Below are 56937 nucleotides of genomic sequence, written 5' to 3' on the forward strand. Positions count from 1 at the left end.
GCCGTGCAGGCCTGGCTGGGTGACGACGCCAACGGCACGCTGCTGGGCGAAGGCCGGTTGACCCTGATCGACAATCAGGTATCGCCGACCACCGGCACCATTCGCGCCAAAGCCGCTTTCGACAACCCCGCACATACCTTGTGGCCGGGCCAGCTGGTGACCGTGAAGATTCAGACCGGCATCGAGCGCGACGCACTGAAAGTCCCGCCGCAGGTCGTTCAGCGCGGCATGGACCATCACTTTGTCTATCGGGTCCGCGATGACAAGGCCGAAGTCGTGCCGGTCAAGGTGCTGTATCAGGACAGCGACATGACCCTGATCAGCGGGCCCGCACCGGGTGATGTGCTGGTGCAGGATGGCCAGTCGCGACTCAAGGCCGGCAGCCGGGTCGAGATCGCCGGCACGCCCGCACAGACCGCAGGCACCGTGCAGGCGGCGGTGCAACCATGAGCAGTGCAAACACCCACACTCCGCCACACAAGGGCAAAGGCTCGGTGTCGGCCTGGTGCATCGATCACCCGGTCGCCACCCTGCTGCTGACTTTCGCCCTGGTGTTGCTGGGGGTCATCGCTTTTCCGCGCCTGCCGGTGGCACCGCTGCCAGAGGCCGAATTCCCCACCATCCAGGTCAGCGCCCAGTTGCCCGGTGCCAGCCCCAAGACCATGGCCTCCTCGGTGGCCACCCCGCTTGAGGTGCAATTCAGCGCCATCCCCGGCATGACCCAGATGACCTCCAGCAGCGCACTGGGCTCGACCAACCTGACCCTGCAGTTCGCCCTGACCAAGAGCATCGACACCGCAGCCCAGGAAGTACAGGCGGCGATCAACACCGCCGCCGGCCGTTTGCCGGCCGACATGCCTAACCTGCCGACCTGGCGCAAGGTCAACCCGGCCGACAGCCCGGTGCTGATCCTCAGCGTCAGCTCGACACTGATGCCCGGCACCGAACTGAGCGACCTGACCGAAACACTGCTGGCGCGCCAGCTCAGCCAGATCGAAGGGGTTGGCCAGGTGTCGCTGAGCGGCCAGCAACGCCCGGCCATTCGTGTTCAGGCAGCCCCGGAAAAACTCGCCGCCTTAGGCCTGACCCTGTCTGACATTCGTCAGGCAGTGCAACAGACCAGCCTCAACCTGGCCAAGGGCGCGTTGTACGGCAAGGATAGCGTCTCGACCCTGTCGGCCAACGACCAGCTCTTCAACCCGCAGGACTACGCGCAACTGATCGTCAGCTATAAAGACGGCGCACCGGTGCACCTCAAGGATGTGGCCAAGGTTATCAATGGCGCAGAAAACGCCTATGTGCAAGCCTGGTCGGGCCAGCAGCAAGGCCTGAGCCTGGTGGTGTTCCGCCAGCCGGGAGCCAATATCGTCGAAACCGTCGACCGGGTATTGAACCAGTTGCCACGCCTGACCTCGATGCTGCCGGCATCGGTGGAAGTCTCGGTGCTCAACGACCGCACGCGGACCATTCGCGCCTCGTTGCATGAAGTGGAGCTGACCCTGGGCATTGCCGTATTGCTGGTGGTCGCGGTGATGGCGCTGTTCCTGCGCCAGTGGTCGGCGACCCTGATCGTCACCAGTGTGCTGGGTGTGTCGCTGGTGGCGACCTTTGCGGTGATGTACCTGTTTGGCTTCAGCCTGAATAACCTGACGCTGGTGGCGATTGTGGTCGCGGTGGGCTTTGTGGTCGACGATGCCATCGTGGTGGTCGAGAACATCCATCGCCATCTTGAAGCCGGGCAAGGCATGCGCGAGGCGGCGATCAAGGGCGCCTCGGAAATCGGCTTTACCGTGGTCTCGATCAGCTTCTCGCTGGTGGCGGCCTTCATTCCGCTGCTGTTCATGGGCGGCGTGGTCGGTCGCTTGTTCAAGGAGTTTGCCCTGACCGCCACGGCGACCATCCTTATTTCGGTGATCGTATCGCTGACCCTGGCGCCGACCCTGGCCGCCCTGTTCATGCGCGCCCCGACCCACGGCAGCCACAGCAAACCCGGCTTTGGCGACCGTCTGCTGAATGTCTATGAACGCGGCCTGCGCAAGGCCCTGGCACACCAGCGCCTGACCCTGGGCGTGTTTGGCCTGACCCTGGCCATGGCGGTGGCCGGCTATGTGCTGATTCCCAAGGGCTTCTTTCCGGTGCAAGACACCGGCATGGTGCTGGGCACCAGCGATGCGGCCGGCGATATCTCCTACCCGGACATGGTCGAGAAGCACAAGGCGCTGGCGAAAATCATCAATGCCGACCCGGCCGTGCAAGCGTTCTCGCACTCGGTGGGCGCCTCGGGCAATAACCAGACCCTGGCCAGCGGGCGCTTCTGGATCTCACTCAAGCCACGCGGCGAGCGTGATGTGTCGGCCAGCCAGTTCATCGACCGTATCCGTCCGCAACTGACCACTATTCCTGGCATCGTCCTGTACCTGCGCGCCGGGCAAGACATCAACCTCAGTCCGGGGCCCAGCCGCAGCCAGTACCAGTACGTGCTCAAGAGCAACGATGGCGACCTGCTCAACACCTGGACCCAGCGCCTGACCGACAAGCTGCGCAGCAATCCGGCGTTCCGCGACCTGTCCAACGACCTGCAACTGGGCGGCAGCGTCACCCACATCGACATCGACCGCCGCGCGGCCTCGCGTTTCGGCCTGACCACCGCCGATGTCGACCAGGCGCTGTATGACGCCTTCGGCCAGCGGCAGATCAGCGAGTACCAGACCGAAACCAACCAGTACAAGGTGATTCTGGAACTCGACGCCCGCCAGCGTGGCCGCGCCGAAAGCCTGGCGTACTTCTACCTGCGCTCGCCGCTGACCAACGAAATGGTACCGCTGTCGGCGCTGGCCAAGGTCAGCGCGCCGACCATGGGCCCGCTGTCGATCAGTCATGACGGCATGTTCCCGGCCGCCAACCTGTCGTTCAACCTGGCCTCCGGCGTGGCGCTGGGTGACGCGGTGCGCATGCTCGATCAGGCCAAGGAAGAGATCGAAATGCCGACCGCGATCATCGGCAGCTTCCAGGGCGCGGCACAGGCGTTCCAGAGTTCGCTGGCCAACCAGCCCTGGCTGATCCTCGCAGCCCTGGTGGCGGTGTACATCATCCTCGGCGTGCTTTACGAGAGTTTCGTGCATCCGCTGACCATTATTTCGACCCTGCCCTCGGCGGGTATCGGCGCGCTGTTATTGCTGTGGCTGATGGGTCAGGATTTCTCGATCATGGCGCTGATCGGCGTGGTATTGCTGATCGGCATCGTCAAGAAAAACGGTATCCTGCTGGTCGACTTTGCCCTGGAAGCCCAGCGCAGCCAGGGAATGAGCCCCAATGAAGCGATTTATGAGGCGTGCCTGACGCGTTTTCGGCCGATCATGATGACCACCCTGGCGGCGCTGTTCGGCGCCCTGCCGCTGATGCTCGGCTACGGCGTCGGCGCCGAACTGCGCCAGCCCTTGGGCATCGCGGTGGTGGGCGGGCTGCTGGTCAGCCAGGTGCTGACCCTGTTCACCACGCCGGTGATCTACCTGCAACTCGAACATCTGTTTCACCGCCGCCAGAATGCACCGACCGCTCGCCAGGCGATTGCCACATGAAAGCCCAGATGAGAGCCCCGACATGAGAGCCACCGCATGCGCGTGCTGATTATCGAAGACGAGCAGAAAACCGCCGACTACCTTCATCGCGGCCTGAGCGAGCAGGGTTACACCGTCGACGTGGCCGCCGATGGCATCGAAGGCCTGCACCTGGGGCTGGAAAACGACTACGCAGTGATCATTCTCGATGTGATGCTGCCGGGTCTGGACGGCTTCGGCGTCTTGCGCGCCCTGCGTGCGCGTAAACAGACGCCGGTGATCATGCTGACCGCCCGCGAGCAGGTCGACGACCGCATTCGCGGTCTGCGCGAAGGTGCCGACGATTATCTCGGCAAGCCCTTCTCGTTTCTCGAACTGGTCGCGCGCCTGCAAGCCCTTACCCGGCGCAGCGGCGTGCACGAGCCGGTACAGATCACGATTGCCGACCTGTGGATCGACCTGATCAGCCGCAAGGCCAGCCGCGCCGGGGCGCGTCTGGAACTGACCGCCAAAGAATTTTCGCTGCTCAGCGTACTGGCTCGCCACCAAGGCGAGATCCTGTCCAAGACCTCGATTGCCGAACGGGTCTGGGACATCAATTTCGACAGCGACACCAATGTCGTCGAGGTTGCGATCAAGCGCCTGCGCGCCAAACTCGACGGCCCGCACGAGCACAAGCTGCTGCACACCATTCGCGGCATGGGCTATGTACTGGAAGACCGCCGTGCGGATTGATTCGATCGCCCTGCGCCTGGCCAGCCTGTTCGCGCTGGTGGCATTCGGGGTATTCCTGCTGATCGGCTGGGCGCTGTATCTGCAGGTCGACAAGCATCTGGACCTGCTGCCGGAGGCCGAAGTCGATGCGCGCTACAGCGTGCTGGAGTCGACCATCAACCGCTTCGGCAACCCGGAACACTGGGGCAAGATCAAGAGCAAGCTGCACCTGCTCAGTGAAGAAGACAAACGCATCCGCTTCTGGGTAGTCAGCGACGACGCTACCTATGAATATGGCAATCCGGGCCCCGAGGTGCGGCGCTTCGCCCACGGGCCGCCAGGCATGCATGACCTGCTGCTGCCCGGCGAGCGGTTCCCGTACAAGGTGCTGGTCAGTGAATTCGCCGCCCGCGACCAGCGCCCGGCACTGCGCTTTCTGACCGGTATCGACACCCAGACCTTCTGGCAGACCCAACACGCCTTGCTGGTCGCGCTGATCGCGCTGGCAGTGATCGGCATTGTGCTGGCGTCCTTGCTCGGTTATTGGGTGGCACGCATCGGCCTGCGCCCGCTGAGCCACTTGTCGCTGGAGGCGCATAAACTGTCGCCGCCGCACCTGTCCGGGCGCTTGCAGCTTTCGCCATTGCCGCCGGAACTGGCGCAGTTCGTCACCGCGTTCAATTCGACCCTGGCGCGGGTCGAACAGGCCTATTCGCGGCTGGAGTCGTTCAATGCCGATGTGGCCCACGAATTGCGCTCGCCACTGACCAATATGATCGGCCAGACCCAGGTGGCGCTGACCCGTGGCCGTTCGGCCGAGCATTACTTCGAGGTGCTGCAATCGAACCTCGAAGAACTGGAGCGCCTGCGTTCGATCATCAATGACATGCTGTTTCTGGCCAGCGCCGATCAGGGCAGCAAGGCCAAGGAACTGACCCGCGCCTCCCTGGCCGAAGAAGTCGCTACCACCCTGGATTACCTCGACTTCATCCTTGAAGATGCACAGGTCAGCGTACAGGTGCACGGCGACGCCAGCGTGCCCATCGAAAAGGCCCAGTTGCGCCGCGCGCTGATCAACCTGCTGCACAACGCGGTGCAACACACCGACCCCGGCCAAACCATCCGGGTCACCATCCACAGCCTGGAGCACCAGGTGCGCATCGGCGTCAGCAACCCCGGAACGCCCATCAGCGAAGAGCACCTGCCGATGCTGTTCGAGCGCTTTTACCGGGTCGATGCCTCACGCAGCAACAGCGGCGCCAACCACGGCCTGGGTCTGGCCATCGTCAAAGCCATCGCCCTGATGCATGGCGGCACGGTGTTCGTCGACAGCCAGGGCGGCCTCAATACCTTCGGGATCAGCTTGCCGGTCTGAAAACCTGTTATACGTTCGGGACAAATACAAACGCCGCAGGTCACAGGATCGTCGCCACGTATTCGGCTGCCACCCATTTCCCAGAGCGCCGGCCATGAATGCTCACCTGACCCAGTCTTCAGCCTCACCCGTATGGTTGCGCTCCGAGCGCCTGCTGATCGCTGGCAGCCTCTTGTCGATGCTGGCGATTCTGGGCATCGTCGCCTCTTTGCTGGCCCGCGAGCGCCAGGATGCCCTGCTCAGCGCATCACGGGCAGCGACCAATACCATCAAGCTGATCGAAGCCGATATACAGCGTAATGTCGAGCTGTACGACGCGTCGCTGACCGGCATGATCAGTGCCTGGAAAAGTGCCGATCTGCCACAACTGTCGCTCGGGCTGCGCCAACGCCTGCTGTTCGACCGCGCCACGGCCGCGCCTTACAAAGGGGATGTGGCCTTGCTCGATGAGCAGGGCAATGTGCTTGCCGATCCACTGCCCGGCCCCAGCCGCCAGGATAATTTTGCCGACCGCAGCTTTTTCATGCACCACCGCAACAGCCCCATGACCGGTTTGTACATCAGCGAGCCGTTCAAGGCACGCTGGGGCTTCAACGACTGGAACCTGGGCTTCAGCCGCCGCCTGTCGGGACGTAACGGCGAGTTTCGTGGCGTGGCCATTGCCGCCATGCGCCTGGCGTATTTCAGGCCCCTGTTCAGAAGCCAGTCGCTGGATCAGGACAGCAGCATCAGCCTGATCAACGCCAGCGGCATTCTGCTGGTACGTGAGCCGGAACTGAGCGCGCTTGACCAGACCGGCACCGACCTGAGCCAACTGGCCAATTTCCAGCACATTCTCGAATTGCCCGAGGGCAGTTTTGTCGGCCTCTCGAGCAAATACCAGGGACCACGGCTGTACACCTTTTCACGCGTGCACGGCTTGCCGTTGATTGTGGTCATTGCCCAGCCGGAATCGGAGGTTTATGCCACCTGGCGGCGCAACGCCCTGTTGGTCGGCAGCGCGACCGGGGCGCTGTGCCTGGGCATTCTGTGGCTGACCCTTCTGCTGGCGCGCGAGCTGCGTCGCCGTCAGCACGCCGAGCAGGTACTGGCCAATCAGGCGGCCACCGATGGGCTGACCGGCCTGGCCAATCGGCGTCAACTCGACCGCAGCCTGGCCATCGAGTGGGCACGGGCACAGCGCTCGGGCGAATCGTTGTCGTTGCTGCTGATCGATGTCGACCACTTTCGTCGCTTTAATGAGCGCCACGGTCATCTGGGCGGTGACCAGGCGCTGCGGCGTGTGGCCGACAGCATTGCCGCCAATGTCCGACGCAGCAGTGACCTGGCCGCACGTTATGGCGGTGAAGAGTTTGCGGTGCTGCTGCCCGCTACCGATCATGCAAGCGCGCTGGCGCTGGCTGAAAGCATTCGTCAGACCGTCATGCAACTGCCACCGTTTGAGCACGAACAACAGGCCATCACGGTCAGCATTGGCGTGACCACCGGCAAGGTCGCCAAGGGTGACGCATTGGAATCGCTGATCGAAGCCGCCGACAAGGCGCTGTACAGCGCCAAGCACAACGGGCGTAACCGCGTGGAATTTTTCGACTACACATGAACGCCAACCGCCAGCCCTGTGCAAGCGGCTGGCGGTTGGCAGAAGTCTGGCTGAGAGAGCGGCTCAGGCGTCTCTCATACACACTTCATCACGACTGCGCGCGAACCTGGTCACGCAGCAGTTTGACCTTGTCGTGGTTGGCTTGTGCGCCAGTCAGTTGCTTCTGGATCAGGGTGACTACATTGACCGGCAGGGCTTTTTCGCGGGCCTTTTCCAGTGCCTTCTTGTAGTCCGCCAGCGCGTGGTCTTCGCCGCGCTCTACTTCGTTCAGGATGGCTTCATCGCTTTTGCCGGTAACCAGAGATTTCAGGTCGACCCAGGCACGGTGCAAAGTGCCGGCAACGCTGGAAGATTGTTCCGGATCGCCACCCAGGGCACGGACTTCGGCTTGCAGCTCACGTACGGCGGTGGCGCAATCGGCTGCACGGGTCTGGAAGTAAGTCTTGAGCTGCGGATTTTTCAGGTCTTCGGCGCTGGTCTCAAAGCCTTTCTGGCCATCCTTGCTGGTTTCGATCAGGTCGTTCAGCAGGTCGATCGATTCTTTGTTGATGTCAGTCATTTTCACTATCCTTCCTAGGCAGTTGATACCAATGTTTGAAGCTGACATAACCATTGCAGCGCCCGTGCCAGACCCTGATATTAAAATTTTCCCTTTATTTTCAATCAGTTAAAAATATCACTCGAAAGGCTTGCCATGCGTTCTGCATGAACTGTCCTTTTGCCTCCATGCAGAATGCAAGTTGGCCAGCCGCGCGCCATACAAACCCACCGCAAGCCCTGAAACGATCAGGATCACGGCTACTATTTTGCTCAGTGACAGGCTTTCGCCAAACATGACCATGGAGCCGAACATGCCGAAGATCGGTACCAGCAACGACAACGGCGCCACGGTAGAAACCGGGTATTGCCTGAGCAACGAATTCCACACCCAATAGGCAAACAGGGTGTTGGGGTACACCTGAAACAGGATCGAAATCACCGTGCGCGTGTCGATCAGGTTAGCCAGCGTGGTGTAGCCCTGCGTGCCATTGACCAGGTAGTCGAGCAAGAACAGCGGAATCGGCGCAAAGGCGCTGGACCACACCAGAAAGGCAAATACCTGGGTGGTTCTGGCTTTCTTGATGATGATGTTGGTCACGCTCCAGGCAAACGCGCCGAGTAGCACCAATAGCAAACCAGTGATCGACACCGAGCCATCGGCGACGAAAATGATGCTCAGCAACCCGCCCAGGGCAATGACGATCCCGAGCAGTTGCGAACGGGTGACTTTCTCGCGGAACACCCAGCCGCCGAGCAAAATCGTGAAAAACGCGCTGAACTGCAGCACCAGCGAGGCAATGCCGGCCGACAACCCGGACTGAATGCCCAGATTCACTACGCCCCACATGCCGATGCCGAACACCAGCCCGTAGCCTGCGATGTAGCGCCATGGCACATCGGGTTTGCGGATGAACAGAATGGCCGGCAGTGCACACAGCGTGAAGCGCAGCCCGGCCAGGATGAACGGGTCGACCGCCGCCAGGCCCAGCTTGATGATCGAGAAGTTCAGCCCCCATAACGCGGTGATCAGGATGGCGAGCAGCAGGTGGTGCACTTTCATAGGGGCAGTTTCCGAAGGGCAAGGTCATCAGCACAAGCAGGTATACATAGCCACAACAGCCAGGCAGCGGCACTGATCGCAGCCCCCAGCAGGCACACGGCAAGCCAGCCCCACAGGGCGTAAACCTGGGTGGCGGCGACCGCGCCCAGTGCGCTGCCGGCCGAGTAAAAACACATATAGGCGCCGACCAGACGGCTTTGCGTATCGGGTCTTGAGGCAAAAATCAGGCTCTGGTTGGTCACGTGCACGGCCTGCACGGCAAAGTCGAGCATCACCACCCCGACCATCAGCGCCAGCAACGAGCGTTGTGCACAGGCAATCGGCAACCACGACAGCACCAGCAGGGCCAGCGAGAGGCCGGTGATTCTATGCCCAAGGCCCTGATCCGCCCAGCGTCCGGCGCGGCTGGCGGCCAATGCCCCGGCAACACCGGCCAGCCCGAACAGGCCGATCTGGGTGTGCGATAACGACAGTGGCGGCGCGCTCAGGGGCAGGACCATCGCGGTCCACAACACGCTGAAGGCGGCAAAGATCAACATGGCAAAGACACCGCGCCGGCGCAGTACAGGCTCGGTGATGAACAGCGCGCAGGTCGAGCGCACCAGCGCAGTGTATGAACGCTCAAGGCGCGGCAGGCCGGTGGCGGGCATCACCTTGTAGAGCACGGCGGCCATGATCAGCATCAGTATCGCCGACACGTAATACACCGCACGCCAGCCGGCCAGATCGGCAATCACGCCGCTGGTGAACCGCGCCAGCAAAATGCCCAGCACCACACCACTGGTCACCGTGCCCACCGCCTGCCCGCGTTGCGCGGGCGCGGCCAGGCTGGCGGCACATGCCACCAGCACCTGAACCACCACGGCCATCAGGCCCACCACAATCATGCCGCCTAGCAAGACCGGCCAATGCTGCGCCGACGCCACCACCAGTAACGCGAGGGCCGACAGCAGCACCTGGCCAAGGATCAGGTTCTTGCGTTCAAGCAAGTCGCCCAGCGGCACAATCAGCAACAGGCCTGCGGCATAGCCGATCTGGGTGGCCGTTACCACGATGCCGATGCTGCCGGGCTGAACATTCAGGCTCTGGGCCATGACATCGAGCAAGGGCTGGGCGAAATACACGTTCGCCACGGCGAGTGCGCAGGTCACCGAGAACAGCAGGGTCAGGGCACGAGAAAGCGCGGGGGGGCTGGCGGTCATGCAATCATCTCTGGCGATACAATCGGTTTCTTTTTGAAACCAGTTGTTTGATTTTTACCTATTCAGGTTTTAATCTGCAACCAGATTTTTCGACATTCAGGTGATTCGCATGGCCAGGCAAGCGACGCTGCAAACCAGCGAGTGCCCTGTCGCAAGAACCCTCGAAGCGATTGGCGAGCGCTGGACGCTGCTGATCATTCGCGATGCGTTCGACGATATCCGCCGCTTCAGTGATTTCCAGAAAAGCCTGGGCCTGGCCAAGAACATTCTGGCCGCACGCCTCAAGGCGCTGGTTCAATTGGGGATCTTCGAGATCCGCCCGGCGTCGGACGGCAGTGCCTACAAGGAATACGTGTTGACCGAGCGCGGCCGTTCGGTTTTCCCGATGGTGGTGTGCATGCGCCAATGGGGAGAGCAGCATCTGTTTGCTGCCGGTGAAACGCATTCTGTGCTGCTCGACAATGACAACGATCAGCCGGTGGCCAGCCTTGAAGTCAGGTCTGTCAGTGGCAAGCGACTGGCGCCGCAGGATTGCCATCGACAACGTATTACCAGGAACTCGTAAGCCATGAACCCGGAAACACTCAAACTGCTGGTCACCCGTGAAATGCCCTTCGGCAAATACAAAGGCCGGCTGCTGGCCGACCTGCCGGGGCATTACCTGAACTGGTTTGCCCGCGAAGGCTTTCCCAAAGGTGAACTGGGCGCGTTGCTGGCATTGATGCAGGAGATCGACCACAACGGCCTGAGCGAGCTGCTCGATCCCCTGCGCACCCGGCCCCGCCAATTCAAGAATGAATGACGCTGGTGCGGTGATTACCCGAACAACGCCACCGCTTCTGCCGTCGCTTCCTGAATGCGGCCCCAATCGCCGTTTTTCACCCAGCTGTTTTCGATCATCCAGCTGCCGCCGACACACATGACGTTAGGCTGGGCGATGTAGTTTTTCAGGTTTTGCGCGTTCACGCCGCCCGTCGGGCAGAAGCGCACTTCGTTGAATGGCCCGCCCAGCGCCTTGAGCGCCGCCACGCCGCCGCTGACTTCAGCCGGGAACAGCTTGAAGCGCCGGTAGCCCAGGCCGTAGCCGATCATGATGTCGGAGGCGCTGCTGATGCCCGGCAACAGCGGCACACTGCTTTGCGCCGAAGCTTGCAGCAGGTCCAGCGTGCTGCCAGGGGTGACGATGAACTGCGCACCGGCAGCCTCGGCATCGGCCAGCGAGCGACGGTCCAGAATGGTCCCGGCGCCAATGATCAACTCCGGGCGCTGCTCGCGCAGAACGCGAATCGCATCCAGGCCAAAGGCCGAACGCAGGGTCACTTCCAGCACAGTCAGACCACCGGCGGCCAGCGCATCGGCCAGCGGCAGCACGTCCTCGGGGCGGGCGATGGTGATCACCGGGAGGATTTTCGCCTGGGCGCACAGCGCATCGATCCGGGCAGTCTTGGTCGCCATGCTGTCGAGCGGCTGATTGTTTTCGTAGTGGGTCATGGCGATGTTTCCTTCGCTTAAGGGCACCAGTAGATATCCAGGGACAGGTTAAGAAAGGCACGCACCGGCATTTCGGCCAGATCGGTGCCATCCAGCGCGACGCGCAGGGTGTGAAGCTTGGATTTACCGGACACCGACAGAATCGGAGCACGGGCCGACGCCAGCAGGCGGCGGGTCAGGGTCAGGCGCTGGTGCGGCACGCTTGGCGCCAGCATCGGCAGGCAGCGACGCTCGCCGTCTTCGCTCAGTGCCTGAGCAAGGTTCGGGCTGTTGGGAAACAGCGAGGCGGTATGGCCGTCGTCACCCATGCCCAGTACCAGCACATCGATCGGCGGCAATTCGGCCAGCAGACGGTCAGCCTGCTCGGCGGCAACCTCAAGGCTTGGGGCTACGCTGTACAGCCCGATGAAGGTCGCCTTGGCGGCCGGGCCTTGCAGCAGGTGACGACTGACCAGGGCAGCATTGCTGTCAGGGTGCTCGACCGGCACCCAGCGCTCGTCAGCCAGGCTGATCACCACGTGCGACCAGTCCAGCGGCTGCACGGCCAGATGCTCGAAGAACGCCACCGGGCTACGCCCGCCGGAAACCACCAGGGTTGCCGTGCCGTTCTGGGCAATCGCGGCGCGCAAGCGCTCGGCAACATTAAGCGCCAGGGCCTCGGCCAGCTGTTGCGGACCGTCGAAGTCGTGGGCGGTCAAGCCCGCCGGTAATTGCAATTCACATGTCGCCATACCAGGATCTCCCGTCGCGAGTAATAAGGGCAATGGAGCTCATCGGCCCCCAGGAACCGGCGGCGTAAGGTTTGGGCGCGTCGCCCGCTTTCTTCCAGCCGGCGATCAGTTGATCGCACCATTGCCAGGCGTATTCGATTTCATCCTTGCGCACGAACAGGTTCTGATTGCCGCGCATCACTTCCAGCAGCAGCCGCTCATAGGCATCGGGCACCCGGGCGCTGCGGTAGGTGTCGGAGAAATTAAGGTTCAACGGGCCGCTGCGCAGTTGCATGCCCTTGTCCAGCCCCTGGTCCTTGGTCATCACCTGCAAGGAAATGCCCTCGTCGGGTTGCAGGCGAATGATCAGGCGGTTGCTGATTTGCAGGCGTTGCTCGGGGGCGAAGATGTAGTGCGGCGGCTCTTTGAAGTGGATCACGATCTGCGACAGCTTCTGCGGCATGCGCTTGCCGGTGCGCAGATAAAACGGCGTACCCGACCAGCGCCAGTTGCGGATGTCGGCACGCAGTGCAACGAAGGTTTCGGTGTCGCTCTCGGTATTGGAGTTTTCTTCCTCCAGATAACCGGGCACCGCCTTGCCTTCGCTATAACCGGCGGCGTACTGACCACGCACCACCTGAGTGGCCAGGCGCTCAGGGGTAAACGGCGCCAGGGCCTTGAGCACCTTGACCTTCTCGTCGCGAATGCTGTCGGCCGACAAGTCGCTGGGCGGGTCCATGGCGATCAGGCACAGCAGCTGCAACAGGTGATTCTGGATCATGTCGCGCAACTGGCCGGCCTGGTCGAAATACCCCCAGCGCCCCTCGATACCGACCTTCTCGGCCACGGTGATCTCGACGTGGGAGATGTGGTTCTGGTTCCACTGGGTCTCGAACAGGCTGTTGGCAAAGCGCAGGGCAATCAGGTTTTGTACCGTATCTTTGCCCAGGTAGTGGTCGATGCGGTAAACGCGGTTTTCCGGGAAGAACTGCGCAACGGCATCGTTGACACGCTTGGACGACGCCAGATCGTGACCAATGGGCTTTTCCAGCACCGCGCGCGTGCGACCGCTCAGGCCGACAGCGGCGAGGTTCTCGCAAATCGCGCCATACACCGCTGCCGGGGTGGCGAAATAGGCGATCAGGGTGTCGACATCAGCCACTTGCTCCGCCAGCGCGTGATAGCCCTCGACCTTGAGAAAGTCCAGGTGCAGGTAGCTCAGGCGAGCCAGAAAACGCGTCACGTGCTCGTCTTCAAGCTCGGCTTCGGGAATGAAGCGGCGCATGGACTGGTGGATGTAGGCCAGGTGCGATGCCTCGTCACCGGGCTCGCGCGCCAGCGCAATGAGACGGGTGTCTTCATGCAACAGGCCGGCACGGTCGAGCTGATAAAGAGCCGGGAACAGTTTGCGCACCGCCAGGTCGCCCAGGGCGCCGAACAAGGCGAAGGTGCACGGTTCAACCGTAATCAGGGGCATAATGTTGGTTCTTTTATCAAGTTAGACTACAAATACCTTTTTTAAAGGCGTTTCTCAAGGCCATATGTAGTAATAACCACAACATTTTGTCGAAAACCTCATACCAGTGGTGATTCACACGGCCTCTGAGTACGATAGGCCACCTTTGCTACAGGCTAAAGGGGCCAATTGCAGCCCCGGACAAAACGCGGGTTAACGAGCCCCCGAAAAGGATGAGGAATGGACCGCACACGTAATTTGCTGGAGCAGATCCAGAACCGACTTGCGGAGCTGAACAAGGCCGAGCGCAAGGTGGCTGAAGTCATCCTGCTCAACCCGCAACTGGCCACGCGGCTAAGCATCGCAGCCCTGGCCCAGGCGGCCAAAGTCAGCGAACCGACCGTCAACCGCTTCTGCCGCTCGTTCAGCGTCAGCGGCTACCCGGAACTCAAGCTGCAACTGGCACAAAGCCTGGCCAGCGGCGCGGCCTATGTCAGCCGCGCGGTAGAGCCGGACGACAATCCCGAGGCCTACACCCAGAAGATCTTCGGCAGTGCCATCGCCTCGCTCGACAGCGCCTGCCAGCAACTGGACCCGGCGCAGATCAGCCGCGCCGTCGACATGCTGATCCAGGCCCGGCAGATTCACTTCTTCGGACTCGGCGCTTCGGCCCCCGTGGCACTGGATGCCCAGCACAAGTTCTTCCGCTTCAACCTGGCCGTCAGCGCGCACGCCGACATCCTGATGCAGCGCATGCTGGCCTCGGTGGCACATACCGGCGATCTGTTCGTGATCATTTCCTACACCGGGCGCACCCGTGATCTGGTCGAGGTGGCGCGCATCGCCCGTGAAAACGGCGCCTCGGTACTGGGCCTGACCGCTGCCAACTCGCCGCTGGCCCAGGCCAGCAGCGTGAGCCTGCATATCCCGCTGCCCGAAGACACCGACATCTACATGCCGATGACCTCGCGGATCATCCAGCTCACCGTGCTTGACGTGCTGGCCACCGGCATGACCCTGCGCCGCGGCGTGGATTTCCAGCCACACCTGCGCAAGATCAAGGAAAGCCTGAACGACAGCCGTTACCCGCTGGATGATCAGGGCTGATCAAGCCAACTGTGCCTGCAAGCTCAGGCTGGCGTGCTGGCCGGGGTGCAAGCCTTGGCCATCGACCGGGCCGCAAACCGCCTCGACCCTGACAAAACCGGTGGTCTCCTGCCCCGTCACGCCCAGCAACGGGCGGCTGCCGGGGTGCCAGACGGCGGTGCTGGCACTGTCGCCGGTGTCGATGTTCAGCCGGCGTTGCCAGGCCGGGTCTTGCAGTTGCACCGCACCCTCATGTTCGAACAGTCGCTGGCAGCCGCCCAGCACGCGTAACTCGCCACGCTGGCGACACGCCTGGCGCCGCAACTGGTCATAGCCCTGTGCGCCATCCAGGCCTTGCAGGGCGACCTCGGCGACATCGCTGATCTGCCAGTAGGCATGCAGCGCATGGCTGAAATGACACGGCTCGCTGTCTTGATGGCGCGTGCTCAAGCGCAGGTTCATGCCCTCGCCCAGCTCGGCATGCAAATCGACCTGCCAGTCCCAGAGCTGCAATTGCCAGTGCACCTGCACGGACGCGTCACTGGCCTGGCTGTCGATCAGGTTCCAGTTCAGCAAGCGCGCCCAGCCATGCGCCGGCCAGCCGCCCTCCTCCGGGTGGCGCCCGTACCAGGGCCAGCATACCGGCACGCCACCGCGAATCGCGCCCACTTGCGGCCACTGCGCCGCGCACCACAGCCAGGGTCTTTGCCCGCGCGGCTGAAAATGCAGCAGTTGCGCACCCTGACGACTGAACACGGCTTGGCAATGTGGATGATCGATCACCAGCACTTCACGGGCCTGATAACGCTCCCACTCGAAGGTGGCACGTGGACGCCTATCGGTAAAAAACCGCTGCAATGGATGCTCGTGCATCTGCACTTCCCTGGACGGATCAGCCAAAAAAAACGGGCAGCCAGGCCGCCCGCAAAGCACACACGATCCGGTTAGAACTTGGTCTGAATCTTCAGACCGGCAACCAGCGCGTCATCAACCTTGTCGACACCGCCCGGATGTCGAATGTATTGCAGGTTGGGACGCACGGTCAGCCAGTTGGTCACATGGAAACCATAGTAGATCTCGGAGTTGTACTCGGTGTCCTGCACCGGCAAGAACAACGGGTTATCGTAGTCGTTGACGTTGTTGAGCGCGTTGACCAGCCGGGCGCGGTCCTGGGCATCGTCGTTGACGTGGATACGCGAGATGCCAATGCCGATGTCGTCCTTGGGCCGCGAATTGAACGGTCCTTTGTAGACAACACCGATCTGCTGGAAGTTGTCGATGTAGTTGGTGGCCTTGTCGTGCACGGTGGCGGCGGCAAACACCGTCAGGCCGCGTGAGGCATCGCCGTTGTGCGCGGTCACTTGCTGGGTGGCCATGATCCAGCCGCCGTGCTTGCTGCTGTGGGTTTTGTAGGCCCCGCCGCTGACCGGCTGTGGCTGGCCATCGGCGCCTTCGTAGACGTCATTGGCATCCGGACTGCTGTGGTAGTAGCCCAGGCGGTATTCGCCCGGCAGCGAGTTGACCCTGGGAGTCCAGACCACTTCGACCGGCACGATAGTGCCCTGGCTGCCACTGCCGCTGAGCTTGAAGCCGTTGCCGATTTCCAGGTTCGACGGGTTCTGCTCGAACACGCCCACCTGGGCGAAGAATTCAGGCGTGATGTTGTATTTGACTGCAAGACCCCACTGGCTGACCGGCCAGTTGTACCAGGTGTTGACGTAGTTGGCCGGCTGCGCGCCGCAAAAGGTCAGGTTCTGGAAATCGCAGGGTGCCGAAGCGAACTCTTCGCCCGGTCCGAAGCGGCCGACCTTCAAGACCAGGGCATCGTCGAACAGCTTCTGTTTGACCCACATCTGGGTCAGGCGCCAGGTCTGACCGCGGCCCCAGACTTCCTGAGAAGAACTGAGGGTCCCTACACGTGGGTCGCCGATGCGGTCATTGGAAATGTTGCGCCCGCTACGCTCGGTGATCGCCAGCTTGAACTCGGCGCCCTGCCAGCCGAAGGCTTTCTGCAGATCGACCTTCAGGCCGAACGCGAACTGGTCACTCCAGCGCGCTGTGGTGTCGTTGTTATAGCCACCGTCGATATTACTGGCAGCCTCGCTCACGTACTCCAGTGACAGGTCATAGCCTTTGTCGAGCAGTTCAGTGCGCGCGCCGCCCCAGTCGCCGGTCATCCATGGCGAGTCGGCACTGAACGCACCGGCGGCCTGGGCGCTGCCGGCCAGGGCCAGGCTGCCCAGTACCGACAGCTTGCAAGCCCAGTAGAGTCGCGAACGCACTGCTGTGTTGATGCTCTTCATCCCTTCGATCCTCGATTTATTGTTATTGGCTTTTTTAGGTTTACAGCTTTCGACTTACTTGCTCGACAGCGCAAGGTTTCACTTGCGGCTCAATAGGGTCACATTGCCTGCCCGTTCAGCGCCGGCCGGCGCGCTCAGCCGCCCGAGGCGCTCACCGGTCGCGGCATCGAACAGCAACACCCGCGCCGGATCGAACTGCAGGGTCAGGCTCTCGCCAGACAGCGGCGCCTGATCCGGTGCCAGGCGGCAGCAGACTTTGGTCTGGTTAAGGGTGACGAACACCAGGGTGTCGGGGCCGGTAGGCTCGACGACGTTGACCTCGGCACGAATGCTCGGCTGGCCGCTGGATTCGCTGCCGGCCAGGGTGATCTGTTCCGGTCGCACGCCCAGAATCACTTCACGGTCTTCAAGCCCGACGTCGTTGATGCCCAAAGGCAATTCGCAGCGCGCCTGGCCGCTGTCGAGCAGTGCAATCAAACGACCGTCACGGCGTTGCAGGCGCAGCGGAATGAAGTTCATCGGTGGCGAGCCGATGAAGCTGGCGACGAACTGGTTGGCCGGGTCGTTGTAGATTTCACGCGGGGTGCCGAACTGCTGGACGATGCCGTCCTTCATCACCGCCACCTTGTCGCCCAGGGTCATGGCCTCGATCTGGTCGTGAGTGACATACACCGTGGTGGTTTTCAGGCGCTGGTGCATCAGTTTCATTTCAGTGCGCATCTCGACCCGCAGCTTGGCGTCGAGGTTGGACAGCGGCTCGTCGAACAGATAAATCTTCGGCCGCCGCGCCAGCGCCCGACCCATCGCCACACGCTGTTGCTGACCACCGGACAACTGGCCGGGCTTGCGCTCCAGCAGGTGCTCGATTTGCAACAGGCGCGCCACGCGGCTCACTTCGTCGTCGATGGCCGATTTGGGCAGCTTGCGAATCTTCAGGCCGAATTCGATGTTCTCGCGCACGCTCATGGTCGGGTACAGCGCGTAGGACTGAAACACCATGGCAATGTCGCGATCCTTGGGGCTGGTGTCGCTGACGTCCTGGCCGTCGATCAGAATCGCGCCGCCGCTGATGCTTTCAAGGCCCGCGATGCAGTTCATCAACGTCGATTTGCCGCAACCGGACGGGCCGACAAGAATCAGGAATTCGCCATCTTTTATCTTCAGCTCGATGTTTTTCAGCGTGTCCGGCAGGCTCGCGCCGTAGGTCTTGTTTACGTTTCGAAGTTCGAGAGTTGCCATGGTTGATTCCTTGATTCAGCCCTTGACCGCGCCGGCCGTGAGCCCACGCAGGAAGTACTTGCCGGCCAGGATATAGACCAGCAGTGTCGGCAGCCCGGCGATCATCGCCGCTGCCATATCAACGTTGTATTCCTTGACCCCGGTGCTGGTGTTGACCAGGTTGTTCAGCGCCACGGTGATGGGCTGCGACTCACCGCTGGAGAACACCACGCCGAACAGAAAGTCGTTCCAGATCTGGGTGAACTGCCAGATCAGGCAGACCATGATGATCGGCGTCGACATCGGCAAAACGATGCGCCAGAAGATGGTGAAAAACCCCGCGCCATCCAGCCGGGCGGCACTCACCAGCGCCTGCGGCACGGTGACGTAGAAGTTGCGAAAAAACAGCGTGGTGAAGGCCAGCCCGTAAACCACGTGGATGAACACCAGGCCGGTGGTGGTGCTGGCCAGGCCCATCTTGCCCAGCGTGAAGGACGCCGGCAGCAGCACGGTCTGGAACGGCAGAAAGCAGCCGAACAGCAGTAAACCGAAAAACAACTGCGAGCCGCGAAAGCGCCACATCGACAGCACATAACCATTCAGCGCGCCGATGGCGGTCGAGATGATCACTGCCGGAATGGTGATGCGCATCGAGTTCCAGAAGTAGCCGTCGACGATGTCCCAGGCCTTGATCCAGCCGATCACCGTAACCACGCTCGGCCAGCTCAGCAGGTTGCCGCTGCCGATGTCTTCAGGGGTCTTGAGGCTGGTCAGCAGCATCACCACCAGCGGCACCAGATAAATCAGGCAGGCCAGCAGCAGGACGGCATGGATCAGGACCCGGCTGATGCTCAGGCCCGAGTTGAATCCGACAGGATTAGCCATTGCGTTTGGTCCTCAGTTCGGAATACAGGTACGGCACCAGGATCGCCAGAATCGCGCCGAGCATCAGCATGGCGCTGGCCGAACCCATGCCCATCTGGCCGCGGCTGAAGGTGAAGGCGTACATGAACATCGCTGGCAGGTCGGAGGCATAACCGGGACCGCCGGCGGTCATTGCCGCCACCAGGTCGAAGCTCTTGATGGCAATGTGCGCCAGGATCATCACCGCGCTGAAAAACACCGGGCGCAGGCTGGGCAGCACCACGCGCCAGTAGATCAGCGGCAGGCTGGCGCCATCCATTTGCGCGGCGCGGATGATCGACTGGTCGACGCTGCGCAAACCTGCGAGAAACAACGCCATGACAAAGCCCGACGACTGCCACACCGCGGCGATCACCAGGCAGTAAACCACCCGGTCCGGGTCCACCAGCCAGTCCATGCGAAAGCCTTCCCAACCCCAGTCGCGCAGCATCTTGTCCAGGCCCAGGCCCGGATTGAGCAGCCACTTCCAGGCGGTGCCGGTGACGATCATCGACAGCGCCATCGGGTAGAGGTAAATCGTGCGGATCACTCCTTCGCGGCGGATGCGCTGGTCGAGCAGCACCGCCAGGATCACCCCGACCACCAGGCTGATGGCGATGAACAGGCCGCCGAACAGCAGCAGGTTCTTGCTCGCCACCCACCAGCGATCGTTGTCCATCAAGCGGGCGTACTGGCTCAGCCCGGCCCACTGATAAGACGGCAAAAAGGTCGAACGGGTGAACGACAACACCAGCGTCCAGAGGATGTAGCCATAGAACCCTACCAGCACGATGAGCATGCTCGGCGCCAGCACCAGCTTGGGCAGCCAGCGTTGCAGCGCATCGAAGGGCGAGGCTTTGGTCAAAGCTGCGACAGAACTCATTGAAAGCATCCAGTCGGGTCGAATTCGGGCCGCAGGTCGCCGTGAAACCGGTTAAAGGGTTTCATCAGCACGGACTGCGGCTGGGGGTTGCCGCCCTGACGGGCGGCGGGATCAGGGTGCTATTGGGCGGACTTGATCGCCGAAGCCAGACGTTGCGCGGCCTTGGCCGGATCGGCCTGCGGGTCGTTGATGTAGTTGGTCACCACATCGAAGATCGCCCCCTGCACGGCCAGCGAGGTGGCCATATTGTGCGCCATGCTCGGCTGCAACCCGCCATTGCCGGAGTCGGCGAGGAAGTCCTTGGCCGAGGTCTGGGCGCAGGCGTCGAAGTCGTATTTAGCCATGTCGGCGAGCATGTCCTTGCGCACCGGAATCGAGCCTTTGTTGATGCTGAAAACCTTCTGGAACTCTTGACCCAGAGCGACCTTGGCCAGGTCTTGCTGGGCGGCGATGTCGCCCTTGTCCTTGAGTTTGAACACTGCCAGCGAATCAACGTTGTAAGTAAAGGCATTGGCAGTGCCAGGGAAGGCTACGCACTGGTAATCCTTGCCAGCCACTTTATGTGCGGCGGTCCATTCGCTCTTGGCCCAGTCGCCCATGATCTGCATGCCGGCCTTGCCATTGATGACGTCGGCGGCGGCAATGTTCCAGTCACGCCCGGCGCGGTTGGCGTCCATGTAGGTCGCGACTTTCTTGAGTTCGGTGAACGACTTGATCATCTCCGGGCCGGTCAGCACCTTCTCGTCGAGTTCGACGAAGGCCTGATGGTAGCCCTTGGCGCCCATCACCGAGAGCACCACGTTCTCGAACACGGTGCTGTCCTGCCACGGCTGGCCGCCGTGGGCCAAAGCGATAAAGCCTGCGGCCTTGAGTTTGTCGCCTGCCGCATAGAACTCTACGAGGCTGGTCGGTGCCTTGTCGACGCCGGCTTTTTTCAGCACCTCGGGGTTGACCCAAAGCCAGTTGACCCGGTGGATATTCACCGGCACGGCGACATACTTGCCATCGTACTTGACGGTGTCCGAGATTTTCTTGTCGAGCAGATCGTCCCACTTTTCCTGCTTGGCGACGTCGGTCAGGGCTTCCTCGTTGAGCAGTCCTGTAGAGGCCCACTCCTGAATGTCCGGGCCTTTGATCTGTGCGACACCTGGCGGGTTACCGGCCACGGCACGGCTCTTGAGCACGGTCATCGCCGTCGCCCCGCCGCCACCGGCCACAGCGCCGTCCTTCCAGGTGAAACCGTCTTTTTCGACTTGCGCCTTGAGTACATCGACCGCCGCCTTTTCGCCACCGGACGTCCACCAGTGCACGACTTCGACCGAACCCTTGGGTTCGTCGGCAACAGCAGTGAGGGGCAAGAACGAGGCGAGGGAAATAACCACAGCGAGGGGGGACAGAGAATTCATTGATTCGACCTTCTTGTTGTTACTTCTTGTTGTTATTGGGGTGGCAGGTCTTGTGCCTGCGCTTGAAAGCAGTTTAGCCAAGCCGAATGAGCGCTTGGTAACGAAGCGACGCGCAATGGTCACAGGCTGGTGACATTCAGTGGCAATACAATGGCCCGGGGATTATTCCCCGGTGCGTGGCAAGTGCAAGGTCACCCGCAACCCGCCGTCGCGCAGGTTCTGCATCGTCACCTCACCGCCATGGCTGTGGGCGATATTGCGGGCGATGCCCAGGCCCAGGCCATAGCCTTGTTTCTCGCTGCCGGCCAGACGCACGTTGGGCTCGAAGACCTGCTCCATGCGCTGCTGCGGCACGCCCGGCCCTTCGTCGTCGACATGCAGAACGAACGCCAGAGGGCTGTCCTCGATGCGCAGGTGTGCGCGGTGGCCGTATTTGAGGGCGTTGTCGATCAGGTTGCCGATGCAGCGGCGCAGCGCCAGCGCCTTGCCGGGATACGGTGCCTCGGCGACACCGTACTGGGTCACCCGCCCGTCACCACCGGGCAGTACATAAGGTTCGACCAGACAATCAAGCAGGTGATTGAGGTCCACCGGCTCGATGTTTTCGTGAATATCGGTGTCTTTCACGCATTGCAGCGCGCCTTTGACCAGCAGCTCCAGCTCGTCCAGGTCACGCTCGAAACGCATCTGCAGGTCTGGGTCTTCAAGCAGTTCGACGCGCAGGCGCAAACGGGTAATGGGGGTGCGCAGGTCGTGGGAAATCGCACTGAACAGCTGACCGCGCTCGGTCAGGTAACGGCTGATGCGCACGCGCATGCTGTTGAAGGCACGGCTGACTTCCTGCACTTCGCTGCTGCCGCTCTCGACCAGCGGCTCGCTGTCACCGTCCAGCGACAGATTGCGCGCCGCCCGTGCCAGACGCTTGAGTGGCCGGCTTTGCCAGTGCACCAGCAGACCGATGAACAACAACAGAAACGCGCTGGTCAGGGCAATCGACCAGACCTGCTGCACAGGCAGTTGCGGTTCTTCAAGGGTGGTGTAGGGCTCGGGCAGCAACGAGGCGATGTACAGCCACTCGCCCGGCGCCAGCTCGATCTGGGTGACCATCACCGGCGGGTCCACCGGCTCAAGGGTCAGTGCGTAGTGCGCCCACGAGCGCGGCAGCTCATCGAGCTTCAAGCCGCTGTTGAAGATGCGCAGGTCATCGGGGCGCACAAACCACACGGCAATTTGCGGCTCGTCGCCGAGGTATTTACGCAGTACTTCGCCGACCGCCTCCAGCACCGCCTGCTTGCGCGGCGTGGGTTCGAGCAGTTGCATGTGTAAAGGATGGTCGTTGAGCGATACCACGAAACGGGTGCCGCCCATGCTGCGCAACTGGTCCAGTACCAGCGGCCGGTAAGAGACCGGTAGCGAGCGAAAGTAACTGACGCTGGCCGACATCGAGTAGGCCAGGCTGCGGGCACTGTTGACCAGCCCCTCCATTTGCGTGGCGCGCAATTGCGAAACCCAGATAATGCTCGACAGGGCCTGCCCGAGCAAAATCGCCAGCAGGGTCAACAGCAGCATTCGGCCCAGCAACGAACGTGGCAACGGCAGGCGCCGCTTGCCCACGCGCTTAATAGGCTGGCTCCAGACGGGTGCTGACATTGGCCGCCAGCAAATAGCCGCTGCCGCGCACGGTACGGATCAGCCGCGGTGACTTGCCCGTGTCGCGCAAGCGCTGGCGCAAGCGGCTGACGGCCATGTCGACGATACGCTCCAGCGGCATCAGCTCACGGCCACGGGTGGCATTGCCAATGGTGTCGCGATCAAGGATCTGTTGCGGGTGATCGAGAAACAGCTTGAGCAGGGCAAAGTCGGCGCCTGACAGAATCACTTCTTCGCCGTCGAGGTGAAACAGCCGGTGGCTGACCATGTCCAGCCGCCACTCGTCGAACTGCCACACCTCGCCACCGGTCGAGCGCTCCTGGCCGAAGTGCGCACGACGCAGCAGGGCCTTGATTCTGGCCAGCAGCTCGCGGGGGCTGAAGGGCTTGCCCAGGTAATCGTCGGCGCCCAGTTCCAGGCCGATGACCCGGTCGGTTTCGTCGGAGCTGGCGGTGAGCATGATGATCGGCACATGCGGCTGTCGGGGGTGCTGACGCACCCAGCGGCACAGGCTGAAGCCGTCTTCGTCGGGCAGCATCACATCGAGAATCAGCAGGTCGACAGGCGTTTCGTTGAACGCCTGGCGAAACTGCGCGCCGTTGCAGGTGGCACGCACCTGAAAGCCTGCACGGCTCAGATAGGCCTCAAGCAACTCGCGGATGTCCTGATCGTCATCGACCAGCAGAATAGTCTTGTTGGCAGCACTCAAGCGGGGCGTCCTTGTGCAGTGTTTTTATTGTTATGGCCCGGCCGGACAGCGTTACAACCGCTCGCCAAACGCCTGTTGCAACGCCACGCCCGCGCCATTGAGGCCCGGGTATTCGGCGGTTACCAGCCAGACCGGCAGACCTTCGAAATAATCGCTCATCACGCCCTTTTCCATAAGGGCGCGCTTGAAACCACTGTTCATGAAGAAATCAGTAAAGCGCGGAATAACGCCACCGGCAATGTACACCCCGCCCAGCGCACCAAGGGTCAGGACGTTATTGCCGGCCACCCGGCCCAGAAACACACAGAATTGCTCCAGCACTGCCGCTGCCACCGGGTCGCCGGCCTCGGCAGCCGAGGTGATCGCAGCGGGCGACTTGAGGCTTGCTTCGATGCCGTCGAGTTCGCAACTGACGCGGTACAACAACAGCAAGCCGGCGCCGCTGAGCACGGTCTCGGCGCTGACGTGCTCGTGCTCGGCCATCAGCCGGGTCCACAACAACGCTTCGCGGGCCGTACCGATCGGCAGATTGACGTGCCCGCCCTCGCCCGGCAGCGCGGTCCAGTGGTTTTCGCCACTGCTGATCAGGGTGCCGACGCCCAGGCCGGTACCGGGGCCGATCACCGCGCGCGGCCGCTCGGGCTTGCCGATGCCGTGGCAGACGGTCAGGTACTCGTCATCCTGCAGGCGGGTCATGCCCAGCGCCATGGCGGTGAAGTCGTTGATCAACAACAGGTGATCGACCTTGAGGTCGGTGCAGAAGCGCGAGCGACTGAAGCTCCAGTGGCTGTTGGTGAACTGGAACTCGTCCCCGTCGACGGGCCCCGCCACGGCCAGACAGACAAAGCCGACATCACCGCGTTGCAGGTCGAGGTCTTGCAGGTAAACCTCGACGGCCTGTTCAGGCCCCGTGTAATCGACGGTCGGGAATACCCGGATCGAATGCAGCTGGTTGTCTTCCCAAATCGCGAAGCGCGCGTTGGTGCCGCCAATATCACCGACCAAAGCCAATTTCACTTGAGCCCCTCCAGACTTGCCGTAAAGGCGCTGGCTCCCTGCTCGGCAGAGCTGAAAGCCTGGCGCATGAAACCGAACAGTTCACGACCGCAGCCCACGCTGCTGTCGATTTGCACGGTTGCCAATTCCCTGGCGGCCAATTCTGCCGGTTCCAGCAGCACTTGTAACGTGCCTTTGACGCCATCCACGCGGATTACATCGCCATCGCGCACGCGTGCCAAAGGGCCACCATCGAAGGCTTCAGGGCACACATGAATGGCCGCCGGTACCTTGCCCGAAGCCCCGGACATGCGCCCGTCGGTGACCAGCGCGACCTTGAAACCACGGTCCTGCAACACGCCCAGGAACGGGGTCATCTTGTGCAGTTCGGGCATGCCATTGCAGCGTGGGCCCTGAAAACGCATCACTGCGACAAAGTCGCACTCCAGCTCGCCAGCCTTGAAGGCATCGGCCAGCGCCTGCTGGTCTTCGAACACCCGTGCCGGGGCTTCGACCACTTGATGCTCAGGCGCCACGGCCGAGACTTTCATCACGCCACGGCCAATATTGCCTTCCATGACCCGCAGACCGCCTTCGGCCGAGAACGGCCGGGCGACCGGGCGCAAAATGTTTTCGTCGAGGCTTTGCAGCGGGCCTTCGCGCCACACCAGTTGGCCGCCCTCAAGGAACGGCTCGCGGGTGTACAGGCTCAGGCCATGGCCGGCCACGGTGTTGACGTTTTCATGCAACAGACCGGCGCCCAGCAGCTCGCGGATCAGGAACGACATGCCGCCGGCGGCCTGGAAGTGGTTGATGTCGGCCTTGCCGTTCGGGTACACGTGGCTCAGGGTCGGCACCACGTCCGACAGCTCGGCCATGTCTTGCCAGGTCAGCAGAATGCCGGCAGCGCGAGCGATGGCCGGCATGTGCAGGGTGTGGTTGGTCGAGCCGCCGGTGGCGTGCAGGGCCACGATCGAGTTGATGATCGAGCGCTCGTCGACGATTTCGCCCAGTGGCATGTAGTTACCGCTCTGGCGGGTCATGCGTGTGACCTGCTGGGCAGCCTCGACGGTCAGCGCATCGCGCAGCGGAGTGTACGGGTTGACGAACGAAGCGCCTGGCAAATGCAGGCCCATGACCTCCATCACCAGTTGGTTGGTGTTGGCGGTGCCGTAGAAGGTGCAGGTGCCTGGGCCATGGTAGGACTTCATTTCCGAGTCCAGCAGCTCCTCGCGGCTGGCCTTGCCCTCGGCGTAGCGCTGGCGCACGTCGGCCTTTTCCTTGTTCGACAGCCCCGAGACCATCGGCCCGCCGGGCACGAACACGGTCGGCAAATGACCGAAGCGCAGTGCGCCCATCATCAGGCCCGGCACGATCTTGTCGCAGATGCCCAGCATCAGGGCAGCGTCGAACATGTTGTGCGACAGCGCCACCGCCGTCGACATGGCGATCACTTCGCGGCTGGCGATGGCCAGCTCCATGCCCGGCTCGCCTTGGGTCACGCCATCGCACATGGCCGGCACGCCGCCAGCAAACTGACCCACCGAGCCGATTTCACGCAGGGCCTGCTTGATGCGCTCGGGAAAATGCTCGTAGGGCTGGTGCGCCGAGAGCATGTCGTTATATGACGAAACAATTGCGACGTTGGCGGCGTTCATCAGGCGCAGGGTCTGTTTGTCTTCGGCTCCGCAACCGGCGACGCCATGGGCAAAGTTGGCGCATTGCAGCTGGGCGCGCATCGGGCCGTCGCTGGCGGCATCACGAATCAGTTGCAGGTAGCGCTGGCGGGTCGGGCGGCTGCGCTCGATCAGCCGTTCGGTGACCTCAAGAATGCGGGGATGCATGTGCTGAACTCCAGGCTAGGGTCTATGGTCACCCGTAAAGGCACTGAACAGTCAGGGTCATCAACCTGTATTGAAAATAGGTGACCTTGATCAAAACGTCAGGACTTTCAGGATTGTATTTGTAGGTTTAAGAAAATATTGCCACTAAAAAGGCTTGTTTTCTATTTTTATGAGAATAATCTTGTAATTCCAACAACAAATTTTTCCGAGGACGGCTGTATGACTCTTCGCATCGCAATCAACGGTTTCGGTCGCATCGGCCGCAATGTCCTGCGCGCACTCTATACCCAAGGGTATAGACAAGACTTGCAGGTCGTCGCCATCAACGACCTGGGCGACAGTGAAATGAACGCGCACCTGCTGCGTTTCGACACCGTCCACGGGCCTTTTGACGGCAGCGTCGAATGCGATAGCGAGAGCCTGACCGTCAACGGTGACCGCATTGCCGTCAGCGCGATCCGCAACCCCGCCGAACTGCCCTGGAAAGCCCAGCAGGTCGATGTGGTGTTCGAGTGCACCGGGCTGTTCACCAGCCGCGAAAAAGCCGCTGCCCATCTGGTGGCCGGTGCCGGCAAGGTGATTATTTCTGCGCCAGCCAGCGGTGCCGACGCCACTGTGGTGTATGGCGTCAACCACGACATCCTGCGCGCCTCGCACCAGATCATTTCCAACGCCTCGTGCACCACCAACTGTCTGGCGCCGGTGGCCCAGGTGCTGCACCGCGAGCTGGGCATCGAAAGCGGTCTGATGACCACTGTGCATGCCTACACCAACGACCAGAACCTGATCGACGTCTACCACACCGACCCTTACCGCGCCCGTTCGGCTACCCAGTCGATGATCCCGAGCAAGACCGGCGCCGCCGAAGCGGTGGGCCTGGTACTGCCGGAACTGGCCGGCAAACTCACCGGCATGGCCGTGCGGGTTCCGGTGATCAACGTATCGCTGGTTGACCTGACCGTGCAGCTCAAGCGCGAAGCCACGGCCGAAGAAGTCAACGCCCTGATGAAGCAGGCCAGCCAGCACTCCAAAGTGCTGGGCTACAACACCCTGCCGCTGGTGTCCCACGACTTCAACCACAACCCGCTGTCGTCGATCTTCGACGCCAACCACACCAAAGTCAGCGGCAAGCTGCTCAAGGTGCTGGCCTGGTACGACAACGAATGGGCCTTCTCCAACCGCATGCTCGACAACTGCCTGGCCTTACACCGCGCGGCTTGACGCCGCTCGGAAGCTGCAAGTGATCAGCTTCAAGCTGCAAGAGAAAGCGGCGTGTGCCACAAAATGTACGCTTCACCGCTATCTGCTTTTTCTTGAAGCTTGCAGCTCAAAACTTGCAGCTATCCACTACGACTTGAAAAAGTCGCAGTTGATAAGCATTATCATCGGCTTGATTCCCGGTCGAGCCTTCCTGTGTCCCAGTCCCGTTTCAATGATGTCTTCCAGGCCCAGCGCGATGTGCTGTTGCGGACGTTGCAGCGCATGGTCGGCAACCACAGCACGGCTGAGGATCTGTTGCAGGAAACCTGGCTGCGGGTCACCCGCGCCCTGACCGAGCGCCCGATCGACCATCTGGAACCCTTCGTTTACCAGACCGCCCGTAACCTGGCGCTGGACCACCTGCGCGCGCGGCGGGTACAAGGACGCATGCTGGTCGAGGATGTGCCAGCGCAAGAACTCGAAAGCATAGCCGCTCAAGCAGGCTCGCCCGAGGACGCGGCCCATGCCAAGCACTTGCTTGAAAGCCTGGGCGCCAGCCTGGGGCGCTTGAGTGCACGCCAGCAGCGTATTTTCATCCTCAGCCGCCTGCACGGTTGCAGCTATCAGGAAATCGCCGAAGCGCTGGATGTGTCGCCCAGCACCGTACAAAAAGAACTCAAGCTGATCATGGCGATCTGTATCGGGGTTATCGCCAGGCTTGACCAGGCCTGAGCGGTTATCAACACTGCCCCCATTACAAGACCTGCCGAGGAACCCCGTGGCCGTATCACCCCAAAGCGCGATGGATCAGGCCCTGAACTGGCTGATCGAACTGGACGCCGCCGATGCCGAACAGCAGGCGCGCTTTCAGGCCTGGCTGCGCGCAGACCCGGCACATGCCGAGGCATTCGCCCAGGCCGAGGCGATCTGGAATGGCCAGTCGGTGCATCAGGCGGCCATCGTGCTGGAGCGCAAACCTGACCGCTGGCGCCGTCTTCGCGCCTGGAGCCGGCCCATGGCGGCGGCAGCGGTATTGCTGCTGGGTGTCGGTTACTTCGGCAACCTGCCACTGCGCCTGCAGGCCGATCACCTGACCGTGGTCGGTGAGCGCCAGCGCCTGCAACTGGCCGACGGCTCGCAGGTGCTGCTTAATACTCGTTCGGCGTTTTCCAGCCAGATCGATGACCAGCATCACCAGGCACGACTGCATCAGGGCGAAGCTTTTTTCGAGGTCGCCTCAAGGCAAGGCGCGCCCCTGGAAATCGAAGCCGGCCCGCTGCGCATGAGCACACGCGGCACGGCCATGGCCGTACGCTATCTGGACGGCGAAGCACGGGTGCTGGTGCAACGCGGCGCCGTAGACGTGCAAGCCGCCAGGGACGGTGCGCGGCTGAGCCTGGGTGCAGGTGACAGCGTGCGCCTGGGCCCTGCCGGGCTGGGTGCACGCGAGCGCATCGACCCGGCCACGGATCTTGCCTGGGTGCAAGGCCGGCTGGTGTTCGACAACTGCCCGATGGGCCAGGTGCTGGACGAACTGCGCCGCTACTACCCAGGCGTTATCGTCAACACCAACGCTGCGCTGGCGCAGGTGCACGTCACCGGCAATTACCGTCTGGACAACCCGCTGGACGTGGTGCGCTCCCTGGCGCAAGCGACCTCCGCAACCGTGCATGAACTGCCACGCATGGTCATTCTGGATTAGGAGCAGCTGCACGTTTTGAGCTGCAAGCGGCAAGTGTGTTGAGCCCGCCAGAGATGCCTGCACCAACGCCTCTGGCTTGCCGCTTGTAGCTAATAACTTGTAGCTTACCGCTGCTTTCAATTTATTTTTACGCGCTCTCGATAGGCCGTTCGTCTAGTCATATCAAATGCAACTGATTCGTATTATCGAGTCATGCAGACTCTTAAAAAAGACGCACGACAGGGAGCCCTTCTCGATGCCATCCACGATCACCCCTACCCCACAACCGCGCTCGCGTTTTGCACTGTCTGTGTTAAGTGTCGCGCTGCTGACGGCCGGTCTGCCGGCGGTGCCGGCGTTTGCCGTCGAGGCTTCCACGGTGCCTGCGCGCAGTGCCGGGCAGTACCGTTTCGAGATTGCCCAGCAACCGCTGGTGTCGGCGCTTAACGAGTTCAGCCGGGTCACCGGCTGGCAGGTCGGTGCGTCGTCGGACCTGACGCGTAATGTCACCGCCCCGGCCGTACGGGGTTCGCTGGCGCCCGAGCAGGCGCTGGAGCAGTTGCTGGCCGGCAGCACCCTGGGTTACCGCACTGTCAGCACCCAGAACGTGGTGTTGCAGCGCCGCGCTAACAGTAGCGTGCTGTCGCTGGAACAGACCACCGTCAGCGCCACGCGCCAGGCTCAGGATGTCAGCACCGTAACCAGCACGGTCAGCGTACACACCCGCGAGCAACTGGACCGCCAGAACGTCAACAACATCCGCGACCTGGTGCGTTACGAGCCGGGTGTGTCGGTAGGCGGCGCCGGCCAGCGTGCCGGCACCAACGGCTACAACATTCGCGGCATCGACGGCGACCGGATCCTGACCCAGGTCGACGGCGTTGAAGTGCCCGACCGTTTCTTCAGCGGCCCCTATGCGCAGACCCAGCGCAATTACGTCGACCCGGAAATCGTCAAACGCGTCGAGATTCTGCGCGGTCCGGCCTCGGCCCTGTACGGCAGCAGCGCCATCGGCGGCGTGGTCAGCTACTACACGCTGGACGCCGACGACATCATCAAGCCCGGCAATGACGTCGGCGCCCGCCTGAAAACCGGCTACAGCTCGGCCGACGACAGCTGGCTGAACTCGGCCACCGTGGCCGGGCGCTATGCCGACTTCGACGCCCTGCTGCACCTGAGCCAGCGCAACGGCCATGAAACCGAGTCCTACGGCAGCACCGGCGGCACCGGCCTTGCCCGCACCGAAGCCAACCCGCAGGATGTGCGCACCACCAACGTGCTGGCCAAGCTGGGCTGGAACTACGCCGACGACGCACGCCTGGGCTTGACCTACGAGAAATACAAGGACGACCGCGACACCAACCTCAAGAGCGCCGTGGGCGGGCCGTTCACCAATGGCGCCGGCCTGGGCATGTACCAGTCGCGCAGCGGCAACGACACCATCACCCGCGAGCGCTTCGGCATCGAGCACAGCCTGGCGCTGGACAGCCTGCTGGTCGATAACCTCAAGTGGAGCCTGAACTACCAGACCGCCAAGACCGACCAGAGCACCGCGGAGCGCTACTTCCCGTTCTCGCGTGACGTTTACCGCTTCCGCAACACGACCTACCAGGAAAAGCAGTGGGTCTTCGATGCCCAGCTCGACAAGGCGTTCAGCCTGGCCGACACCGATCACCTGCTGACCTACGGCACCACCCTCAAACGCCAGAAAGTCACCGGCCTGCGCAGCGGTTATGGCGTATGCGCCCGGGTGCTGGGCGCCTGCCGTGCGGTGGGTGACGACAGCGCCAGTGATCGTCTGGTGCCGACCAGTGACTTCCCGGACCCGACCATCACCAGCTATGCGCTGTTCGCCCAGGACCAGATCAGCTGGAACGACTGGACCTTCACGCCGGGCGTGCGCTATGACCACACGCGCATGGAGCCCAAACTGACCTCGGAGTTTCTCAACTCGCTCAGCGCCGCCGACCGCGCGCAGGCTCAAGAGAAAGACCGCACCTGGCACCGTGTCTCGCCCAAGCTTGGCGTGACCTATGCCATCGACGACCAATACACCTGGTACGGCCAGTACGCCGAAGGTTTCCGCACCCCATCGGCCAAGGCCCTGTACGGACGCTTCGAAAACCTCAACGCCGGTTATATCGTCGCGCCCAACCCCAATCTTGACCCGGAAAAGAGCAAGGGCATCGAGACCGGCCTGCGCGGGCGTTTCGACTCCGGCTCGTTCGATGTGGCAGTGTTCTACAACAAGTACCGCGATTTCATCAATGAAGACGCACTCACCCCCGGCTACAGCGAGACCACGTTCCAGTCCAGCAACATCAAGCACGCCACCATCAAGGGCGTAGAGCTCAAGGGGCGCCTCGACCTGGACAGCCTCGGCGCAGCGCAAGGCCTGTACACGCAAGCGGCGGTCACTTACCTGCATGGTCGCAACAACGATACGGGCGAACCGATCAACAGCATCAACCCGCTGACCGGCGTGTTCGGCCTGGGCTATGACCAGAACAACTACGGTGGCCTGCTGAGCTGGACGCTGGTCAAGCGCAAAAACCGTGTGGACGACAGCAACTTCCACACCCCCGATGGCGTGTCCAGCCAGTTCAAGACCCCAGGCTTCGGCGTGCTGGACCTGACTGGCTACTACAAGGTCACTCAGGATGTAACCGTCAGCGGCGGCCTCTACAACCTGACCGACAAGCAGTACTGGCTGTGGGATGACGTGCGCGGCTACGACGGCGTCGGCGAGGCCGGCGTGACCGCCCCTGCCAATCTGGAACGTCTGACCCAGCCAGGGCGCAACTTCAGCGTCAACCTGGTCTGGGACATCTGACCGTACCGCGCAAACCAACATGCCGCCGCTCTGGCGGCATGTTTGTATACAGCCTTTTTTACGCAAAACCCCTCGCCCGTTCGTCTATTCAACAAGCCCTTAACTATCGGCAAGGAAGACCTCATGACCACTGAAAGCCAACGCCCTGCCCTGCGCTCGCAGCGCCTGAACAGCATTACCCACACCCCGCACGAAAAGCTCGACCACGCGGTCAAGGCTCATGCGCCGTTCGCCACCAAGGCCAGCTTCACCCGCTTCGTGGTCGCGCAGTACCTGTTTCAGAACGAGCTGCTGGCCCTGTACCGCGACCCACAGCTGATCGCGCTGGTCCCGGACCTGGCGCAACGCTGCCGCGCCGAACAGGCCGCTGCCGACCTCAACGACCTGAACACCGCAATGCCCGCGCCGGTTGCTGGCGCCGTGCAAGAGCCAAGCGTGGCACATGCACTGGGCTGGCTGTTCGTCTCCGAAGGCTCCAAGCTCGGCGCCGCGTTTCTGATCAAACGCGCCGAAGCGCTGGGCCTGTCCGAAACATTCGGCGCCCGTCATCTGGGCGAACCTGAAGGCGGGCGCGCCGCCGGCTGGAAAGCCTTTATCCGCACCCTGGAGGAGCTGGATCTGACGGCCGAACAGGAAGCCGAACTGGATCAAGGCGCACTGGCGGCCTTCGAACGTTTCGGTGTGTTGCTGGAGCAGGCTTACGCAGGCGCCGCTCAGGTTGAAACGGTTCAGGCATGACAATGGCCACGAGCCTGTTAAGCTGGCCGGGCTTTCGAATCGCTCAAGCATGACCATGACCTACAAACCGCCCGGCTCACGACTCTCACGCCTGCTCTATGGCCTGCTCGCTTACACGAGCCTGGGTATAGGCATCGCCGCCATTTTCATTCCCGGCCTGCCGACCACCGAGTTCATCCTGCTCGCGGCCTGGGCGGCCACGCGCAGCTCGCCGCGCCTCAATGCCTGGCTGGAAAACCACCGGGTGTTCGGGCCGATGCTGCACAACTGGCGCAACGGCAGGCGCGTTGCACGGCGGGCAAAAATCAGCGCGACGGTGAGCATGCTGGTGTGTGCCATCGTCATGCTCAGCCTGTTTCACCATATCTGGTGGCTGTACCTGGCGCTGGCCGGCATGGCCATGGGTAATCTGTGGCTATGGTCACGGCCCGAACCTGAATCGCGAACCGTCTTGACCGACGACAAAAGCTGAACCGCTGCAAGGCTGCTAAGGTCTATCCGGGTACATTTTCTCCTGTTGGAGTTTTGCCATGTTCGAGCCCGGCCATCTGCATATCACCCGCAGCGCACTGCAAAAAACCGATCACAGCTTCGATATTCATATCCGCTACCAGCGCATCGAAGACCCCGCCCAGGGCACCAGCATGAGCTTTGCCATGGATGGTGAAATCAACGGCAAACCGTTCAGCGAAACCTTTCAGTTACCCCGCGACCTGGCGTTCAACTTCGCCCACGACGCCAGCCGTATCGCCATTCGCCACGGCCTGCCCAACACCGCAGGGTTGCCCATTGCCCAGCACAAGGACTACGACCGGATGTTCGAGGACATTCGCGCGCAACTGGACATCAAGTCGGGCGAACCGGTGAAGCCCGAACACCTGGAATGATGACGCCGGGCCTGGCGCCATAAGGCATACTGGCGCCCTCTTTCCAGACCAGCCTCTTTGTCATGCGCATCCATGTCTGCTTCATCGACCGCGTCGGTATCACCCAGGAAGTGCTGGCGATACTCGGCAGCCGCAACCTGAACCTCGATGCCGTGGAGATGGTGCCGCCGAATGTGTACATCGATGCGCCCACGCTCAGCCCGAAGATGCTCGAAGAGCTCAAGGATGCGTTGTTCAGGGTGCGCGGCGTGGTGGCGATCACCGTGGTCGATATCCTGCCCGGCCAGCGCCGGCACTTGCAGCTCGATGCCTTGCTGGCCGCGATGACCGATCCGGTGCTGGCGCTGGACAGCGCAGGCCTGGTGTTGCTGGCCAACCCGGCGCTGGTGGCCTTGATCGGCCGCGAGCCTGGCGGTGAGCCGGTGGGACAATTACTTGCCGATCCCGATCTGCAAACCACGCTGCTGGACAACGGCTTTCGCTTGCCGCTGCGCGAGATCACCCTCAATGGCCAGGCGCTGCTGCTGGAGGCCACGCCGATCACCGAGGCCGGTGCGCTGCTGACCCTGTACCCGCCCAGCCGCATTGGCGAGCGCTTGTCCGCCCTGCACCACGATCACGCCGAGGGCTTCGATGCCTTGCTCGGCGAATCCCCCGCCATCAGCACCCTGAAAGTCCGCGCCCAGCGCATCGCAACGCTGGACGCGCCGTTGTTGATTCGCGGCGAAACCGGCACCGGCAAAGAGCTGGTGGCGCGCGCCTGCCACACCAGCAGTACGCGGCACGGCGAACCGTTTCTGGCCCTCAACTGCGCGGCATTACCCGAGAACCTGGCCGAGAGCGAACTGTTCGGCTATGCGCCCGGCGCCTTTACCGGCGCCCAGCGCGGCGGCAAGCCGGGGCTGATGGAAATGGCTGACAAAGGCACGGTGTTTCTCGATGAGATCGGCGAGATGTCGCCGTACTTGCAGGCCAAGCTGCTGCGCTTTCTCAACGACGGCAGCTTTCGCCGGGTGGGCGGTGACCGCGAGGTCAAGGTCAATGTGCGGATCATCAGTGCCACCCACCGCGACCTTGAAAAGATGGTCGCCGAAGGCAGTTTTCGCGAGGACCTGTTCTACCGCCTCAATGTGCTGAACCTGTCCGTGCCGCCGCTGCGTGAACGCGGCCAGGACATCGTGCTGCTGGCACGCTTTTTCATGCAGCAGGCCTGCGCTCAGATCCAGCGCCCGCTGTGCCATCTGGCGCCGGGCACGCATGCCAGCCTGCTGAGCTACCGCTGGCCGGGCAATGTGCGTCAGTTGCAGAACGTGATCTTTCGCGCCGCAGCAGTCAGCGAGAGTTGCCAGGTGCACGCCGCCGACCTCGACATCGCCAGTACGACCCTGACGCGCCAGCCCGGCGAGGCCGTCGACAGCCTCGAGCAAGCGGTGGAAAGCTTCGAAAAGGATTTGCTGACCCGTCTCTATGCCGAACATCCCTCGACCCGGCAACTGGCGGCGCGCCTGCAAACCTCGCACACCGCCATTGCCCATCGTTTGCGCAAATACGGTATCGGTGCCAAGGCCTGAAATCTGATGTATCGATTTCATTCCAGCGTAATGACTTCGCTACAGCGATACGTAATGAACCCACTGCAAGGCTTTGCGCACGCAGGCTTTTCGATCCGCCGCGTACAGGCGTAGCGAAATCGTTACAAGGCTTTCTTCTGATTACTGCCTTTTCTTCCCCAAAGCCCTGATTTACAAGGACAAATCAGAATTGGCCACAAACTTGCTAAGGACTCTTCATACGGCGCGCCCCAGTGGCATGCCCTGATCCCCTGAGGAGTCTTTATGAGCGAGTTGCGATTCACCGTGGAACACGAATGGCTGAGGGCCGAGGCCGATGGCAGCTTCACTGTCGGTATCACGCCTTACGCACAGAACTCGCTCGGTGATGTGGTGTTTGTCCAGCTTCCTGAATTACAGGCCTACACTCAACACGCCGAAGTGTCGGTGGTCGAGTCGGTGAAAGCCGCCAGCAGTCTTTATATGCCCCTTGAAGGTGAAGTGGTCGAGGTCAACGACGCCCTGTCCGACACGCCAGAGCTGGTCAACGAAGACGCACTGGGCGCCGGCTGGTTTTTCCGCTTCGTACCCAGCGACACCAGTGCCATCGACACCTTGCTCGATCAGGACGCGTACGACCGCCTGATCCAAGCCAATGACCAAGCCTGAGGAGCACGCCATGAGTGACCGTATCGCGCTTGATACCGCCAACGAATTCATTGCCCGCCACATCGGCCCGCGTGCTGCCGACGAACAGGCGATGTTGCAAACTCTGGGCTTCGACACCCTCGACGCCCTGACCGCCAGTGTGATCCCGGACAGCATCAAGGGCACCAGCGTGCTCGACCTGCCGGCCGGTCAAAGCGAAGCCGACGCACTGGCCTCGATCAAGGCCATTGCCAGCCAGAACCAACTGTTCAAGAGCTACATCGGCCAGGGTTACTACAACACCCACACCCCGGCGCCGATCCTGCGCAACCTGCTGGAAAACCCGGCCTGGTACACCGCCTACACCCCGTATCAACCGGAGATCTCCCAGGGCCGCCTGGAAGCGCTGCTGAACTTCCAGACCCTGATCAGCGATTTGACCGGCCTGCCGATCGCCAACGCCTCGTTGCTCGACGAAGCCACCGCTGCCGCCGAGGCCATGACTTTCTGCAAGCGCCTGAGCAAGAACAAGGGCAGCCAGCAGTTCTTCGCCTCGATCCATTGCCACCCGCAAACCCTCGACGTGCTGCGCACCCGCGCCGAACCGCTGGGCATCAACGTGGTGGTGGCCGATGAAGCCGAACTGGGCGATGTCAGCGACTACTTTGGCGCCCTGCTGCAATACCCGGCCAGCAATGGCGATGTATTCGACTACGGCGACCTGATCGAACGCTTCCATGCCGCCAATGCACTGGTGGCCGTGGCCGCCGACCTGCTGGCCCTGACCCTGCTGACCCCGCCCGGCGAATTCGGTGCCGACGTGGCCATCGGCACCGCACAGCGCTTCGGCGTGCCGCTGGGCTTCGGTGGCCCGCATGCTGCCTACTTCTCGACCCGCGACGCCTTCAAGCGCGACATGCCGGGCCGTCTGGTCGGCGTGTCGGTCGACCGCCATGGCAAGCAGGCATTACGCCTGGCCATGCAAACCCGCGAACAGCACATCCGCCGCGAAAAGGCGACCAGCAACATCTGCACCGCGCAAGTGCTGCTGGCCAACATCGCCAGCATGTACGCGGTCTATCACGGCCCACAAGGCCTGACGCGCATCGCCAAGCGTGTGCATCGCCTGACCGCGATCTTTGTCGAAGGCCTGCGCCATCTGGGCTTGAAAGCCGAGCAGGAATTCTTCTTCGACAGCCTGACCCTGGCCACCGGCGCGCAGACTGCAGCGCTGCACGCCAAGGCGCGCGCCCACACCATCAACCTGCGTGTCGTCGATGCCGAGCGCTTGGGCGTATCGTTTGACGAAACCACTTCGCCTGACGCCATCAAGGCCTTGTGGGCCGTATTCGTGACCGACGGCCAGAGCCTGCCGGACTTCGACGCACTGGCCACCAGCACGCCGTCGCGCCTGCCGCACGGCCTGCTGCGCCAGTCGGCCATCCTTGAGCACCCGGTGTTCAACCGCTACCACTCCGAAACCGAGCTGATGCGCTACCTGCGCAAACTGGCCGACAAGGACCTGGCGCTGGACCGCAGCATGATCCCGCTGGGCTCGTGCACCATGAAGCTCAACGCCGCCAGCGAAATGATCCCGGTGACCTGGGCCGAGTTCGGCAACCTGCACCCATTCGCCCCGGCCGAGCAAAGCGCCGGCTACCAGTTGCTGACCGACGAACTGGAAGCGATGCTCTGCGCCGCCACCGGTTATGACGCCGTGTCGCTGCAACCCAATGCCGGTTCGCAAGGCGAGTACGCCGGCCTGCTGGCGATTCGCGCCTATCACCAGAGCCGTGGCGATGAACATCGCGATGTGTGCCTGATCCCGTCTTCGGCGCATGGCACCAACCCGGCCACCGCACAGATGGCCGGCATGCGCGTGGTGGTCACCGCCTGCGACGCACGTGGCAACGTCGACATCGAAGACCTGCGCGCCAAGGCCTTGCAGCACCGCGAGCAACTGGCCGCACTGATGATCACCTACCCGTCGACCCACGGCGTGTTCGAGGAAGGCATTCGCGAAATCTGCGCCATCGTTCACGACAACGGCGGCCAGGTGTACATCGACGGCGCCAACATGAACGCCATGGTCGGCCTGTGCGCACCGGGCAAGTTCGGCGGCGACGTGTCGCACCTGAACCTGCACAAGACCTTCTGCATTCCACACGGTGGTGGCGGCCCGGGCGTTGGCCCGATCGGGGTCAAATCGCATCTGGCGCCGTTCCTGCCCGGCCATCGCAACATGCAGCGCCAGGAAGGCGCGGTGTGCGCAGCACCGTTCGGCAGCGCGAGCATTCTGCCGATCACCTGGATGTACATCCGCATGATGGGCGGCGAAGGCCTCAAGCGCGCTTCGCAGATCGCCATCCTCAATGCCAACTACATTGCCCGCCGCCTCGAAGAGCACTACCCGGTGCTGTACAGCGGCAGCAACGGCCTGGTGGCGCATGAGTGCATTCTCGACCTGCGCCCGCTCAAGGACAGCAGCGGCATCACTGTCGATGACGTCGCCAAGCGCCTGATCGACTTTGGCTTCCACGCCCCGACCATGTCGTTCCCGGTGGCCGGCACGCTGATGATCGAGCCGACCGAAAGCGAAGCCAAGGAAGAGCTCGACCGCTTCTGCGAAGCCATGATCACCATTCGCGAAGAGATTCGTGCGGTAGAGAACGGCACGCTGCACAAAGACGACAACCCGCTGAAAAATGCCCCACACACCGCTGCCGAACTGGCCGGGGCCTGGGAGCATCCGTACAGCCGCGAACAGGCGGTGTACCCGGTGGCCACCCTGATCGAAGGCAAATACTGGCCGCCGGTGGGCCGTGTCGACAACGTCTACGGCGACCGCAATCTGGTCTGCGCCTGCCCTTCCATCGAGAGCTATCAGCATGTCTGACGAATCCCTGCAGATCACCCCGCTGCACGCTCTGCACCGCGAACTGGGTGCCCGAATGGTGCCTTTTGCCGGTTACGAGATGCCCGTGCAATACCCGCTCGGGGTCATGAAAGAACACCTGCACACTCGCGCCCAGGCCGGCCTGTTCGATGTCTCGCACATGGGTCAGATCATGCTCAGCGGCCCGGATGCGGCCCGTGCGCTGGAAACCCTGGTGCCGGTCGACATCATCGACCTGCCGGTCGGCATGCAGCGCTATGCGCTGTTTACCAATGATCAGGGCGGCATTCTCGATGATTTGATGGTTGCCCGGATCGCTGACGAGCAATGGCTGCTGGTGGTCAACGCCGCGTGCAAGGATCAGGATCTGGCGCATTTGTGCGAACACCTGGCCGGCCAGTGCAAGATCGAATCGCTGTTCGAAGAGCGCGCCCTGCTCGCCCTGCAAGGTCCGCAGGCTGCCGCAGTATTGGCACGCCTGGCGCCGAGCGTGGCCAGCATGACTTTCATGCAGTTCGCCCGCGTGTCGATTCTGGGCAGCGACTGCTTTATCAGCCGCTCCGGCTACACCGGCGAAGACGGCTTCGAGATTTCTGTACCGGCCGCCGAAGCCGACGCCCTGGCGCGCCGCCTGCTGGCGGAGCCGGAGGTTGAAGCGATTGGCCTGGGTGCACGCGACTCGTTGCGCCTGGAAGCCGGCCTGTGCCTGTATGGCCATGACATGAATAGTGACACTTCTCCTGTCGAAGCCAGCCTGCTCTGGGCCATTTCCAAGGCACGCAGAATCGATGGCCCGCGTGCAGGCGGTTTCCCCGGCGCCGAGCAGATCTTCGCCCAGCAGCAGAACGGCACGGCTCGCAAGCGTGTCGGCCTGTTACCGCAAGAAAGAACACCGGTGCGTGAAGGGGCGCTGATCGTCGATGAAAACGACCAGACCATTGGCCTGGTCAGCAGCGGCGGCTTCGGCCCAAGCCTGGGCGGGCCCTTGGCGATGGGCTACGTAGAGAGCCGTTTCAGCGCGCTGGACAGCGAGGTTTTTGCCTTGGTAAGAGGCAAGAAAGTCCCGCTGCGGGTGAGTAAAATGCCTTTCGTGGCACAGCGTTACTTCAGAGGCTGATTAACGACGTCAATATTCCGCCTGCACGCAAAAACACGGGCCGGCAGAGTGCACTGACAAAGTGCAAATGCAGGCCGCAGGCGGCGCAAACCTTTGGGCAGTGAGCAATCCTTGGGCATTGTTCCAGCCCTTTGAAATAGGGGGCTCTGCGGGGCTTGTTTTTGTAACGAGAGTTGGCGTAGAGTTCTCGAACTGTGTTTGCAAAGGTCGCTGAATCGGGACCTGGGCAGTAGCTTTAAGTATCGCTACAACCCGCTCTACGTTTCTTACTTCCTGCAACCAGCCCCAGTATTCTTTCGCCTCATTCATAGGCCAGAAAGAGTCTGTCATTAAATTCAAGCGTCAAGGAAATAAGAACATGTCCCAACGTCAGAGCGGCACCGTCAAGTGGTTCAACGACGAGAAAGGTTTTGGTTTTATCACTCCAGAAAGCGGTCCGGATCTGTTCGTGCACTTCCGCGCGATTCAGGGCAACGGCTTCAAGAGCCTGAAAGAAGGCCAGAAAGTGACCTTCATCGCTGTGCAAGGCCAGAAAGGCTTGCAGGCTGATGAAGTTCAAGCCGAAGCCTAAGCTTCTGCCTGATCGCCAAGAGCCCCTGATTTATCAGGGGCTTTTTTGTGGGCGCGATTTAATAGCGCCATGAGGTCAAGCCATGCCAGCAAGCCTGATACGCCGCCTCGCCGCTGCCAGTTACGACCTGCTGCTGTGCCTGGCCGTGCTGATCGTCACAGCCTTCATCTACAAGCTGATCTGGATGGCATTTGTCGGCCAGGCTCGTCTGCGCCAACTGACCGAGTCGGGCGCCATGGACGGTGACCCGCTGTTGTCGACGCTGCTATTACTGGCGGCCTTCACCTTTTACGCAGGGTTCTGGACCCGCAACGGCCAGACCCTGGGCATGCAGGCCTGGGGCATACGCGTGCAAAACGCCGACGGCGGTGCAATCAGCCTGACCCAGGCGCTGCTGCGCTTCATGGTCGCCATCGCCTCGGGGCTGTGTTGTGGAGCCGGATTTTTCTGGAGTCTGCACGATAAACAGGGCCGCACCTGGCACGATATCTATTCAAATAGCGTGCTGGTGCGTTTACCCAAGGGTGGCTCTTAACCTGCCCTGCGCAGCAAGAGCACGCCGGCCACGGCGCAGATACCCGCAGGCACCAGCACCGCAAACAGTGGCGAGAAGCCAAACACCAGGCTCGATGGGCCGAGCAGGTCCTGGGCGATACGGAAGATGAAGCCCACCAGCACGCCAGTGAAGACACGCTGGCCCAGCGTTACCGAGCGCAATGGGCCAAAGATGAACGAGATCGCCATCAACACCAGCGCCACGGTCACCAGAGGTTGTAGAACCTTGGTCCAGAACGCCAGCCAGTAACGGCCATTGTTCAGGCCCTGATCGGCCAGATAGTGCGCATACCCCCAAAGACCGGTAATCGACAGCGACTCAGGCGGCATGATTACAGTGCTGAGCAGTTGCGGGCTGAGCGTGACTTCCCAGCGCTCGGTCGGGGTCTTGACGATGTCGGTCTGGCCATTACGGAAGTGCGTGGTCGTGACGTCGGTCAGTTCCCAGTAATCCTGCTGGTAATTGGCCTGACGGGCAAAGCTTGAGGTCAGCATGTGGCGCTGATCGTCGAAGCGATAGCGGGTCACGCCATACATCAGGCCATTGGGCTGCACACTGTTGATGTGAATGAACTCTTCGCCCTGGCGGTGCCACAGGCCGTGCTTGGCGCTTTGCGACTCGCCCGTGCCCTGAGCCAGCGAACGATCGGCCTGGCCTTTGTTCTCGGCCGCCGGTGCCACGTACTCACCGACCAGCACGCCCACCAGCATCAGTACCAGCATGGGCTTCATGACCGCCCAGACAATCCGGCCGATGGACACACCAGCCGCGCGCATGATGGTCAGTTCACTGCTGCTGGCCAGGCTGCCCAGGCCGATCAGGCAACCAATCAGCGCGGCCATCGGCAGCATTTCGTAGACCCGGCGCGGCGCGGTGAGCAAGACGAAGGCGCCGGCGTCCAGCAGGGTGTAGCTGTCGCTGATATCACCCATTTCGTCGATCAGGGCAAACAGCGAGGCCAGCCCGAGGATGATGCCCAGTACGGCCAGAATCGCCAGGAAGACGCTCTTGCCGATGTAACGATCAAGCCGGCCCATGAGCCACCTCCACTGCAGTGCGGCGACCGGCCAGCTTCAGGCGCAACGGTTCCCAGTACAGCAACCCCAGCCCGATCGACAGGAACAGGGCGTGCACCCACCACATGCCCAGCGCCATGGGCAGCTTGCCCTTCTCCAGCGCACCGCGCACCGCAATCAGAATGGTCAGGTAAGCCATGTACAGAAGAATCGCCGGCAAGAGTTTCAGGTAGCGGCCCTGACGAGGATTGACGCGCGACAAGGGCACGGCCATCAGGGTCACGATGAACACCAGAATCGGCAGTGACATCCGCCAGTGCAGCTCGGCCTGGTAGCGCGGGGTATCGTTGCCGAACAGTTCGGAGGTCGGGATAGCGTCGCGCTCGGTGACTTCGGCGCTGATCTCGGGCTTGGGCAGCAACGCACCATAAGTGTCGTACTGAATGGCCCGGTAATTGGCCTCACCCGGATTACCGTCGTAGCGGTAGCCGTTTTCCAGCACCAGGAAGCGGCTGCCATCAGGGCGTATTTCCTGACGGCCTTTCTCGGCGACCAGCACGGTGATGCCGCTGTCTTTGTCAGTGGCCACACGCCGCTCGGAAATGAAGATGCTGCCCAGTTGGGTGCGGTCTTCGGACAATTCCTGGGTGTAAGTGACGCGTGTGCCGTCACGTAGCGACTGGAAGCGCCCAGGCACCAGGGTGTCGAATTCGGTCAGCGAGTCCTGCTTGTTGATCAGCACCGAAAACTGCGCCGCGCCCTGTGGCGCCAGGCTGAAGCTCAGCCAGGCCACCAGCAGCGCAATCAGCGCCGCCGGTGCCAGGGTAATGGCCAGCAAACGCTGCTGGCTCATGCCGGTGGCCGCCAGAACGGTCATCTCGCTTTCAAGGTACAGCCGGCCGTAAGCCAGCAGGATGCCGAGAAACAACCCAAGCGGCAGGATCAGTTGCAGAAAACCCGGCAGGCGAAACCCCATGATCAGGAACAGAACGCCAGGGTCCAGCGCCCCGGAAGCCGCCTGGGCCAGGTACTTGATGAAACGTCCGCTCATGATGATGACCAGCAGCACGGCGCTGACCGCACTCAATGTGACCAGCACTTCCCGGGACAGATAACGAAAGACAATCAAACCAGACACTCCAGGTTTGCCAGGCACAAACGGCCGGACAAGGGAAAAGACGAGCCACGGTATAGGCGAAAACGATGCGGCATTATCCTGTGATTGACTCCTTCTGTCACTGCGCGGCCCGGATAGTTCTCACATCCCTCTCCTACAGTGCTCAATCGGGGTTGTCAGCGATTGCCGCACAGGGTCAAACTGCGGGTCGACTTCAAGCCCGCCCGGCCCTGCCGCGCGCATCTATGCATTCATTCATTTGCAAAGCACACAGTCATTCGGGGACCCGACATGGAATTGGTTGTTAAAAGCGTTAGCCCAGAAACCTTGAAAACCGCCACCCTGATTCTCGCCGTCGGCGAAGGTCGGGTGCTGGGAGCGGCCGCCAAGAGTGTCGACACCCTGAGCGGCGGCGCACTGACAGCGGTGCTCAAGCGTGGCGACCTGGCCGGCAAGGTCGGCCAGAGCCTGCTGCTGCACAACCTGCCCAACCTCAAGGCCGAACGTGTGCTGCTGGTGGGCGTGGGCAAGGACGAAGAATTGTCCGACCGCCAGTTCAGAAAAGTCATCGCCGGTATTCTGTCGACCCTCAAGGGTCTGGGCGGCAGCGATGCGGCCATCGCTCTGGACGAAGTACGCGTCAAGCAGCGTGAAACCTATGGCAAGACCCGTCTGCTGGCCGAGACCCTGCTCGACGGTGAATACGTCTTCGACCAGTTCAAGAGCACCAAGGCGCCAGTACTGACCCTGAAGAAAATCACCCTGCTGACCGCCAAGGCCAGCACCGCCGAAGTCGAAAGCGCCGTCACCCACGCCCGTGGCATCGCCACCGGCATGGCCCTGACCCGCGACCTGGGCAACCTGCCGCCGAACATCTGCCACCCGACTTACCTGGGCGAACAGGCCAAGGCACTGGGCAAGGCCTACAAAAACCTCAAGGTCGAAGTTCACGACGAGAAAAAACTCAAGGAACTGGGCATGGGCTCGTTCCTGGCCGTGGCTCAGGGCAGCGCCCAGCCGCCGCGCCTGATCGTGATGAACTACCAGGGCGGCAAAAAAAGCGAGAAGCCGTACGTACTGGTCGGCAAGGGCATCACCTTCGACACTGGTGGTATCAGCATCAAGCCAGCTGCGGCCATGGATGAGATGAAGTTCGACATGTGCGGCGCCGCCAGCGTGTTCGGCACCCTGCGTGCGGTGCTCGAGCTGCAACTGCCGATCAACCTGGTGTGCATCGTCGCTGCGGCCGAGAACATGCCAAGTGGCACCGCAACCCGTCCGGGCGACATCGTCACCACCATGAACGGCCTGACCGTCGAAATCCTCAACACCGACGCCGAAGGCCGTCTGGTGCTATGCGATGCACTGACCTATGCCGAGCGCTTCAAGCCGCAGGCGGTCATCGACATCGCTACTCTGACCGGCGCCTGTGTCGTCGCCCTGGGCGCCCACACCTCGGGCCTGCTGGGCAATAACGACGCGTTGATCAACCAGTTGCTCGACGCCGGCAAACAAGCCGACGACCGCGCCTGGCAACTGCCGTTGTTCGACGAATACCAGGAACAACTGGACAGCCCGTTCGCCGACATCGCCAACATCGGCGGCCCGAAAGGCGGCACCATCACCGCCGCCTGCTTCCTGTCGCGCTTCACCAAGGCCTATGACTGGGCACACCTGGACATCGCCGGCACGGCCTGGCTCAGCGGCGGCAAGGACAAGGGCGCCACTGGCCGTCCAGTGCCACTGCTGACCCAATACCTGCTCGATCGCGCCGGAGCCTGACCGCTGACTGCGCCTTGCTCTTTGAGTAAGGCGCAGCCGCTGAGCCGCTTATGACCCAAATTGATTTCTACATTTTGCCCAGTCCGTCTCTTGAGGCGCGGCTGGACTTTGCCTGCAAGCTCACCGAAAAAGCCTGGCGCCTCGGCCACCGGGTTTACCTGCATTGCAGCGACGCCGCCCAGCGCGCCGACCTCGATGCGCGCCTGTGGCGCTTCAAGGGCGAGAGTTTCGTGCCGCACGGCGATGCCGAAACCGACGAGCAGGCCCCGGTGGTATTGGGCCTGGGCGATGACCCAGGCCAGCATCAGGATTTACTGGTCAACCTGGACGTGCGCATCGCGCCTTTTTTCACGCGTTTTGCCCGCGTCGCCGAGGTCGTGACCGAAGACCCGGCGATTCGCCTGGCCGCGCGCGAGAGCTTTCGGGAATACCGCAAACAGGGCTATGCTCCGCAGGATCACCGACTACAACGTCTTTGAGCACACGATGGATACTTCAAAAAAAGCAGAATCGGCGCACCTGTTGAACGATCTCGAATCGATCCGCAAGCTGCTGGAAGATGAAAACCTGCAACCGCCGCTGCTGACCGACACCGTACACAGCGACGCACAGATTCCGATGCTGTCCGACCGGGTCGCGCCAGCACCTGTCGAAACGCCGCCTGCCCTTCTGCAAGTCGCCGCTACGCCGCCTGCCGCCGAGCCGGCACAGGCCAAGCCGGGCGCGCCGAGCGTAGATACGCTATTGCACCTGGACACCGAACTGCGCTCTGCTGCGCAGTTGATCATGCAGGATGTGATCAATGACTTTGCGCCGCATATTGAAACCGAGATCAAAAGGCGGCTTGAGGCGCGGCTTGAACGGTTGTTGGGGCAGCAGAAGAAGTGATGGATTGGGGGTCATGAGCGCTATCGCGACTGTAGGTTAAAGCGGATCGATTTTGCCAACGCCTGCAACTCTATACGCTGTTGCTCAAGTCTGCGTTGCCTTATCCAAAACTCATCGTAGCGATCGCTTACACCATTGATAATTGCCAGCCTATCAGGAGCGCCTGCGTTGTTCCTTCTAGTACTAGCTACCGCATTTAGAAAATGCTCGTGACTCATACTTTTACCCGCTACGCGAGCAATGAACGATTTCCTCCGGGCTTTAGTTTCTTGAATGTGAGCAGCCATTCTCTCGTCACTGCCTGCTGCAATCCGTTCAAACCTGGCTTTATAAGCGGCATCATTTTTAAGTCGAGCGGGCAAAACGCCTTGCGTCCCTCCCTTCAAATCTCTTTGGATGCTCAACAGCGCAGTTGCGTCTTCGAGATCGTATTTGGGAACTTTTGAAAGCCCCATCACCCTCCGTTGCATCTCAGTAGACGTATTTGCAATACTGATCAGATTCTGTGCAGAAAGGCTCTTGAATACCTGTTCAAGCATTTCACCAGGCAGCTTTTGAAGGGGAAACGCCTGAGGAAACATCGTCAGGCCTGGAACCCTAACCCCTGAAATATGCCCACTCGGATCACGCCTGTTCACCGGATCCCCCTGACAATAGGCATACGCATTCAACCCACCCCGTCCAAACGGACTCAAATTGTCCGGCTGGTTAAAGCGCAGCAGCACCGGGTTGTATGCGCGGTAACCGTTGCCCAGTAAATAATGCCCGGTCAGCGGATCACGGCGTTCTCCGTTGAAACCCGGCAAGGCATCGGCAGGTGTGCTGTGGCCATAAGCGCTATAGACAATCGACTGCTGCCCCTGTGAACCCTGTGTGTGCAACACACTGCGTTGCCCATCAGTGCCCAGCAAGTCCGACCGGCCTGTCGAACCACTGAGGCGATGTTCGGCCATTAGCTGGTCTTCGAACTGAAACACCGAGCGGCACACGGCACCTTGTATCTCGACACTCAAACGGGTCTTCTGATAGAAGCGCTGCACAGGCTCTACCGTCTCGGTGTTGACGCCCGCGAGGCGATCCAGGGCGTCATATCGATAGCGGCAAAGCAGGCTCTTGGTGCCAATAAGATCACTCATGATCGCCGCCGCCCGTTAAACAGATTGAAGGAAAGCGGATTATCTCCCCCTCCCCCCGTAACGGATAACTAGCATATCTGCCAGGAACGCAGTCCGCTTGTCGCTCACCACTTATGACAGTCGCTGCCCTGCGAGGTAGCAGGACCATGCTCCGATCACCGACTACAACGTCTTTGAGCACACGGTGGATACTTCAAAAAGCAGAACCGGCACACCCGTTGAACGACCTTGAATCGATGCGCAGGCTGCTCGAAGATGAAAACCTGTAACCGCCGCTGCACCGCCTGCCGTTGAACCTGCACAGGCCAAGCCGGGCGCGCCGAGCGTAGATACATTGCTGCACCTGGACACCGAGCTGCGTTCTGCTGCGCAGTTGATCATGCAGGATATGATCAATGACTTTGCGCCGCCTATTGAAACCGAGATCAAAAAGCGGCTTGAGGCGCGGCATGAGCGGTTGTTGGGGCAGCAACAGAAGAAGTGAAGCCGGCGACATAAAAACTTCTGCACTGATCGCCATTATCGAGGATCCAGTCTTGCGCGAATCGATCTTACCAAGAGTGGCAAAACTGCTCGCTCTACCCTAAGACTGTAGTGCTGTGACGCCAAAAGATCATAATGTGCATTTACCGCAGCAATATCTGCCTGGATGTCGGGAAGTGCTGCGTTTTGTTGCATGGCATCAGCGATCACATTCCTAAACCTTTGAGGACTTGCACCTGGACGCACGACACTATCAATGATTGATTGCATCTCCGAACTAACACCTTCTATCTGGGCAGCCAACCTGGCTCTGTGGGCTGCCGCAGCCTCTTCAAACCCGACTGTATAGACAGCGTCGCCCTTGAGACGCGAAGGCATCACGCCCCATGTTTTACCTGTCACATCCATTTCGATCTTCCTCAATGCCCCCGCATCAGAAATATCGATTCGTGGAGTTTTTGACAGCCCAAGCACCCGCCAATTCATCGTAGATGAGGTCTTGCTCAAACGGCTCAACGATTGATTAGGGAGGTAATTGAAGAGATGTTCAAGAATTTCTCCAGGCAATCTCTCAATGGGTGACAACCGCTTGACAGAAAACATGCTCATGCCTACACCCAATGGCCCTGAAATATGCCCACTCGGATCCCGACGATTAACCGGATCCCCCTCACAATAGGCATACGCATTCAACCCGCCCCGTCCAAACGGACTCAAACTGTCCGGCTGGTTAAACCGCATCAGCACCGGGTTGTACGCACGATACCCATTGCCCAGCAAATAATGCCCGGTCAGCGGATCCCGGCGCTCGCCGTTGAATCCCGGCAAGGCATCGGCAGATGGGCCGTGGCCATAAGCGCTATAGACAATCGACTGCTGCCCCTGCCCCCCCTGTATATGCAACACACTGCGCTGCCCATCAGTGCCCAGCAATTCCGACCGGCCTGTCGAACCACCAGGACGATTCTCGGCCAGTAGCTGGTCTTCGAACTGAAACACCGAGCGGCGCACGGCACCTTGTATCTCGACACTCAAATGGGTCTTCTGATAGAAGCGCTGCGCAGGCTCTGCCGTCTCGGTGTTGACGCCCGCGAGGCGATCCAGCGCGTCATATCGATAGCGACACAGCACAGCCTCGGTGCCAGAAAGATCATTCATGGTCGCGGCCACCCGGCAAACAGATTGAAGAAGCCGGATTATCGCGCCCTCCCCAATGAGGGATAACTAGCAGATCTGCTAGTAACGCAGTCCGCTTGTCGCTCACCACTTATGGCTTGTCGCTGCCCTGCGGCGCTATACTTGCCGGTTTCCGAATCAATGCCACAGGTTCCCGCCGCGCATGGACAAGACTTACCAGCCGCACGCTATCGAAACTTCCTGGTACCAGACCTGGGAGTCCGAGAACTATTTCGCTCCGCAGGGGGCTGGTGACTCGTACACCATCATGATCCCGCCGCCGAACGTGACCGGCAGCCTGCACATGGGTCACGGCTTCAACAACGCGATCATGGACGCCCTGATCCGTTTCCGCCGCATGCAAGGCCGCAATACCCTGTGGCAACCGGGTACCGACCACGCCGGCATCGCCACCCAGATGCTGGTCGAGCGCCGCCTTGAAGCCCAGGGTCAGAACCGTCACGAACTGGGCCGCGAAAAATTCCTCGACAAGATCTGGGAATGGAAAGCCGAGTCCGGTGGCAACATCAGCCGCCAGATCCGCCGCCTCGGTTCGTCCGTCGACTGGAGCCGCGAGCGCTTCACCATGGACGACGGCATGTCCGCCGCTGTGCAGGAAGCCTTTGTCCGTCTGTACGAAGATGGCCTGATTTATCGCGGCAAGCGTCTGGTCAACTGGGACACCAAGCTGCACACCGCTATCTCCGACCTGGAAGTTGAAAACCACGACGAGAAAGGCTTCCTGTGGAACCTGCGTTATCCACTGGCTGACGGCGCCAAGACCGCCGAGGGCAAGGACTTCCTGGTCGTCGCGACCACGCGCCCGGAAACCATGCTCGGTGACTCGGCCGTAGCGGTAAACCCGGAAGACGAGCGCTATAAAGCCCTGATCGGCAAGTTCGTCGAGCTGCCGCTGATCGGTCGCCGCATTCCGATCATCGCCGATGACTACTGCGACCCCGAGTTCGGCACCGGCTGCGTGAAGATCACCCCGGCCCACGACTTCAACGACTATGAAGTCGGCAAGCGCCATAACCTGCCGCTGATCAACATCTTCGACAAGAACGCCGCTGTACTGGGCACCGCTCAAGTGTTCAACCTCGACGGCACGCTGAATGACCGTCTTGATGCTCAATTGCCTGCGCAATACGCAGGTCTTGACCGCTTCGAGGCCCGCAAGCAGATCGTCGCCGCGTTCGACGCCGCCGGCCTGCTGGTCAGCGTCGACGATCACGCCTTGAAAGTGCCAAAGGGTGACCGCTCCGGCACCGTCATCGAGCCGTGGTTGACCGACCAGTGGTACGTGTCCACCAAGCCGCTGGCCGAACCGGCCATTGCTGCCGTAGAAGATGGCCGCATCCAGTTCGTGCCCAAGCAGTACGAAAACATGTATTTCTCGTGGATGCGCGACATCCAGGACTGGTGCATCAGCCGTCAGCTGTGGTGGGGCCACCGCATTCCGGCCTGGTACGACGCGTCGGGCAAGGTGTATGTGGGCCGAGACGAAGCCGAAGTGCGCGCGAAGAACAACCTGGCCAGCGATGTGGTCCTGCATCAGGACAACGACGTACTCGACACCTGGTTCAGCTCGGGCCTGTGGACCTTCTCGACCCTGGGCTGGCCGGAAAAGACCGAAGCGCTGAAGACCTTCCACTCCACCGACGTGCTGGTCACCGGCTTCGACATCATCTTCTTCTGGGTCGCGCGGATGATCATGCTCACCATGCACTTGGTGAAGAATGAAGACGGCACCGCTCAGGTTCCGTTCAAGACCGTGTACGTGCACGGCCTGGTGCGCGACGGCCAGGGCCAGAAGATGTCCAAGTCCAAGGGCAACGTCCTGGACCCGCTGGACATCGTCGACGGTATCGACCTGGAAACCCTGGTACAGAAACGCACCAGCGGCCTGATGCAGCCACAACTGGCGAAGAAGATCGAGAAGCAGACCCGCCAGGAGTTCGCCGACGGTATCGCCAGCTACGGCACCGACGCGCTGCGCTTCACCTTCTGCTCGCTGGCTTCGACCGGTCGCGACATCAAGTTCGACATGGGCCGTGTCGAGGGCTACCGCAACTTCTGCAACAAGATCTGGAACGCGGCGCGCTATGTGCTGGACAAGGGCGAAGACTGCGGCCAGAACGGCGAGGCCTACGAGCTGTCGCTGCCGGACCGCTGGATCATCTCGCAGTTGCAACGCACCGAAGCCGAAGTGACCCGCCAACTGGAGCAGTTCCGCTTCGACCTGGCGGCGCAGGCACTGTACGAGTTCATCTGGAACCAGTACTGCGACTGGTACCTTGAGCTGTCCAAGCCGGTACTGTGGGACGAGAACGCGCCGATCGAGCGCCAACGCGGCACCCGCCGCACCCTGGTGCGCGTGCTCGAAGTCGCCTTGCGTCTGGCGCACCCGTTCATGCCGTTCATCACCGAAGAAATCTGGCAGCGCCTGGCGCCGCTGGTCGGTGCCGAAGGCAAGACCATCATGCTGCAACCATGGCCGGTGGCCGTTGAGGCGCGCATCGACGAAGCCGCCGAAGGCGACATCGAATGGCTCAAGGGCCTGATGCTGGCGGTGCGCAACATCCGTGGCGAAATGAACATCGGTCCCGGCAAACCGCTGCAACTGTTCCTCAACAACGCCAATGCCGAAGACGTACGCCGCCTTGGCGACAACGAGCACCTGCTGAAGAAGCTGGCCAAGCTCGAATCGATCACCGTCCTGGCCGCAGGTGCCGAAGCGCCGCTGTCGGCCACCGGCCTGGTGGGCGAGATGCAAGTGCTGGTGCCCATGGCCGGCCTGATCGACAAGGGCGCGGAACTGGCGCGTCTGGACAAGGAAATCCAGCGCCTGCAAGGTGAAGTGCAACGCGTGGGCGGCAAGCTGTCCAACGCTGCCTTCGTCGACAAGGCACCTGCCGAAGTCATCGACAAAGAACGCGCCAAACTGGCCGAGGCTGAACAAGCCTTGAGCAAACTGGCCGAGCAGCACGCCCGTATCAGCAGCCTGTAAGGCGCTGGTGCAAACAGCCAGCCCGTTCGCGGGCTGGCTTTTTTATGCACGCCTGTATTCTGTGCATTCAGCCTGACACCCGGATACGGCCCATGACCGATACGCCAAAGCCTCCACGTAAAAAGCCTAAACGCGAAAAGCACCAGCGTCAGGCAAAGCCCGCCACGCCGCCGGTAAAAGCCACATTGCACCCGCGCAACCGCCATCAGGGCCGTTACGATTTCCCGGCGCTGATCAAGAGCAGTCCGGAACTGGCCGAATTCGTCATCCTCAACCCCTACGGCAAGCAGAGCATCGACTTTGCCAACCCGGCGGCGGTGCGGGTATTCAATCGGGCCTTGCTCAAGGCGCAGTACCGCATCGCCCATTGGGATATTCCTGCCGATTACCTGTGCCCGCCGATTCCCGGGCGCGCCGACTACCTGCACTTTCTCGCCGACCTGCTGGCCGAACATAACCAGCAGGTAATCCCGCGTGGCGCAGCGGTCAAGGTGCTGGATGTCGGCACCGGCGCCAACTGTATCTATCCGTTGCTGGGCCATGCCGACTACGGCTGGCACTTCGCAGGCTCGGAGATCGACGCCAAGGCGCTGGCCGCCGCCAACACCATCGTCAAGGCCAACGGCCTGGGTAAAGCCATCAGCCTGCGCCAGCAGAGCAACCGCCAGCACATCCTGAGTGGCCTCCTCGACAGCACCGAGCGCTTTGACCTGAGCCTGTGCAACCCGCCCTTCCACGCGTCTCTGGAGGAGGCCACACGCGGCAGCCAGCGCAAATGGCGGGCACTGGGCAAGGCCGACCCCAAGCGCAAGCTGCCGGTGCTCAACTTTGGCGGCCAGGCGCAGGAGTTATGGTGCGAAGGCGGCGAGATCGGCTTTGTCACTCGCCTGATCGACGAGAGCGCGCAGATACCTGAGCAGGTGCTGTGGTTCAGTACGCTGGTGTCCAAGGCTGCGAACCTGCCGGAGATTCAGCACCGGCTGAAAAAGATTGGCGCCTTTGACGTTCGGGTCGTGGAGATGGGTCAGGGACAGAAGCAGAGCCGCTTCGTGGCCTGGACCTTTCATGATGCAGCCGAGCAGGCCAAATGGCGTGCAGAGCGCTGGGCGTCCAACTGACGCCCACAAAAAAGCCGTGCGGGGCAAACCCTGCACGGCTTTTTTACAGCAAGCCTGAGCTTACTTGTTGATCGAGTCGGTCAGCACTTTGGCTGGAACGAACTTGACCACTTTCTTGGCAGCGATTTCGATGGCAGCGCCAGTCGAAGGGTTGCGGCCGGTACGCGCTGGACGCTCGGTGACTTTCAGCTTGCCAATACCTGGCAGAGTGATTTCAGCACCGTTTTCCAGTTGATCAGCAACGATCTGGCCCAATTGCTCCAGAGCGCTACGCGCTGTGGTTTTCGGCGCGTCGATAGCTTCTGCGATATCGGCGATCAACTGGTCTTTGGTAAGAGCCATGTGGTGTTCCTTCCCTATAAAATTCATATGGATTGCAGAGTGCAACGTCGGCCATTGGCAGCCACGATCAATCGCGAAGTTGTAGATACTGAAACCATGATTTGGTTCGCCAGCACGTGCACAAACTGCATGCCTGACGCGCTGGAGTGCGCAAGACCGCGCAAAACTAGCACAGAGCCGGGCAAATATCCGCCTCTGGCTATCCTTTTGGTCAGGTTTTGCGGCCTTTGGCGCAAAAAAAGCCACTCAAAAACCCCAATTGGATGAAAAACAGCCACATCGGCCATTTATCGCGACCCTGCGGTACACTGGCCGCCTTGCCACGAGCCGCACCGCTCTTCACTTTCCCGAGCCGAGAAATCCATGCCGATCCGTCATTGCATCGTCCACCTGATCGACAAGAAACCCGACGGCACGCCTGCAGTCCTGCACGCACGCGACAGCGAACTGGCCGAGTCGGCGGCCATCGAAAACCTGCTGGCCGACCTCAATGAAAGCTATAACGCCAAACAGGGCAAAGCCTGGGGGCTGTTTCACAGCGAGTCGGGCGCCTACCCCTTCAGCGGCTGGCTGAAAGAGTACCTGGACACCAGCAAGGACTTCACCGCCTTCACCCGCACCGCCGTCGAGCACCTGCAAAAACTGATGGAAGAGTCCAACCTGTCGGTCGGTGGCCATGTGCTGTTCGCCCACTATCAGCAAGGCATGACCGAGTACCTGGCCATCGCCCTGCTGCACCACAGCGAAGGCGTGGCAGTCACCGACTCACTCGATGTCACCCCGTCGCGGCATCTGGACCTGGGCCAGTTGCACCTGGCGGCGCGCATCAACATTTCCGAGTGGCAGAACAACAAGCAGTCCAAGCAGTACATCTCGTTCATCAAGGGCAAGAACGGTAAGAAGGTCTCGGAGTATTTCCGCGACTTCATCGGCTGCCAGGAAGGCGTCGACGGCCCCGGCGAAACCCGCACCCTGCTCAAGGCGTTCAGTGACTTTGTCGAAAGCGAAGACCTGCCCGAAGAGGCCACCCGCGAAAAGACCAAGGCGCTGGTCAGCTACGCCACCAGCCAGAGCAAACTGGGCGAGCCCATTGCGCTGGACGAACTGTCGGAGCTGATCGACGAAGAACGCCCGCAGGCGTTCTACGACCATATCCGCAACAAGGATTACGGCCTGTCGCCCGAGATTCCGGCCGACAAACGCACCCTGAGCCAGTTCCGCCGCTTCACCGGTCGCGCCGAAGGCCTGTCGATCAGCTTTGAAGCCCACCTGCTGGGCGACAAGGTCGAGTACGACGAAGCCGCCGGCACGCTGATCATCAAGGGCTTGCCGACCCAGCTTACCGACCAGTTGAAACGACGCTGAGCCGATGCTGCAACGAACCCTCAAGAAAGTCGCGCTGATCCTGCTGGTGGTAGTGATCTACCAGAACTGGGGCAGGATCGAACACGTCATCAATCCGCCCACACCTGAGCAAGCACAACGCTACAGCCAGGCGCGGGTGGTGATGTATTCGACCGAATGGTGCGGCTACTGCAAGCAGGCACGGCGCTTTCTGGACAGCAAGGGCATCGTTTTCACCGACTATGACATCGACACCAGCGTCGAAGGCCGCAAGGCCTACGAAGCGCTGGGCGGACGCGGTATTCCGATGCTGGATGTCAACGGTACCCTGCTGCGCGATTTTGCCCCGGAGCAGATCGAGGCAGCGCTGAAATAACTAGCGTTTCTCGATCTTGAACCCCAGCCGCGGGAAGTGCACATGCACGACCCCGGCGCGAGGGTCTTCGCGGCGCAGAATCAGCTCTTCACGGCCTGCGAACACCAACTCCCCTTCCACGCCATCAACACCGTAATCGATGGCCGAGATCACCACCTGATCACCCGCCTTGAAGCCGTTAGGCTCGGTGAACACTTCGTTCGGCACTTCAACCGGGGTGGTATTGGCAGCCACTTCGATGGCTTCTTCTGCACTCAGCGCACTAAAAGCGCCGTGACCAAAACCTTCGACACGTTTGAGCCAGGCGGCTACGGCGGGATACTCGTCCACCGTCGGCGCGGTAATCGGGGTCTGGCGCAGAAACCACAGCGGATGAGCCACAGAGAAATCGGCAATCGATGGCTCGCCGAACAGGTAATCGCCATTGCGCTCCAGCTGTTGCTCCAGCCGCGACATGAAGGTCGGCCACTGGTGCAAGGCTTGCGCAAGCGGCAACCGCGATGCCGAACCACCGGCAAACAAAGCGGCACGGTCGGCCTTGAAGGCTTCGACCGCTTGCGGGGGCAGTCTGGAAAACCGCAGCGCCATGGACTCTGGCTGAAACACCTGACTGACCGCATGCTGAAACAGGTTCACATCCGCCCAGGCCGCCAGCGCGGCGACAGCGAACTCCTGGCCTTCGGGGTAGAACGCCGGCGTGGCCTTTTCCTGCTCCAGGCGCCGGGCAATCAGCGCAGTGTCGCAATAGATGTCTGACCCCACTTGCAGCACCGGCGTCTTGCGGTAGCCGCCGGTCAGTGCAGTGAGGTCGGGCTTGGGCATCACGGCGGGAATGAATACCGAACGCCAGGACAGGCCTTTGTAGCCCAGCATCAGACGGGCTTTTTCGGCGAATGGCGAGGCGGGGTAATGGTGCAGGATCAGCTCGGACATGCTCGGTTCCTTGCTTGGACGGAAGTCCTGAGCTTATCCCTCCTGTCGCGAATCACAAGCAGAAGCCGCCAGGGCTTCCTTGGCACTCTTGCGCAACTTCTTGATCAGCCGCTCATGGCGCAATGCTTCACCCTTGCTCGGCCACGCTTCTACGTACACCAGCGCCACCGCAGGACTCGAATGAAAATAGCGCGCGCCCTTGCCGCGCTGATGAGCAATGAACCGTCGTTGCGGGTTGTCGCTGATGCCGCAGTACAGCGAGCCGTTGGCCGCGCGCACCAGGTAGACGTACCAGGGCTTTGGCGGCGTTTCGCCCACCAGAACTTCAGCCACGCCGTTTCTCAGCGAATGCCTTGAGGCCTTTGTGCGCCTGGGCGCGTATGGCGTTCTGCACCAGCGGTGTCCAGCCCAGCAGCAGGCCCTTGGTGCCCAACGCCTGACGCGACCAGCGCCACAGGTCGAACTGGTCGTGGTGCTCGATTATCTTGCCGTCCCTGAACACAAAACGTGCCTGGATATCGTTGATCACGGTACGCCCGGTCTGGCTGAACAGATAGGTCGCCACCCAGTGCGCACTGCCGCTCCGGTCATCGGCGCGCACCTGGTCGAACACCACCGAGAAGTCTTTCGCCCGCGCGGTGAGCATGCGCCACATGTCACTGGCCTGTTGTCCACGCAAAGTGCCAAATACCGGGTCGCTGAACAGCACGTCGTCGCTGTAGCAATCCGCCATGGCCTCGGCATCGAGTTGCTGAAAGGCCTCGTAGAAACGGCTGATCAATGCGCTGTTGATCTGACTTTGTTGTTCGTAATCCATGCTGGCAGGCGTCCCGGAG

General features: G+C 61.5%; 51 protein-coding genes and 2 pseudogenes (1 of these 53 cut by a window edge). 29 read left to right on the forward strand and 24 right to left on the reverse strand.

Features of this window, described 5'->3' with window-relative positions; translation table 11 throughout:
* The 5 genes from ACYP2A_RS00495 to ACYP2A_RS00515 form a co-directional block, all read left to right on the forward strand.
* A protein-coding gene (locus ACYP2A_RS00495) for an efflux RND transporter periplasmic adaptor subunit (protein WP_459741760.1) crosses the window boundary here: on the forward strand, window positions 1-450 show its 3' portion. 711 nt of this gene lie to the left of the window's left edge; only the last 450 of its 1161 coding nucleotides appear in the window; the start codon falls outside the window, past its left edge; its stop codon occupies window positions 448-450.
* Window positions 447-3578 (forward strand): multidrug efflux RND transporter permease subunit, encoded by a 3132-nt coding sequence (locus tag ACYP2A_RS00500; RefSeq protein WP_459741761.1) that lies wholly within the window; start codon window positions 447-449, stop codon window positions 3576-3578. The genes ACYP2A_RS00495 and ACYP2A_RS00500 overlap by 4 nt, the downstream gene beginning before the upstream one ends.
* Window positions 3579-3614: 36 nt before the next feature.
* Window positions 3615-4292 (forward strand): heavy metal response regulator transcription factor, encoded by a 678-nt coding sequence (locus tag ACYP2A_RS00505; RefSeq protein ID WP_459741763.1) that lies wholly within the window; start codon window positions 3615-3617, stop codon window positions 4290-4292.
* Window positions 4282-5646 (forward strand): heavy metal sensor histidine kinase, encoded by a 1365-nt coding sequence (locus tag ACYP2A_RS00510; protein ID WP_459741765.1) that lies wholly within the window; start codon window positions 4282-4284, stop codon window positions 5644-5646. Before ACYP2A_RS00505 ends, ACYP2A_RS00510 begins: the two co-directional genes overlap by 11 nt.
* Before the next feature lie 94 nt (window positions 5647-5740).
* Window positions 5741-7246: a GGDEF domain-containing protein gene (locus ACYP2A_RS00515; RefSeq protein WP_459741767.1), complete on the forward strand. Its 1506-nt coding sequence runs from the start codon at window positions 5741-5743 to the stop codon at window positions 7244-7246.
* An 88-nt stretch (window positions 7247-7334) separates the two neighbouring features.
* Here the strand turns inward: ACYP2A_RS00515 and ACYP2A_RS00520 are convergent, their stop codons facing one another.
* The 3 genes from ACYP2A_RS00520 to ACYP2A_RS00530 all read right to left on the reverse strand — a co-directional run bounded on the left by ACYP2A_RS00520 (window position 7335) and on the right by ACYP2A_RS00530 (window position 10048).
* A complete protein-coding gene (locus ACYP2A_RS00520) occupies window positions 7335-7805 on the reverse strand; it encodes a ferritin-like domain-containing protein (protein ID WP_459741769.1) in 471 nt (156 codons plus the stop codon).
* Between the two features lie 117 nt (window positions 7806-7922).
* On the reverse strand, window positions 7923-8846 hold the full coding sequence (locus ACYP2A_RS00525; RefSeq protein ID WP_459741770.1) for an EamA family transporter: 924 nt from the start codon (window positions 8844-8846) through the stop codon (window positions 7923-7925).
* Window positions 8843-10048 carry an MFS transporter gene (locus tag ACYP2A_RS00530; RefSeq protein ID WP_459741771.1) on the reverse strand — a complete coding sequence of 402 codons (1206 nt, stop codon included), beginning with the start codon at window positions 10046-10048 and terminating at the stop codon, window positions 8843-8845. The genes ACYP2A_RS00525 and ACYP2A_RS00530 overlap by 4 nt, the downstream gene beginning before the upstream one ends.
* Before the next feature lie 109 nt (window positions 10049-10157).
* On the opposite strand from ACYP2A_RS00530, the gene ACYP2A_RS00535 reads away from it, so the two are divergent.
* Window positions 10158-10613 (forward strand): winged helix-turn-helix transcriptional regulator, encoded by a 456-nt coding sequence (locus ACYP2A_RS00535; RefSeq protein WP_459741772.1) that lies wholly within the window; start codon window positions 10158-10160, stop codon window positions 10611-10613.
* A 3-nt stretch (window positions 10614-10616) separates the two neighbouring features.
* Window positions 10617-10850 carry a DUF3820 family protein gene (locus ACYP2A_RS00540; protein WP_459741774.1) on the forward strand — a complete coding sequence of 78 codons (234 nt, stop codon included), beginning with the start codon at window positions 10617-10619 and terminating at the stop codon, window positions 10848-10850.
* 14 nt (window positions 10851-10864) lie between these two features.
* Here the strand turns inward: ACYP2A_RS00540 and ACYP2A_RS00545 are convergent, their stop codons facing one another.
* Genes ACYP2A_RS00545 through zwf form a run of 3 tightly spaced genes read right to left on the reverse strand, consistent with a single transcriptional unit; the run spans window position 10865 to window position 13726 of the window.
* Window positions 10865-11539 carry a bifunctional 4-hydroxy-2-oxoglutarate aldolase/2-dehydro-3-deoxy-phosphogluconate aldolase gene (locus ACYP2A_RS00545; protein WP_459741776.1) on the reverse strand — a complete coding sequence of 225 codons (675 nt, stop codon included), beginning with the start codon at window positions 11537-11539 and terminating at the stop codon, window positions 10865-10867.
* 17 nt (window positions 11540-11556) lie between these two features.
* Window positions 11557-12270, reverse strand: a complete 714-nt coding sequence (gene pgl / locus ACYP2A_RS00550) for a 6-phosphogluconolactonase (protein WP_459741778.1) — start codon at window positions 12268-12270, stop codon at window positions 11557-11559.
* A complete protein-coding gene (gene zwf, locus ACYP2A_RS00555; RefSeq protein ID WP_459741779.1) occupies window positions 12257-13726 on the reverse strand; it encodes a glucose-6-phosphate dehydrogenase in 1470 nt (489 codons plus the stop codon). The genes pgl and zwf overlap by 14 nt, the downstream gene beginning before the upstream one ends.
* A 219-nt stretch (window positions 13727-13945) precedes the next feature.
* Between zwf and ACYP2A_RS00560 the strand changes: the two genes are divergently transcribed.
* Window positions 13946-14812: a MurR/RpiR family transcriptional regulator gene (locus ACYP2A_RS00560; RefSeq protein WP_459741781.1), complete on the forward strand. Its 867-nt coding sequence runs from the start codon at window positions 13946-13948 to the stop codon at window positions 14810-14812.
* Here ACYP2A_RS00560 and ACYP2A_RS00565 read toward each other — a convergent pair whose 3' ends face one another.
* The 10 genes from ACYP2A_RS00565 to edd form a co-directional block, all read right to left on the reverse strand.
* Window positions 14813-15664 carry a D-hexose-6-phosphate mutarotase gene (locus tag ACYP2A_RS00565; protein ID WP_459741782.1) on the reverse strand — a complete coding sequence of 284 codons (852 nt, stop codon included), beginning with the start codon at window positions 15662-15664 and terminating at the stop codon, window positions 14813-14815.
* A gap of 71 nt (window positions 15665-15735) precedes the next feature.
* Window positions 15736-17094 carry a carbohydrate porin gene (locus ACYP2A_RS00570; protein WP_459741783.1) on the reverse strand — a complete coding sequence of 453 codons (1359 nt, stop codon included), beginning with the start codon at window positions 17092-17094 and terminating at the stop codon, window positions 15736-15738.
* A 78-nt stretch (window positions 17095-17172) separates the two neighbouring features.
* Entirely contained in the window at window positions 17173-18333 is a 1161-nt protein-coding gene (locus ACYP2A_RS00575; RefSeq protein ID WP_459741784.1) for an ABC transporter ATP-binding protein, read from the reverse strand.
* 15 nt (window positions 18334-18348) lie between these two features.
* The gene (locus tag ACYP2A_RS00580; protein ID WP_459741785.1) at window positions 18349-19197 is read right to left on the reverse strand and encodes a carbohydrate ABC transporter permease; all 849 of its coding nucleotides are present in this window, start codon (window positions 19195-19197) and stop codon (window positions 18349-18351) included.
* Window positions 19190-20098: a carbohydrate ABC transporter permease gene (locus ACYP2A_RS00585; RefSeq protein ID WP_459741787.1), complete on the reverse strand. Its 909-nt coding sequence runs from the start codon at window positions 20096-20098 to the stop codon at window positions 19190-19192. The genes ACYP2A_RS00580 and ACYP2A_RS00585 overlap by 8 nt, the downstream gene beginning before the upstream one ends.
* Before the next feature lie 119 nt (window positions 20099-20217).
* On the reverse strand, window positions 20218-21504 hold the full coding sequence (locus ACYP2A_RS00590) for an ABC transporter substrate-binding protein (protein WP_459741788.1): 1287 nt from the start codon (window positions 21502-21504) through the stop codon (window positions 20218-20220).
* 162 nt (window positions 21505-21666) lie between these two features.
* Window positions 21667-23154: an ATP-binding protein gene (locus ACYP2A_RS00595; protein ID WP_459741789.1), complete on the reverse strand. Its 1488-nt coding sequence runs from the start codon at window positions 23152-23154 to the stop codon at window positions 21667-21669.
* Window positions 23123-23863 (reverse strand): response regulator, encoded by a 741-nt coding sequence (locus tag ACYP2A_RS00600; RefSeq protein ID WP_459741791.1) that lies wholly within the window; start codon window positions 23861-23863, stop codon window positions 23123-23125. The genes ACYP2A_RS00595 and ACYP2A_RS00600 overlap by 32 nt, the downstream gene beginning before the upstream one ends.
* Before the next feature lie 51 nt (window positions 23864-23914).
* The gene (locus ACYP2A_RS00605; RefSeq protein WP_459741793.1) at window positions 23915-24880 is read right to left on the reverse strand and encodes a glucokinase; all 966 of its coding nucleotides are present in this window, start codon (window positions 24878-24880) and stop codon (window positions 23915-23917) included.
* Window positions 24877-26703 (reverse strand): phosphogluconate dehydratase, encoded by a 1827-nt coding sequence (gene edd / locus ACYP2A_RS00610; protein ID WP_459741794.1) that lies wholly within the window; start codon window positions 26701-26703, stop codon window positions 24877-24879. Before edd ends, ACYP2A_RS00605 begins: the two co-directional genes overlap by 4 nt.
* A gap of 219 nt (window positions 26704-26922) precedes the next feature.
* Here edd and gap point away from each other — a divergent pair, with 219 nt between their 5' ends.
* The 13 genes and pseudogenes from gap (at window position 26923) to ACYP2A_RS00675 (ending at window position 41359) form a co-directional block, all read left to right on the forward strand.
* Window positions 26923-27924 (forward strand): type I glyceraldehyde-3-phosphate dehydrogenase, encoded by a 1002-nt coding sequence (gap, locus tag ACYP2A_RS00615; RefSeq protein WP_459741796.1) that lies wholly within the window; start codon window positions 26923-26925, stop codon window positions 27922-27924.
* 192 nt (window positions 27925-28116) lie between these two features.
* A complete protein-coding gene (locus tag ACYP2A_RS00620) occupies window positions 28117-28635 on the forward strand; it encodes an RNA polymerase sigma factor (RefSeq protein ID WP_459741798.1) in 519 nt (172 codons plus the stop codon).
* Window positions 28636-28705: 70 nt separating this feature from the next.
* A complete protein-coding gene (locus ACYP2A_RS00625) occupies window positions 28706-29605 on the forward strand; it encodes a FecR family protein (RefSeq protein ID WP_459741904.1) in 900 nt (299 codons plus the stop codon).
* Window positions 29606-29840: 235 nt separating this feature from the next.
* Window positions 29841-32417: a TonB-dependent receptor gene (locus tag ACYP2A_RS00630; RefSeq protein WP_459741799.1), complete on the forward strand. Its 2577-nt coding sequence runs from the start codon at window positions 29841-29843 to the stop codon at window positions 32415-32417.
* A gap of 123 nt (window positions 32418-32540) precedes the next feature.
* On the forward strand, window positions 32541-33155 hold the full coding sequence (locus ACYP2A_RS00635; protein ID WP_459741801.1) for a biliverdin-producing heme oxygenase: 615 nt from the start codon (window positions 32541-32543) through the stop codon (window positions 33153-33155).
* Window positions 33152-33627, forward strand: a pseudogene (locus ACYP2A_RS00640) (YbaN family protein). The gene ACYP2A_RS00635 and the pseudogene ACYP2A_RS00640 overlap by 4 nt, the downstream one beginning before the upstream one ends.
* A 58-nt stretch (window positions 33628-33685) precedes the next feature.
* A complete protein-coding gene (locus ACYP2A_RS00645; RefSeq protein WP_459741803.1) occupies window positions 33686-34042 on the forward strand; it encodes a DUF5064 family protein in 357 nt (118 codons plus the stop codon).
* Window positions 34043-34104: 62 nt separating this feature from the next.
* Window positions 34105-35613 (forward strand): sigma-54-dependent transcriptional regulator, encoded by a 1509-nt coding sequence (locus tag ACYP2A_RS00650; protein WP_459741804.1) that lies wholly within the window; start codon window positions 34105-34107, stop codon window positions 35611-35613.
* Between the two features lie 264 nt (window positions 35614-35877).
* Window positions 35878-36261 (forward strand): glycine cleavage system protein GcvH, encoded by a 384-nt coding sequence (gene gcvH / locus ACYP2A_RS00655; RefSeq protein WP_459741806.1) that lies wholly within the window; start codon window positions 35878-35880, stop codon window positions 36259-36261.
* A 10-nt stretch (window positions 36262-36271) separates the two neighbouring features.
* Window positions 36272-39136, forward strand: a complete 2865-nt coding sequence (gcvP, locus tag ACYP2A_RS00660) for an aminomethyl-transferring glycine dehydrogenase (protein ID WP_459741808.1) — start codon at window positions 36272-36274, stop codon at window positions 39134-39136.
* The gene (gene gcvT / locus ACYP2A_RS00665) at window positions 39129-40253 is read left to right on the forward strand and encodes a glycine cleavage system aminomethyltransferase GcvT (protein ID WP_459741810.1); all 1125 of its coding nucleotides are present in this window, start codon (window positions 39129-39131) and stop codon (window positions 40251-40253) included. The genes gcvP and gcvT overlap by 8 nt, the downstream gene beginning before the upstream one ends.
* Window positions 40254-40611: 358 nt before the next feature.
* The gene (locus ACYP2A_RS00670; protein WP_198631666.1) at window positions 40612-40824 is read left to right on the forward strand and encodes a cold-shock protein; all 213 of its coding nucleotides are present in this window, start codon (window positions 40612-40614) and stop codon (window positions 40822-40824) included.
* A gap of 82 nt (window positions 40825-40906) precedes the next feature.
* Window positions 40907-41359 carry an RDD family protein gene (locus ACYP2A_RS00675; RefSeq protein ID WP_459741812.1) on the forward strand — a complete coding sequence of 151 codons (453 nt, stop codon included), beginning with the start codon at window positions 40907-40909 and terminating at the stop codon, window positions 41357-41359.
* On the opposite strand, the gene lptG is transcribed toward ACYP2A_RS00675, so the two are convergent.
* Together lptG and lptF are read right to left on the reverse strand one after the other, a co-directional pair.
* Window positions 41356-42417 carry an LPS export ABC transporter permease LptG gene (gene lptG / locus ACYP2A_RS00680; protein ID WP_459741813.1) on the reverse strand — a complete coding sequence of 354 codons (1062 nt, stop codon included), beginning with the start codon at window positions 42415-42417 and terminating at the stop codon, window positions 41356-41358. The genes ACYP2A_RS00675 and lptG overlap by 4 nt on opposite strands.
* Complete coding sequence (gene lptF, locus ACYP2A_RS00685) at window positions 42404-43525, reverse strand: LPS export ABC transporter permease LptF (RefSeq protein ID WP_459741814.1); 1122 nt, start codon at window positions 43523-43525, stop codon at window positions 42404-42406. Before lptF ends, lptG begins: the two co-directional genes overlap by 14 nt.
* A gap of 279 nt (window positions 43526-43804) precedes the next feature.
* On the opposite strand from lptF, the gene ACYP2A_RS00690 reads away from it, so the two are divergent.
* Genes ACYP2A_RS00690 through ACYP2A_RS00700 form a run of 3 tightly spaced genes read left to right on the forward strand, consistent with a single transcriptional unit; the run spans window position 43805 to window position 46183 of the window.
* Window positions 43805-45295, forward strand: a complete 1491-nt coding sequence (locus ACYP2A_RS00690) for a leucyl aminopeptidase (protein ID WP_459741816.1) — start codon at window positions 43805-43807, stop codon at window positions 45293-45295.
* A 50-nt stretch (window positions 45296-45345) separates the two neighbouring features.
* The gene (locus ACYP2A_RS00695) at window positions 45346-45774 is read left to right on the forward strand and encodes a DNA polymerase III subunit chi (protein ID WP_459741818.1); all 429 of its coding nucleotides are present in this window, start codon (window positions 45346-45348) and stop codon (window positions 45772-45774) included.
* Between the two features lie 7 nt (window positions 45775-45781).
* Window positions 45782-46183 carry a DNA polymerase III subunit chi gene (locus ACYP2A_RS00700; protein ID WP_459741820.1) on the forward strand — a complete coding sequence of 134 codons (402 nt, stop codon included), beginning with the start codon at window positions 45782-45784 and terminating at the stop codon, window positions 46181-46183.
* Window positions 46184-46203: 20 nt separating this feature from the next.
* Here ACYP2A_RS00700 and ACYP2A_RS00705 read toward each other — a convergent pair whose 3' ends face one another.
* Window positions 46204-47319: an RHS repeat-associated core domain-containing protein gene (locus ACYP2A_RS00705; RefSeq protein ID WP_459741822.1), complete on the reverse strand. Its 1116-nt coding sequence runs from the start codon at window positions 47317-47319 to the stop codon at window positions 46204-46206.
* A 325-nt stretch (window positions 47320-47644) separates the two neighbouring features.
* On the opposite strand from ACYP2A_RS00705, the pseudogene ACYP2A_RS00710 reads away from it, so the two are divergent.
* Window positions 47645-47803, forward strand: a pseudogene (locus ACYP2A_RS00710) (DNA polymerase III subunit chi); the annotation flags it as partial.
* A 35-nt stretch (window positions 47804-47838) separates the two neighbouring features.
* Here the strand turns inward: ACYP2A_RS00710 and ACYP2A_RS00715 are convergent.
* Window positions 47839-48960 carry an RHS repeat-associated core domain-containing protein gene (locus ACYP2A_RS00715; protein WP_459741825.1) on the reverse strand — a complete coding sequence of 374 codons (1122 nt, stop codon included), beginning with the start codon at window positions 48958-48960 and terminating at the stop codon, window positions 47839-47841.
* Window positions 48961-49141: 181 nt separating this feature from the next.
* Between ACYP2A_RS00715 and ACYP2A_RS00720 the strand changes: the two genes are divergently transcribed.
* Together ACYP2A_RS00720 and rlmF are read left to right on the forward strand one after the other, a co-directional pair.
* Window positions 49142-51988 carry a valine--tRNA ligase gene (locus ACYP2A_RS00720; protein WP_459741827.1) on the forward strand — a complete coding sequence of 949 codons (2847 nt, stop codon included), beginning with the start codon at window positions 49142-49144 and terminating at the stop codon, window positions 51986-51988.
* A gap of 92 nt (window positions 51989-52080) precedes the next feature.
* Window positions 52081-53106 (forward strand): 23S rRNA (adenine(1618)-N(6))-methyltransferase RlmF, encoded by a 1026-nt coding sequence (rlmF, locus tag ACYP2A_RS00725; RefSeq protein ID WP_459741829.1) that lies wholly within the window; start codon window positions 52081-52083, stop codon window positions 53104-53106.
* 60 nt (window positions 53107-53166) lie between these two features.
* Here rlmF and ACYP2A_RS00730 read toward each other — a convergent pair whose 3' ends face one another.
* A complete protein-coding gene (locus ACYP2A_RS00730; protein ID WP_459741831.1) occupies window positions 53167-53448 on the reverse strand; it encodes an HU family DNA-binding protein in 282 nt (93 codons plus the stop codon).
* Window positions 53449-53811: 363 nt separating this feature from the next.
* On the opposite strand from ACYP2A_RS00730, the gene yejK reads away from it, so the two are divergent.
* Together yejK and ACYP2A_RS00740 are read left to right on the forward strand one after the other, a co-directional pair.
* Window positions 53812-54813, forward strand: coding sequence for a nucleoid-associated protein YejK (yejK, locus tag ACYP2A_RS00735; RefSeq protein ID WP_459741832.1), 1002 nt, complete (start codon window positions 53812-53814; stop codon window positions 54811-54813).
* Between the two features lie 4 nt (window positions 54814-54817).
* Complete coding sequence (locus ACYP2A_RS00740) at window positions 54818-55168, forward strand: glutaredoxin family protein (RefSeq protein WP_459741834.1); 351 nt, start codon at window positions 54818-54820, stop codon at window positions 55166-55168.
* Here ACYP2A_RS00740 and ACYP2A_RS00745 read toward each other — a convergent pair whose 3' ends face one another.
* From ACYP2A_RS00745 to ACYP2A_RS00755, 3 genes are read right to left on the reverse strand one after another with little or no spacing between them, the layout of a single operon-like run.
* A complete protein-coding gene (locus tag ACYP2A_RS00745; protein WP_459741836.1) occupies window positions 55169-56101 on the reverse strand; it encodes a glutathione S-transferase family protein in 933 nt (310 codons plus the stop codon). It abuts the gene before it with no gap.
* Window positions 56102-56134: 33 nt separating this feature from the next.
* The gene (locus ACYP2A_RS00750) at window positions 56135-56434 is read right to left on the reverse strand and encodes a GIY-YIG nuclease family protein (RefSeq protein WP_459741838.1); all 300 of its coding nucleotides are present in this window, start codon (window positions 56432-56434) and stop codon (window positions 56135-56137) included.
* Window positions 56427-56918 (reverse strand): nuclear transport factor 2 family protein, encoded by a 492-nt coding sequence (locus tag ACYP2A_RS00755; RefSeq protein WP_459741840.1) that lies wholly within the window; start codon window positions 56916-56918, stop codon window positions 56427-56429. Before ACYP2A_RS00755 ends, ACYP2A_RS00750 begins: the two co-directional genes overlap by 8 nt.
* Between the last annotated feature and the right edge of the window lie 19 nt (window positions 56919-56937).

The sequence above is a fragment of the Pseudomonas sp. 3A(2025) genome (assembly GCF_054589175.1).

What these genes read in the sequence shown, in the direction of transcription:
- ACYP2A_RS00500 (WP_459741761.1), top strand. Translation starts at nt 447, where the DNA reads ATGAGCAGTGCAAACACCCACACTCCGCCACACAAGGGCAAAGGCTCG.
- ACYP2A_RS00505 (WP_459741763.1), top strand. Translation starts at nt 3,615, where the DNA reads ATGCGCGTGCTGATTATCGAAGACGAGCAGAAAACCGCCGACTACCTT.
- ACYP2A_RS00515 (WP_459741767.1), top strand. Translation starts at nt 5,741, where the DNA reads ATGAATGCTCACCTGACCCAGTCTTCAGCCTCACCCGTATGGTTGCGC.
- ACYP2A_RS00520 (WP_459741769.1), bottom strand. Translation starts at nt 7,805, where the DNA reads ATGACTGACATCAACAAAGAATCGATCGACCTGCTGAACGACCTGATC.
- ACYP2A_RS00525 (WP_459741770.1), bottom strand. Translation starts at nt 8,846, where the DNA reads ATGAAAGTGCACCACCTGCTGCTCGCCATCCTGATCACCGCGTTATGG.
- ACYP2A_RS00530 (WP_459741771.1), bottom strand. Translation starts at nt 10,048, where the DNA reads ATGACCGCCAGCCCCCCCGCGCTTTCTCGTGCCCTGACCCTGCTGTTC.
- ACYP2A_RS00535 (WP_459741772.1), top strand. Translation starts at nt 10,158, where the DNA reads ATGGCCAGGCAAGCGACGCTGCAAACCAGCGAGTGCCCTGTCGCAAGA.
- ACYP2A_RS00540 (WP_459741774.1), top strand. Translation starts at nt 10,617, where the DNA reads ATGAACCCGGAAACACTCAAACTGCTGGTCACCCGTGAAATGCCCTTC.
- ACYP2A_RS00545 (WP_459741776.1), bottom strand. Translation starts at nt 11,539, where the DNA reads ATGACCCACTACGAAAACAATCAGCCGCTCGACAGCATGGCGACCAAG.
- pgl (WP_459741778.1), bottom strand. Translation starts at nt 12,270, where the DNA reads ATGGCGACATGTGAATTGCAATTACCGGCGGGCTTGACCGCCCACGAC.
- zwf (WP_459741779.1), bottom strand. Translation starts at nt 13,726, where the DNA reads ATGCCCCTGATTACGGTTGAACCGTGCACCTTCGCCTTGTTCGGCGCC.
- ACYP2A_RS00560 (WP_459741781.1), top strand. Translation starts at nt 13,946, where the DNA reads ATGGACCGCACACGTAATTTGCTGGAGCAGATCCAGAACCGACTTGCG.
- ACYP2A_RS00565 (WP_459741782.1), bottom strand. Translation starts at nt 15,664, where the DNA reads ATGCACGAGCATCCATTGCAGCGGTTTTTTACCGATAGGCGTCCACGT.
- ACYP2A_RS00570 (WP_459741783.1), bottom strand. Translation starts at nt 17,094, where the DNA reads ATGAAGAGCATCAACACAGCAGTGCGTTCGCGACTCTACTGGGCTTGC.
- ACYP2A_RS00575 (WP_459741784.1), bottom strand. Translation starts at nt 18,333, where the DNA reads ATGGCAACTCTCGAACTTCGAAACGTAAACAAGACCTACGGCGCGAGC.
- ACYP2A_RS00580 (WP_459741785.1), bottom strand. Translation starts at nt 19,197, where the DNA reads ATGGCTAATCCTGTCGGATTCAACTCGGGCCTGAGCATCAGCCGGGTC.
- ACYP2A_RS00585 (WP_459741787.1), bottom strand. Translation starts at nt 20,098, where the DNA reads ATGAGTTCTGTCGCAGCTTTGACCAAAGCCTCGCCCTTCGATGCGCTG.
- ACYP2A_RS00590 (WP_459741788.1), bottom strand. Translation starts at nt 21,504, where the DNA reads ATGAATTCTCTGTCCCCCCTCGCTGTGGTTATTTCCCTCGCCTCGTTC.
- ACYP2A_RS00595 (WP_459741789.1), bottom strand. Translation starts at nt 23,154, where the DNA reads ATGTCAGCACCCGTCTGGAGCCAGCCTATTAAGCGCGTGGGCAAGCGG.
- edd (WP_459741794.1), bottom strand. Translation starts at nt 26,703, where the DNA reads ATGCATCCCCGCATTCTTGAGGTCACCGAACGGCTGATCGAGCGCAGC.
- gap (WP_459741796.1), top strand. Translation starts at nt 26,923, where the DNA reads ATGACTCTTCGCATCGCAATCAACGGTTTCGGTCGCATCGGCCGCAAT.
- ACYP2A_RS00625 (WP_459741904.1), top strand. Translation starts at nt 28,706, where the DNA reads ATGGATCAGGCCCTGAACTGGCTGATCGAACTGGACGCCGCCGATGCC.
- ACYP2A_RS00630 (WP_459741799.1), top strand. Translation starts at nt 29,841, where the DNA reads ATGCCATCCACGATCACCCCTACCCCACAACCGCGCTCGCGTTTTGCA.
- ACYP2A_RS00635 (WP_459741801.1), top strand. Translation starts at nt 32,541, where the DNA reads ATGACCACTGAAAGCCAACGCCCTGCCCTGCGCTCGCAGCGCCTGAAC.
- ACYP2A_RS00645 (WP_459741803.1), top strand. Translation starts at nt 33,686, where the DNA reads ATGTTCGAGCCCGGCCATCTGCATATCACCCGCAGCGCACTGCAAAAA.
- ACYP2A_RS00650 (WP_459741804.1), top strand. Translation starts at nt 34,105, where the DNA reads ATGCGCATCCATGTCTGCTTCATCGACCGCGTCGGTATCACCCAGGAA.
- gcvH (WP_459741806.1), top strand. Translation starts at nt 35,878, where the DNA reads ATGAGCGAGTTGCGATTCACCGTGGAACACGAATGGCTGAGGGCCGAG.
- gcvP (WP_459741808.1), top strand. Translation starts at nt 36,272, where the DNA reads ATGAGTGACCGTATCGCGCTTGATACCGCCAACGAATTCATTGCCCGC.
- gcvT (WP_459741810.1), top strand. Translation starts at nt 39,129, where the DNA reads ATGTCTGACGAATCCCTGCAGATCACCCCGCTGCACGCTCTGCACCGC.
- ACYP2A_RS00670 (WP_198631666.1), top strand. Translation starts at nt 40,612, where the DNA reads ATGTCCCAACGTCAGAGCGGCACCGTCAAGTGGTTCAACGACGAGAAA.
- ACYP2A_RS00675 (WP_459741812.1), top strand. Translation starts at nt 40,907, where the DNA reads ATGCCAGCAAGCCTGATACGCCGCCTCGCCGCTGCCAGTTACGACCTG.
- lptG (WP_459741813.1), bottom strand. Translation starts at nt 42,417, where the DNA reads ATGGGCCGGCTTGATCGTTACATCGGCAAGAGCGTCTTCCTGGCGATT.
- ACYP2A_RS00690 (WP_459741816.1), top strand. Translation starts at nt 43,805, where the DNA reads ATGGAATTGGTTGTTAAAAGCGTTAGCCCAGAAACCTTGAAAACCGCC.
- ACYP2A_RS00695 (WP_459741818.1), top strand. Translation starts at nt 45,346, where the DNA reads ATGACCCAAATTGATTTCTACATTTTGCCCAGTCCGTCTCTTGAGGCG.
- ACYP2A_RS00700 (WP_459741820.1), top strand. Translation starts at nt 45,782, where the DNA reads ATGGATACTTCAAAAAAAGCAGAATCGGCGCACCTGTTGAACGATCTC.
- ACYP2A_RS00705 (WP_459741822.1), bottom strand. Translation starts at nt 47,319, where the DNA reads ATGAGTGATCTTATTGGCACCAAGAGCCTGCTTTGCCGCTATCGATAT.
- ACYP2A_RS00715 (WP_459741825.1), bottom strand. Translation starts at nt 48,960, where the DNA reads ATGAATGATCTTTCTGGCACCGAGGCTGTGCTGTGTCGCTATCGATAT.
- ACYP2A_RS00720 (WP_459741827.1), top strand. Translation starts at nt 49,142, where the DNA reads ATGGACAAGACTTACCAGCCGCACGCTATCGAAACTTCCTGGTACCAG.
- rlmF (WP_459741829.1), top strand. Translation starts at nt 52,081, where the DNA reads ATGACCGATACGCCAAAGCCTCCACGTAAAAAGCCTAAACGCGAAAAG.
- ACYP2A_RS00730 (WP_459741831.1), bottom strand. Translation starts at nt 53,448, where the DNA reads ATGGCTCTTACCAAAGACCAGTTGATCGCCGATATCGCAGAAGCTATC.
- yejK (WP_459741832.1), top strand. Translation starts at nt 53,812, where the DNA reads ATGCCGATCCGTCATTGCATCGTCCACCTGATCGACAAGAAACCCGAC.
- ACYP2A_RS00740 (WP_459741834.1), top strand. Translation starts at nt 54,818, where the DNA reads ATGCTGCAACGAACCCTCAAGAAAGTCGCGCTGATCCTGCTGGTGGTA.
- ACYP2A_RS00745 (WP_459741836.1), bottom strand. Translation starts at nt 56,101, where the DNA reads ATGTCCGAGCTGATCCTGCACCATTACCCCGCCTCGCCATTCGCCGAA.
- ACYP2A_RS00755 (WP_459741840.1), bottom strand. Translation starts at nt 56,918, where the DNA reads ATGGATTACGAACAACAAAGTCAGATCAACAGCGCATTGATCAGCCGT.